49 protein-coding genes (2 of these 49 cut by a window edge) are annotated in these 57,671 nt (G+C 64.3%); 29 read left to right on the plus strand and 20 right to left on the minus strand.

Translation table 11 applies throughout. From position 1 onward, the window contains the following. The 14 genes from SR858_RS10400 to SR858_RS10465 form a co-directional block, all read left to right on the plus strand. Nucleotides 1–50 carry the final stretch of a prepilin-type N-terminal cleavage/methylation domain-containing protein gene (locus tag SR858_RS10400; RefSeq protein WP_084669833.1) on the plus strand. 472 nt of this gene lie to the left of the window's left edge, so only the last 50 of its 522 coding nucleotides appear in the window; its start codon lies beyond the left edge, outside the window; the stop codon is at nucleotides 48–50. 51 nt (nucleotides 51–101) lie between these two features. Next, nucleotides 102–632, plus strand: coding sequence for a type II secretion system protein (locus SR858_RS10405; RefSeq protein ID WP_019920716.1), 531 nt, complete (start codon nucleotides 102–104; stop codon nucleotides 630–632). A 27-nt stretch (nucleotides 633–659) separates the two neighbouring features. Next, nucleotides 660–1,280 carry a pilus assembly FimT family protein gene (locus tag SR858_RS10410; protein ID WP_019920717.1) on the plus strand — a complete coding sequence of 207 codons (621 nt, stop codon included), beginning with the start codon at nucleotides 660–662 and terminating at the stop codon, nucleotides 1,278–1,280. Further along, on the plus strand, nucleotides 1,270–1,914 hold the full coding sequence (locus SR858_RS10415) for a type IV pilus modification PilV family protein (RefSeq protein ID WP_019920718.1): 645 nt from the start codon (nucleotides 1,270–1,272) through the stop codon (nucleotides 1,912–1,914). Before SR858_RS10410 ends, SR858_RS10415 begins: the two co-directional genes overlap by 11 nt. An 11-nt stretch (nucleotides 1,915–1,925) precedes the next feature. Beyond that, complete coding sequence (locus SR858_RS10420) at nucleotides 1,926–2,891, plus strand: PulJ/GspJ family protein (protein WP_322534547.1); 966 nt, start codon at nucleotides 1,926–1,928, stop codon at nucleotides 2,889–2,891. Beyond that, nucleotides 2,888–3,370 (plus strand): hypothetical protein, encoded by a 483-nt coding sequence (locus SR858_RS10425; RefSeq protein ID WP_019920720.1) that lies wholly within the window; start codon nucleotides 2,888–2,890, stop codon nucleotides 3,368–3,370. Before SR858_RS10420 ends, SR858_RS10425 begins: the two co-directional genes overlap by 4 nt. Nucleotides 3,371–3,509: 139 nt before the next feature. Continuing rightward, nucleotides 3,510–4,454, plus strand: a complete 945-nt coding sequence (gene pilM, locus SR858_RS10430) for a type IV pilus biogenesis protein PilM (RefSeq protein WP_026637078.1) — start codon at nucleotides 3,510–3,512, stop codon at nucleotides 4,452–4,454. Continuing rightward, nucleotides 4,451–5,134 (plus strand): hypothetical protein, encoded by a 684-nt coding sequence (locus SR858_RS10435; protein WP_019920722.1) that lies wholly within the window; start codon nucleotides 4,451–4,453, stop codon nucleotides 5,132–5,134. The genes pilM and SR858_RS10435 overlap by 4 nt, the downstream gene beginning before the upstream one ends. Continuing rightward, nucleotides 5,131–6,003 carry a type II secretion system protein M gene (locus SR858_RS10440; RefSeq protein ID WP_019920723.1) on the plus strand — a complete coding sequence of 291 codons (873 nt, stop codon included), beginning with the start codon at nucleotides 5,131–5,133 and terminating at the stop codon, nucleotides 6,001–6,003. The genes SR858_RS10435 and SR858_RS10440 overlap by 4 nt, the downstream gene beginning before the upstream one ends. Then, entirely contained in the window at nucleotides 6,000–6,569 is a 570-nt protein-coding gene (locus SR858_RS10445; protein WP_019920724.1) for a hypothetical protein, read from the plus strand. The genes SR858_RS10440 and SR858_RS10445 overlap by 4 nt, the downstream gene beginning before the upstream one ends. 7 nt (nucleotides 6,570–6,576) lie before the next feature. Then, a complete protein-coding gene (mshL, locus tag SR858_RS10450) occupies nucleotides 6,577–8,367 on the plus strand; it encodes a pilus (MSHA type) biogenesis protein MshL (RefSeq protein ID WP_019920725.1) in 1,791 nt (596 codons plus the stop codon). A gap of 2 nt (nucleotides 8,368–8,369) precedes the next feature. Beyond that, nucleotides 8,370–9,263 (plus strand): ExeA family protein, encoded by an 894-nt coding sequence (locus tag SR858_RS10455; RefSeq protein ID WP_019920726.1) that lies wholly within the window; start codon nucleotides 8,370–8,372, stop codon nucleotides 9,261–9,263. Beyond that, a complete protein-coding gene (locus SR858_RS10460; RefSeq protein WP_040377534.1) occupies nucleotides 9,260–10,513 on the plus strand; it encodes a tetratricopeptide repeat protein in 1,254 nt (417 codons plus the stop codon). The genes SR858_RS10455 and SR858_RS10460 overlap by 4 nt, the downstream gene beginning before the upstream one ends. A 157-nt stretch (nucleotides 10,514–10,670) precedes the next feature. Next, entirely contained in the window at nucleotides 10,671–13,385 is a 2,715-nt protein-coding gene (locus SR858_RS10465) for a beta strand repeat-containing protein (protein ID WP_019920729.1), read from the plus strand. Between the two features lie 8 nt (nucleotides 13,386–13,393). On the opposite strand, the gene SR858_RS10470 is transcribed toward SR858_RS10465, so the two are convergent. Continuing rightward, a complete protein-coding gene (locus SR858_RS10470) occupies nucleotides 13,394–14,281 on the minus strand; it encodes a helix-turn-helix domain-containing protein (protein ID WP_019920730.1) in 888 nt (295 codons plus the stop codon). Nucleotides 14,282–14,470: 189 nt separating this feature from the next. On the opposite strand from SR858_RS10470, the gene SR858_RS10475 reads away from it, so the two are divergent. Further along, a complete protein-coding gene (locus tag SR858_RS10475) occupies nucleotides 14,471–16,768 on the plus strand; it encodes a PEP-CTERM sorting domain-containing protein (protein ID WP_154819789.1) in 2,298 nt (765 codons plus the stop codon). Between the two features lie 9 nt (nucleotides 16,769–16,777). Here SR858_RS10475 and SR858_RS10480 read toward each other — a convergent pair whose 3' ends face one another. The 3 genes from SR858_RS10480 to SR858_RS10490 are packed head-to-tail and all read right to left on the minus strand — an operon-like array spanning nucleotide 16,778 to nucleotide 19,399. Beyond that, on the minus strand, nucleotides 16,778–17,719 hold the full coding sequence (locus tag SR858_RS10480; protein WP_019920731.1) for an HD-GYP domain-containing protein: 942 nt from the start codon (nucleotides 17,717–17,719) through the stop codon (nucleotides 16,778–16,780). Between the two features lie 9 nt (nucleotides 17,720–17,728). Beyond that, entirely contained in the window at nucleotides 17,729–18,913 is a 1,185-nt protein-coding gene (locus tag SR858_RS10485) for a pyridoxal phosphate-dependent aminotransferase (RefSeq protein ID WP_019920732.1), read from the minus strand. A gap of 54 nt (nucleotides 18,914–18,967) precedes the next feature. Further along, nucleotides 18,968–19,399 (minus strand): putative toxin-antitoxin system toxin component, PIN family, encoded by a 432-nt coding sequence (locus SR858_RS10490; protein WP_019920733.1) that lies wholly within the window; start codon nucleotides 19,397–19,399, stop codon nucleotides 18,968–18,970. A 32-nt stretch (nucleotides 19,400–19,431) separates the two neighbouring features. Between SR858_RS10490 and yaaA the strand changes: the two genes are divergently transcribed. Then, nucleotides 19,432–20,202 (plus strand): peroxide stress protein YaaA, encoded by a 771-nt coding sequence (gene yaaA, locus SR858_RS10495; protein WP_019920734.1) that lies wholly within the window; start codon nucleotides 19,432–19,434, stop codon nucleotides 20,200–20,202. A gap of 150 nt (nucleotides 20,203–20,352) precedes the next feature. Here the strand turns inward: yaaA and SR858_RS10500 are convergent, their stop codons facing one another. After that, nucleotides 20,353–21,159 (minus strand): outer membrane protein assembly factor BamD, encoded by an 807-nt coding sequence (locus SR858_RS10500; protein ID WP_026637084.1) that lies wholly within the window; start codon nucleotides 21,157–21,159, stop codon nucleotides 20,353–20,355. 66 nt (nucleotides 21,160–21,225) lie between these two features. Here SR858_RS10500 and SR858_RS10505 point away from each other — a divergent pair, with 66 nt between their 5' ends. After that, entirely contained in the window at nucleotides 21,226–22,278 is a 1,053-nt protein-coding gene (locus SR858_RS10505; protein ID WP_019920736.1) for an RluA family pseudouridine synthase, read from the plus strand. Beyond that, a complete protein-coding gene (gene pgeF, locus SR858_RS10510; protein WP_019920737.1) occupies nucleotides 22,279–23,067 on the plus strand; it encodes a peptidoglycan editing factor PgeF in 789 nt (262 codons plus the stop codon). It abuts the gene before it with no gap. Nucleotides 23,068–23,070: 3 nt separating this feature from the next. Here pgeF and SR858_RS10515 read toward each other — a convergent pair whose 3' ends face one another. Then, a complete protein-coding gene (locus SR858_RS10515) occupies nucleotides 23,071–23,280 on the minus strand; it encodes a hypothetical protein (RefSeq protein ID WP_019920738.1) in 210 nt (69 codons plus the stop codon). A 49-nt stretch (nucleotides 23,281–23,329) separates the two neighbouring features. Between SR858_RS10515 and phaC the strand changes: the two genes are divergently transcribed. After that, entirely contained in the window at nucleotides 23,330–25,045 is a 1,716-nt protein-coding gene (gene phaC / locus SR858_RS10520; RefSeq protein ID WP_019920739.1) for a class I poly(R)-hydroxyalkanoic acid synthase, read from the plus strand. A gap of 197 nt (nucleotides 25,046–25,242) precedes the next feature. Continuing rightward, entirely contained in the window at nucleotides 25,243–25,806 is a 564-nt protein-coding gene (gene phaR / locus SR858_RS10525) for a polyhydroxyalkanoate synthesis repressor PhaR (protein WP_019920740.1), read from the plus strand. Nucleotides 25,807–25,905: 99 nt separating this feature from the next. Here the strand turns inward: phaR and motA are convergent, their stop codons facing one another. Further along, nucleotides 25,906–26,763 (minus strand): flagellar motor stator protein MotA, encoded by an 858-nt coding sequence (motA, locus tag SR858_RS10530; RefSeq protein ID WP_019920741.1) that lies wholly within the window; start codon nucleotides 26,761–26,763, stop codon nucleotides 25,906–25,908. 176 nt (nucleotides 26,764–26,939) lie between these two features. On the opposite strand from motA, the gene rimO reads away from it, so the two are divergent. The 5 genes from rimO to SR858_RS10555 all read left to right on the plus strand — a co-directional run bounded on the left by rimO (nucleotide 26,940) and on the right by SR858_RS10555 (nucleotide 33,361). Then, entirely contained in the window at nucleotides 26,940–28,343 is a 1,404-nt protein-coding gene (gene rimO / locus SR858_RS10535; RefSeq protein WP_322534548.1) for a 30S ribosomal protein S12 methylthiotransferase RimO, read from the plus strand. A gap of 80 nt (nucleotides 28,344–28,423) precedes the next feature. After that, a complete protein-coding gene (locus SR858_RS10540; protein WP_019920743.1) occupies nucleotides 28,424–29,593 on the plus strand; it encodes a cystathionine beta-lyase in 1,170 nt (389 codons plus the stop codon). After that, entirely contained in the window at nucleotides 29,590–30,648 is a 1,059-nt protein-coding gene (gene hisC / locus SR858_RS10545; RefSeq protein ID WP_019920744.1) for a histidinol-phosphate transaminase, read from the plus strand. The genes SR858_RS10540 and hisC overlap by 4 nt, the downstream gene beginning before the upstream one ends. 44 nt (nucleotides 30,649–30,692) lie before the next feature. Next, nucleotides 30,693–31,922 (plus strand): putative DNA modification/repair radical SAM protein, encoded by a 1,230-nt coding sequence (locus tag SR858_RS10550; RefSeq protein WP_019920745.1) that lies wholly within the window; start codon nucleotides 30,693–30,695, stop codon nucleotides 31,920–31,922. Then, nucleotides 31,919–33,361 (plus strand): UdgX family uracil-DNA binding protein, encoded by a 1,443-nt coding sequence (locus SR858_RS10555; protein WP_019920746.1) that lies wholly within the window; start codon nucleotides 31,919–31,921, stop codon nucleotides 33,359–33,361. The genes SR858_RS10550 and SR858_RS10555 overlap by 4 nt, the downstream gene beginning before the upstream one ends. Here SR858_RS10555 and SR858_RS10560 read toward each other — a convergent pair. The 6 genes from SR858_RS10560 to SR858_RS10585 form a co-directional block, all read right to left on the minus strand. Beyond that, nucleotides 33,358–33,720: a DUF4870 family protein gene (locus SR858_RS10560; RefSeq protein ID WP_019920747.1), complete on the minus strand. Its 363-nt coding sequence runs from the start codon at nucleotides 33,718–33,720 to the stop codon at nucleotides 33,358–33,360. The genes SR858_RS10555 and SR858_RS10560 overlap by 4 nt on opposite strands. 55 nt (nucleotides 33,721–33,775) lie before the next feature. Then, on the minus strand, nucleotides 33,776–34,666 hold the full coding sequence (locus tag SR858_RS10565) for an alpha/beta hydrolase family protein (RefSeq protein WP_019920748.1): 891 nt from the start codon (nucleotides 34,664–34,666) through the stop codon (nucleotides 33,776–33,778). Next, nucleotides 34,667–35,509: a phosphoserine phosphatase SerB gene (gene serB / locus SR858_RS10570; protein WP_019920749.1), complete on the minus strand. Its 843-nt coding sequence runs from the start codon at nucleotides 35,507–35,509 to the stop codon at nucleotides 34,667–34,669. Nucleotides 35,510–35,611: 102 nt separating this feature from the next. Further along, nucleotides 35,612–39,058 carry a transcription-repair coupling factor gene (mfd, locus tag SR858_RS10575; RefSeq protein ID WP_019920750.1) on the minus strand — a complete coding sequence of 1,149 codons (3,447 nt, stop codon included), beginning with the start codon at nucleotides 39,056–39,058 and terminating at the stop codon, nucleotides 35,612–35,614. 83 nt (nucleotides 39,059–39,141) lie between these two features. After that, nucleotides 39,142–40,095, minus strand: a complete 954-nt coding sequence (locus SR858_RS10580; protein WP_019920751.1) for a 5'-nucleotidase — start codon at nucleotides 40,093–40,095, stop codon at nucleotides 39,142–39,144. A 239-nt stretch (nucleotides 40,096–40,334) separates the two neighbouring features. Continuing rightward, a complete protein-coding gene (locus SR858_RS10585) occupies nucleotides 40,335–42,167 on the minus strand; it encodes a diguanylate cyclase (protein WP_322534549.1) in 1,833 nt (610 codons plus the stop codon). A 137-nt stretch (nucleotides 42,168–42,304) separates the two neighbouring features. On the opposite strand from SR858_RS10585, the gene SR858_RS10590 reads away from it, so the two are divergent. Together SR858_RS10590 and SR858_RS10595 are read left to right on the plus strand one after the other, a co-directional pair. Then, a complete protein-coding gene (locus tag SR858_RS10590; protein WP_019920753.1) occupies nucleotides 42,305–42,985 on the plus strand; it encodes a TetR/AcrR family transcriptional regulator in 681 nt (226 codons plus the stop codon). Nucleotides 42,986–43,163: 178 nt separating this feature from the next. Continuing rightward, nucleotides 43,164–44,780: a methyl-accepting chemotaxis protein gene (locus SR858_RS10595; RefSeq protein WP_019920754.1), complete on the plus strand. Its 1,617-nt coding sequence runs from the start codon at nucleotides 43,164–43,166 to the stop codon at nucleotides 44,778–44,780. On the opposite strand, the gene SR858_RS10600 is transcribed toward SR858_RS10595, so the two are convergent. Beyond that, nucleotides 44,774–47,137, minus strand: coding sequence for a penicillin-binding protein 1A (locus SR858_RS10600; RefSeq protein WP_019920755.1), 2,364 nt, complete (start codon nucleotides 47,135–47,137; stop codon nucleotides 44,774–44,776). The genes SR858_RS10595 and SR858_RS10600 overlap by 7 nt on opposite strands. A gap of 269 nt (nucleotides 47,138–47,406) precedes the next feature. Here SR858_RS10600 and glpD point away from each other — a divergent pair, with 269 nt between their 5' ends. Then, nucleotides 47,407–48,942, plus strand: coding sequence for a glycerol-3-phosphate dehydrogenase (glpD, locus tag SR858_RS10605; protein WP_019920756.1), 1,536 nt, complete (start codon nucleotides 47,407–47,409; stop codon nucleotides 48,940–48,942). 46 nt (nucleotides 48,943–48,988) lie between these two features. On the opposite strand, the gene SR858_RS10610 is transcribed toward glpD, so the two are convergent. Beyond that, on the minus strand, nucleotides 48,989–50,488 hold the full coding sequence (locus tag SR858_RS10610) for a peptide MFS transporter (protein WP_019920757.1): 1,500 nt from the start codon (nucleotides 50,486–50,488) through the stop codon (nucleotides 48,989–48,991). A gap of 222 nt (nucleotides 50,489–50,710) precedes the next feature. Between SR858_RS10610 and ppnN the strand changes: the two genes are divergently transcribed. Continuing rightward, complete coding sequence (gene ppnN, locus SR858_RS10615; RefSeq protein ID WP_019920759.1) at nucleotides 50,711–52,081, plus strand: nucleotide 5'-monophosphate nucleosidase PpnN; 1,371 nt, start codon at nucleotides 50,711–50,713, stop codon at nucleotides 52,079–52,081. Between the two features lie 103 nt (nucleotides 52,082–52,184). Here ppnN and SR858_RS10620 read toward each other — a convergent pair whose 3' ends face one another. The 5 genes from SR858_RS10620 to prfB form a co-directional block, all read right to left on the minus strand. Further along, the gene (locus SR858_RS10620) at nucleotides 52,185–54,008 is read right to left on the minus strand and encodes a glycoside hydrolase family 15 protein (protein WP_019920760.1); all 1,824 of its coding nucleotides are present in this window, start codon (nucleotides 54,006–54,008) and stop codon (nucleotides 52,185–52,187) included. After that, nucleotides 54,008–54,805: an SDR family oxidoreductase gene (locus tag SR858_RS10625; protein WP_026637086.1), complete on the minus strand. Its 798-nt coding sequence runs from the start codon at nucleotides 54,803–54,805 to the stop codon at nucleotides 54,008–54,010. The genes SR858_RS10620 and SR858_RS10625 overlap by 1 nt, the downstream gene beginning before the upstream one ends. 182 nt (nucleotides 54,806–54,987) lie before the next feature. Then, the gene (lysS, locus tag SR858_RS10630; protein ID WP_019920762.1) at nucleotides 54,988–56,517 is read right to left on the minus strand and encodes a lysine--tRNA ligase; all 1,530 of its coding nucleotides are present in this window, start codon (nucleotides 56,515–56,517) and stop codon (nucleotides 54,988–54,990) included. 29 nt (nucleotides 56,518–56,546) lie between these two features. Then, complete coding sequence (locus SR858_RS10635; RefSeq protein ID WP_019920763.1) at nucleotides 56,547–57,242, minus strand: HAD family hydrolase; 696 nt, start codon at nucleotides 57,240–57,242, stop codon at nucleotides 56,547–56,549. A 3-nt stretch (nucleotides 57,243–57,245) separates the two neighbouring features. Next, the gene (gene prfB, locus SR858_RS10640; protein WP_154819790.1) for a peptide chain release factor 2 occupies nucleotides 57,246–57,671 on the minus strand; it runs 679 nt beyond the window's last position. Within the gene, nucleotides 57,246–57,671 belong to an annotated coding region that runs on past the window's edge; the region does not span the whole gene.

Here is a 57,671-nt window from a genome sequence, read left to right on the forward strand (position 1 = left end):
CGGGCGCCGGCCCGGTGGTCGGTATCGACATCGAGCAAGTGAAAGCCTGACGCCAGCGCGCGTCGCCTTTCCTCATTCAATGTCCGATTTGGAGAAGTTTAATGAACAAGCAAGCGATGTCTGTCACCCGCGCCCGTGGCGCTCAATCGGGTTTTACCCTGATTGAACTGATCGTGGTGATCGTGATCCTCGGTATTCTGGCTGCGGTGGCGTTGCCACGGTTTACGAACCTGAGCGGTGATGCGCGCGTGGCGTCGCTCAACGCGGTACGTGGTGCGCTGGCTTCTACCGCTGCTACCGCGCATGGTGCGTGGCTGGTCAATCCTGTCAATCCCACGTTCGAGGGCACCGTGGTACAGATGGATGCCAATGGCTATGCTCTGGCCGGCCAGAGCCTGTTCGATGCCTCGGGTCTGGTTGCCGATGATTACACCCTCATCCCCGGGGCCGCTGCGGCCACCAATGCTACCGCGACCACCCCGGCGATTCCCGCCAACGGTTTCGCAATTGTTCCACGTGGCATCGCCGGTACAGCAACTGCGGTGAATTGCTTCGTGACTTACGCGCAATCTACCGGTGTCAACATCGCGCCAACGGTGTCGGGCGCTCCAACCGCCGCCAACTGCCGCTGATCGCAATCCGGCAGGCGAGGGCAGTCGATGTTCATGCCTCCGGCGGGCACGCGCCCTGACCGCGCCGGCTTCACCATGGTCGAACTGATCATGGTGATGGTCCTGATCGGCATCCTGGGCGCAGTGGCCGGCAGCCGGTTTTTCGACCGCGAGGTCTTCGAGGCCAGGGCGTATGCGGATCAGGCCAAGGCATTGATCCGCTACGCCCAGAAGCTCGCCATCGCGCAAAACCGCCCGGTGTTCGTGCGTTCCACGCCCGCCGGTTTCGCGGTCTGCTTCGATCTCGCTGTCAATGCGACTTCGGGTGCGCGCACGGTCTGCAATACGGCCGCCGACCTGGCCCAGGCGCCCGGTGGCGCCAATAATGGCACCACCGCCACGCGCGCTTTCTGCATCGCTCCCGACAATCTTTACATCGCCAACTGGGCCTGCCTCGGCCGTCCGCCATCGGTGGCCGTTGCCAGCACCGCTGCGCGCAATGAAATGGCTGACAGCGGATTTTTCTTTTTCGATTCGGCCGGACGGCCGTTCAACCGCAACGACACCGTCGGCGGCGCCTCCAGCTTTGCCCGGCTGACGCTCAACGTCGACAGCGGCAACCAGCGCGCCACGCTCAATATCGAGGCGGAAACCGGTTATGTTTTCTAGGCGGTTTTCCAGGCGTGCACGCGGCGTCACCATCATCGAACTGATCGTCTTCATGATGATCATGGGCGTGGCGGCGGCCGGCATCATCGGCGTGATCAACCTCAGCAATAGCCAGAGTGCCGAACCGTTGCGCCGCAAGCAGGCGCTGATGATCGCCGAAGCCTTGATGGAAGAAGTGCAACTGGCGGGCTTCAGCTTTTGCACCCGCGCCGATCCGAACGCCGACACCGTTGCCAACCAGGCTGCCTGCACCTTCCCGGTACAAATCGGTGCGCGCGCGGCCGGCGCCACGCGCCCGTATGGCAACGTCGCGGATTATGCCACGGTGGCCGGCACGCCGCAGGCCACCTTTGCCAACGCCGATGGTGTGGACGTCGATATCAGCGGCCGCCCGCTCGGGGTGGACAGCAGCGGCAACACCATGGGCAGGTCCTCGCTGGCGCCCATCCGCTCCACTGTCACGCTCAACTTTGTCGGTGCGCTGGGGCCTGCCGGTGCGACCATCGCGTCCAGCGCCGCCGCACTGAACGCGCTGCAGATCACCATCATCACCACCTACGGTACCGGCGCCAACGACTTCGTGCGCCTCGACGGCTACCGCACGCGCTACGCGCCGAACCTGGTGCCGCGATGACGCCGAACACCATGCCCCACCTGGTTTTCAGACACCCCCAGCGCGGTTTCACGCTGGTGGAAATGATCGTGGCGATCGTGCTCACCGCCATCATCGCCGGCACCCTGGTGCTGTTCATTCGACGGCCTGTCACCAGTTACCTCGACAGCGCCGGCCGCGCCGAGATGACCGACGTTGCCGACCTGGCCTTGCGCCGCATGGCGCGCGAGATCCGCGCATCCCTGCCCAACAGCGCCCGCCTGACGCCGGCCAGTGTGCAGAACGGCGGCGTGTTGACCCTGGAATTCATCCCCACCTTCGGCGGCGGCCGCTACCTGTCGGTGGAAGACAGCACGGTGAACGGCACGCCGCTCAGCTTTACCAGCCTCACCGCCAATACCTTCAGCGTGGTGGGCAGCGTGCCGCCGATCCAGTTGCCGCCGGCGCGCCAGGATTACCTGGCCATTTACAACCTGGGCGCGGGCTTCCAGGATGCCGATGCCTATGCCGGGACCAACCTGGCGCGCATCACCGGCCTGCCAACCGTGACGGCAGGCGCGCAGACCATCCTGAACATCAGCTTCAGCAGCCTGGCAGCGGCCGATCTGCCCGCCGGCAGCACGGTGTCCACAGTGGCCAATCCGTTTGCGGTGCCGGCCAACGCGGCCACGCCGCGCCCGGCCAATATGTCGCCGGACCAGCGGTTCCAGGTGGTGGGCAAGCCGGTGATTTTTCGCTGCGCCGGCAACGCCAGCGGCACCGGCACGCTGACGCGTTCGGTCGCGGCCACGTTCAGCACGACCCCATCGGCGCCGGACGCTGCTGCCGGCGTGCTGCTGGCCAACAATGTCGTGGCCTGCGATGTCACCATCGATAGCAACGCCCATCGGCAATCGGCGCTGGTGGGGCTGACACTTACGCTGGGCCGGATCAAGCCGGAAGGCGGCCTGGAAACGGTGACCTTGGTCCATCAAATCCACGTGGACAATACGCCATGACCCTGCACTCGATGCAACGACTGGCCCACCGGCCCATGCCGCGCAAGGCATCCGGCGTGGCAGTTGTGACCGCGATCTTCCTGCTGGTGGTGCTGGCCGGCCTGGCCGTGGCGGTGGTGTCGCTGACCGGCACGCAGCAAGTCACGCGCACCCAGGACGAGCTGGGGGCGCGCGCCTACCAGGCGGCGCGGGCAGGCATGGAGTGGGCGCTGTTCAGGCGGCTGCAAGACCGCAGCTTCAACTGCGCGCAAGTGAGCACCTTCGCGCTGCCTGCCAATACCACGCTCTCGGGCTTTACCGTCACCGTGCGCTGCGAAGGCCCTTCGGCCGGCTTTGGCGCGGCGGGCGGCGGCGCCGATCCGACTGCCGGCCGCATCACCATTACCTCGACCGCGTGCAACGCCGCGCCTGGCGCTGCCTGCCCCGCGCCGACGGCCAGCCCCGACTACATCCAGCGCGTGGTGAGGGCGCAACTGTAGGCCGGAGTGATCGCCGCGCAGCGTGAAAGAAACAAGCTGTACGGAAAAATGTGTATTTTTACGGCATGAATGTCAAATATTGTAAAAGTCTGCCGTAAGTTGAATATAATCAATGACATAACCACAGAGAAGCACGCGCATGGGATTTTTCACAAGAACTAAAAAGAAGGAAGGCTGGATTACCGTCTCCTTTTTGCGTGACGGCCTGTGCGCCGCCCGCGTCCAGCGCGTGCGCGACGGCAAGGCCGTGGTGGAACTGTCCGCTTTCCATGCTGCCGCCGACAGCCGTGCGCTGGCCGCGCTCGAACGCGCGGCGAAAGACCTCAAGCTGGCCAGCTACCAGCTCGGCACCATGCTCGGCGGCGGCGAATACCAGCTGCTGACGGTGGAAGCGCCCAACGTGCCGCAGGACGAACTGAAAACCGCCGTGCGCTGGCGCCTGAAGGACATGCTCGACTTTCACGTCGATGACGCCACCATCGACGTGCTCGACATCCCGGTCGATCCCAACGGCATGTCGCGCGGCCATTCGATGTTCGCGGTGGCCGCGCGCAACACGGTGATCCAGGCGCGCCAGGCGTTGTTTGCCGAAGCCCAGCTGGCGCTGACGGTGATCGATATTCCCGACCTGGCGCAGCGCAATATCTCGGCGCTGCTGGAAGTCGATGGCCGCGGCCTGGCCATGTTGTCTTTCGACGGTGACGGCGGCTTGCTGACCATTACCTTCAAGGGCGAGCTGTACCTGTCGCGCCGCATCGACGTCACCATCGCCCAGCTGCTGGAACCCGATACCGACAAGCAGCAAGTCTGCTTCGACAAGATCACCCTGGAACTGCAGCGCTCGCTCGACCACTTCGACCGCCAGTTCAATTATGTGAACGTCAAAAAGCTGCTGCTTGCGCCCACTGGCGCGCCCGGCCTGCACGAATACCTGGCCGCCAACCTGTACACGCCGGTCGAGGCCATGGGCCTGGAGGACGTGTTCGATCTGAGCCAGGTGCCAGCCTTGCGCGAGGTGGAACAACAGCAGCGCTTCTTCCTGACCCTGGGCGCGGCCTTGCGGCACGAGGAGGTGGTGCTGTGAGCCAGCAGATTAACCTGTTCAACCCGATCTTCCTCAAGCAGAAGAAGATTTTTACGGCAGTGCCGATGGCCGAGGCGCTGGGCGCCATCGTGCTCGGCACGCTGCTGATGACCTGGTACGCCAGCCACAATGTCGCGCAACTGGAGCAGCGCGCCGCCAGCGGCAAGACCTTGCTGGCCGAGCGCGAGCGGCGCTTGCAGGATGCCAACCGGCAGTTCGCGCCGCGCCAGAAAAGCGCTGCGCTGGCCACCGGCCTCGCCCAGGCCCAGGCCGAACTGGCGGCGCTGCGCCGGGTGGAAGAGTTCATCAAGCAGGGCACGCTGGGCAACAGCGCCGGCTACGCCGCTTACTTCCGTGCCTTCGCGCGCCAGAACGTCACCGGCTTGTGGCTGACCGGCGTTACCATCACCGGCGCCGGCACCGGGATCGGTTTGCAGGGCCGCGCCCTGCAACCGACGCTGATCCCGCAATATATCGGCCGCCTGAAAACCGAGCCGGTGATGCAGGGTAAAACCTTTGCCAGCCTCGACATCGGCCGGCCCGACGTGGCAGCCGCGCCTGTGATATCGCCAACTTCCAGCACGGCAGGGCAACCGGTGAGTGCGCAACCGGCAACCAGCATCACGGCGGCGCCGTACGTTCAGTTCAGCCTGCAATCGACGGGAGTGCAGGCCAAATGAAACAATTGAAAAACACCTGGAACAAGCTCAGTGCCAAGCTTGACGCGATGACCTTGCGCGAGCGGGCGCTGGTGTTCGTTGCCGCGACCGGCCTGATCCTGTTTCTGCTTTACACCCTGGCGGTCGAACCGCTGCTGGCCAGGCAGGCCGCGCTGCTGGCGCAAATCCAGCAGCAGCAAAACCAGGTGAGCGGCATCGACACGGAAATCGCCGCCCGCGCCCAGGGCTTCGTGCTCGATCCCGATGCCGAGGCGCGCGCGCAGTTACAGCAGGCCCGCGCCGAAATCGACAGCATCGGCGCCAGGCTCGTGGCCGTGCAAAAAGGCCTGGTGGCGCCGGAGAAAATCGCGCCGCTGCTCGAACACCTGCTGCAAGGCGGCAAGTTGAAACTGTTGGCGCTGCGGACCTTGCCGGTCACCGGCATGAACGAAGCAGCCGGATCGGCCGCGCCTGCCGCGCCTGCCGAATTCCAGGCGCCGGACCCGGCGGCAGCGCTGGAACCGGCCCTGCAACAGTCGGCCTTGCAAAAGACGCCGCCTCCTGCCACGCCAGCAGGTGCGTTGACTGCTGCGCCAACAACTGCGCCGACCAGCGCACCGGCAGCCGCGCCGCCGCCAGTAGCGCAACCGGGCCACGGCAGTGTCGCCGGCGCCGAGGTCAAGGCGCCCGAGCTGCTGTACCGGCACGGCGTGGAAATCGTGGTGCAGGGCAGTTACCTGGAGATGATCAACTACATGCAGGCGCTGGAAGCGTTGCCCGTGCAACTGTTCTGGGGCGGCGCGCGGCTCGACGCCCAGCAGTATCCCGAGGCGCGCCTGACCCTCACGCTCTACACCTTGAGCCTGGATGAAAAATGGATGAAACTATGAGCGGGGCCGCCGTCCCCGGCGCAACTGGCGCGTGGCTGGCGCGGGCAGCGGCGCAGATGCCGACGTGGGAGCGCACTCGCGCAACGGCAACGGCCCATGCATCGGCGCAGGCAACGACACCGGCGCTGGCACCCGCATCGGCACTGGCGCTGGCGCAGGCACCGACACTGGCGTCGGCACCCGCATCGGCACTGGCTCGTGCACTGCCACTTGCCCTGGCCCTGGCCCTGGCGCCGGGCCTGGCTCGGGCGCAACTGGCCGACCCCACCCGGCCACCGCCCGAGGCGCAACTGGCCGCTGGCGCGCAGGCCGCGCCAGTGCACAGCGGCCCGCAACTGCAGTCTGTGCTGAATGGCAACCATGGCCGCCAGGTGGCCGTGATCGACGGCCAGGCGCTGCGCGTGGGCGACAAGATCAACGGCGCAACCCTGGTCCAGGTTGGCAAGGACCAGGTCGTGCTGCAACGCGGACGCGTACGCCAGGTCCTGAAACTGTATCCCGATGCCAGCGCCGCCAGCGGCACGGTCCGGCGTCAACGCGCCTCCAATACCGCACCAGAGAATTGAACCGATTATGCAAAAGCACCTGTCCATCGCCGTCCTGACTACGCTGATCTTGAGCGGCTGCCAAACGGCGCCCAAGCGCGACACCTACAACCAGATCGGCGCCGAGGTCGATACCGCGCTCAACGCCAAGCCGCCGGCCGCCAGCCAGGCCGAGGCCGTGGCCAGCGCCTTGCTGCCGCCGGTGGCGCAATTGACCGAGCAGTTGCCCAAAGCGCGTGCGGTGCTGGAAGAGCGCTTCAATGTGTCGTTCAACAATGTGCCGGTCCAGCAGTTCTACAATTCCATCGTGGCCGGCACCCGCTACAACATGCTGATCAACCCCGAGGTGACCGGCAATATCACGGCCAATCTCAAGGACGTGACCCTGTTCGAAGCGCTGGAGGCGATCCGCGAACTGTACGGCTACGATTACAAGATCGACGGCACCCGCATCTACATCCGTCCGCTCACCATGCAGACCAAGATGTTCAAGGTGAACTACCTGACCGCTACCCGCAAGGGCGTGTCGAGCTTGCGCGTGTCGTCGACGTCGGTGGCCAATGCCGGCACCAGCAGCAGTGGCAGCAACAACAATGGCAACGGCAACGGCAACAACGACAATTCCGGCAATAACGGTAACAACAACGGCAATAACGGTGACAACAGCGGCGGCGGCCGATCGCAATCGCAGCGCGACGCTGCCAGCGTGCAGACCACGTCGGCCAGCGACTTCTGGGTGGAACTGAAAACCGCGCTCGACGCCATCGTCGACAGCGGCACCGACGGCCGCAGCGTGACGATCAGCCCGCAATCGGGCGTGATCGTGATCCGCGCCATGCCGGACGCGTTGCGCAACGTCGATGAATACCTGCGCGCCACCCAGATATCGGTGGACCGCCAGGTGATCCTGGAAGCGAAGATCCTCGAAGTGGAATTGAACAGCAATTTCCAGAGCGGCATCAACTGGTCGGCGTTCGGCAAGCTCAGCTCCAACAGCCGCATTTCCGCCGGCCTGGTGCAGCCGGGCACCGCGTTGGCACCGCTGGGCGCCAACAATGCGGGAGTGACGGTCAATAACGGCAGTATTATCGCCAACCCCGGTGCGGCGATCGGTGCCGCCGGCGACGCCATGGGTTCGCTGTTCGGCCTGGCCTTCCAGACCAGCAATTTTGCCGCGCTGATTTCCTTCCTCGAAGGGCAGGGCACCGTGCACGTGTTGTCGAGCCCGCGCATCGCCACCCTCAACAATCAGAAAGCGCTGCTCAAGATCGGTACCGACGAATTCTTCGTTACCGGCGTCAGCACCACCACCAACAACAATGCCAACGGCACCGGCGTGACCACGCCGAGCGTCACGCTGCAACCGTTCTTCTCCGGCGTGGTGCTGGACGTGACGCCGCAGATCGACGACCAGGGCAACATCATCCTGCACGTGCACCCGTCGGTGAGCCAGGTATCCACTGTCAACAAGGCGGTCAACCTCGGCGTGGCGCTGGGCAGCCTGTCGCTGCCGCTGGCGTCGTCTTCCACGTCCGAGATGGACAGCATCGTGCGCGGCCAGAATGGCCAGGTGGTGGCGATTGGCGGCTTGATGCGCCAGGCCACGACTTCGGACCGCTCCGGCGTGCCGGGCATCGGCGGCTTGCCGGTGGTGGGTGCGCTGTTCCGTTCGACCGGCGAAGTGGTGCAGAAGCGCGAGCTGGTGGTGCTGATCAAGCCGACTGTGATCGAATCGATCTCGGACTGGAACCAGGATCTGCTCGACAGCAGCCGCCGCATCAAGGATCTCGATCCGCACCGTCGCGGGGGACGTCCGTAACCATGTACGCCAAACACTTCGGTTTGCGCGAAGCGCCGTTCAACATCACGCCGGACACCAGCTATTTCTTCACCTGCCCGCATGCGCAGGAGGCGTTGAATACCTTGCTGGTGGCGGCCAGGAGCGGCGAAGGCTTCATCAAGATCACCGGCGAAGTGGGCACCGGCAAGACCCTGCTGTGCCGCAAATTCATTGCCACCATCGGCCCCGGCTTTGTCACGGCGTACATTCCCAACCCCTTGCTGGAGCCGCGCACGCTGATGCTGGCGCTGGCCGACGAGCTGGAAATCGCGCTCGAGCGCGACGTCGATCAGCACCAGCTATTAAAATCGATCACGGTGCGCCTGATCGAGCTGGCCCAGCAGGACCAGCAAGTGCTGCTGCTGCTCGACGAAGCGCAGGCGATTCCGGTCGAAAGCCTGGAGGCGCTGCGCCTGCTGTCGAACCTGGAAACGGAAAAGCGCAAGCTGCTGCAAATCATCCTGTTCGGCCAGCCCGAACTCAATGTGCGCTTGCAGGACAATGCGATCCGCCAGCTGGCCCAGCGCATCACCTTTCACTACCACCTGGGGCCGCTCAAGCGCGACGATATCGAATATTATCTGGCGCACCGCCTGCGGGTGGCCGGCTACGACGGCAGCCGCCTGTTTACGCGCGGTGCGGTGGCGCGGCTGTACGGCGCCAGCGGCGGCATTCCACGGCTGGTGAACATCATTGCCAACAAGGCGCTGATGGCGTGTTTTGGCGAGGGACGGCAACAAGTGACGCGGCGCCATGTCAGCCTGGCGGCGCGTGACACGGTGCAACCGCGCTCGAACTCCCGGTTGGCGTGGATTGCGGCAGGCACGGCAATTCTGGTGGCCGCTTGCGGCCTCACTTGGACACTGAGCAAATGAGTCTGATCAATAAAATGTTGCAGGACCTCGATGCACGCGGTGGCGCGCGCGAGGAAGATATGCAGCAGCGCGAACTGAAAGCGGTACCGCTGCCCGAGCGCGAGCGCCGGCCGCTGGTCTACGCCGGCGCCGGTGTGGCGGTCGTGGTGGCGGCAATCGCCGGCTGGTATGGCTGGAAATTCGCCCACCGGCCCGCGCCGGGACCGGTGCCGGTGATGGCAGCGCCGCCAACTGCGTCGCCAGCGCTGGCGTCAACGCCAACGCCAACGCAGGCTGCAGGGCCTGCCGCAGTGCCGGTCGGGACATCGCCTGATGGATCGGTTGTGACGCCGGCCGCGACATCGCCCGCAACGGCGGCTGTCAACTCGACTGCTACGCCGGCGGCAACGTCAACTGGCACAGCCGCTGCAGCCTCGACTGGTACAGCGGCTGGCACGTCGAATCCTGTGACGGCTGGCGCGCCGTCAACGGCAGCGCCGGCGATACCGGCCAGTGCGGCCGCAACCGCAGCGCCGCCTTCCGCGCAGGCGGGCAGCGCCGCACCCGCACGTGCCGCCGCGACGCCTTCCGCCACCGCTGCGGCCACCCGGCGGGCAGCGGCAGCCGATGCCGGCACGCCACGCCAGCCGCGCCAGGGTGTCGCCCATGCCGACGGATCGGCCACCACCAAGCCGGAACTCACGCCCAAGCAATTGTCGGAAAACACTTATCGCCGTGGGCTGGCATCGTTGCAGGACGGCCGCCTGAACGCTGCCATGGCCGACCTGGACCGCGCGCTGGAGATCGATCCGCGCAACGATGCGGCGCGCCAGACCTATGTTTCGCTGCTGCTGGAAAACCGCCGGCCCGACGACGCCATCCGCCAGTTGCGGCTGGCGCTGGGCATCGATCCGCGCCAGCCCGGCCTGGCCATGGTGCTGGCACGGCTGCAACTCGAACGCGGCGGCCCGGCGCTGGAAACCCTGATGACCACCTTGCCGTACGCCGCCGCCAATGCCGACTACCAGGGCTTCCTGGCCGGCGTGCTGCAACGCGCACAGCGCCACGCAGAAGCGGCCCAGTACTACCAGGCGGCGCTGAAGCTGGCGCCGCTCAACGGCGTTTGGTGGATGGGCCTGGGCATCTCGCTGCAGGCCGACCAGCACAAGGCCGAAGCGCGCGAAGCATTTACCCGCGCGCGCACCGGCAACGGCATCACACCGGAGCTGCTGGCCTTTATCGACCGCCGCCTCGACCAATTGTCGCGCTAAGGCGGGAGTGCCGGTGGTGGTGTAGTGTTTTTTGCAACGATGAGAGTGCCAGTCAACTAATATGAGAGTTCAGTAATAGCCGGAGTCGTGTCTTAATATTAAGATCGTGATGTTTATTTTAAGACAAATATCACCCAACATCTGATTGAGGCTCGGCATGAAACAATTCTCTTCAAAGCAGGCTCTGGCCGTCGGACTGACGCCGTTGTTGCTGTCGCTGGCAGTCGCCAATGCTTACGCGGCCGACGCGGTACGCACCGGTAATGCCGGCCAGCATGGCGCCGACGCGACCGCGCCACTCGCCGCTGGCGCCGCCGGCACGGCCGGCCAGTCGCTGACCATCAACCCCGGCAATGCCGGCACCCTGTATAACCGTCTGACCGTCATTGGCGGCCGCGGTGGCAATGGCGGCGCGGGCGGCCCGCCGCTGCAGGAAGGCGACGCCGACGCCGGCACCGGCGGCAGCGGCGGTCACGGCGGCGCGGCCAGCGCCACCACGCTCGACCTGACCGGTTACGCCGGCGCCAGCGCGCTCGGCGGCGACGGCGGCCATGCCGGCGCCACGCCCGGCTTTTTCAACTTCACGCCTGCCGATCCCGCTTACGGTAACGGCGGCGATGGCGGTGCGGCCAGCAGCAAGGCCACCACGACCGCCGTCGGCAATGCCACCGCGCTGGCGGTGGCCGTGGGCGGCATCGGCGGCGACGCCAACGGCGGCGCGGTCGGTATTGCCGGTGTCGGCGGCGCAGCTACTGCTGCCGCCCGCGCCACTTCGCTCACCGGCAACGTTTCGGCGACGGCCGAAGCCACCGGCGGCGCGGGCGGCAACGGCGCCGCCATCGCCTGGCGCGGCGCACGCGGCGGCAACGCCACGTTGACCAATGCCGCGCGCGGCACCACCACTGGCGGCACTGTCACATTGACCCAGCGCGCCACGGGCGGCAAGGGCGGCAATAATTCGGAAATCACGATTCCGCCGTTCCAGGACTTGGCGGCCGATGTCCGTGGCGGTAAAGCGGTCTCCACGCTGGTGTTGGAGGACCACGCGGCAAGCGCGCTGACGCTCGATATCTCAAGCCTCGGCGGTGACGGTGGCAACCCGGCTTTTGGAACAGCGTACGACGGCGGGGCCGCGGCCAGCGCCCTGACGCTTACCGCTGGCCGCAGCGGCGCCGGCATCGACGCGCTGGTGACCGCCGCTGGCGGCGCGAGCGGGTTCCAGTATAACAACGGCGGCATGGGTGGTGCCGCTACCGCCAGCGCCGACTTGCGCGGCAAGGGCGCGGTCAATGGCCGCGTGCTGGCCACTGGCGGCAATGGCGGCTACGGCGGCAATGCCACCGCCTCGCTGCGCGCCAGCGGCGCCGGTACCGTGCGCGGCACGGTCGAGGCCAACGGTGGCGCGGGCCAGGATAACCGGTCCGTGCTTGACAAAAACAACTACGGCGCGGCGACGGCCAACCTGGCACTGTCGGGCGACGGCGCCCAGGGCGGCAGCTTCAGCAACGGCAGCTACGCCACCAGCAATACCACGGTGTCGGGCACCGGCATGCAGGCGGTCGATGTGCAGTCGCAGGCGGTGTCCAACGGCGCCAGCCCCCTCAATCTCGGCGCGGCAATCGCCAATACGGTTGTCAACACGGTGCGCGCCGGCGTCGCTGCCGGCACTGCCGCCGTGCGCGCCGTCTCGGTCGCCCTGGGAGGCGAACGGATCGAAACCGCCACGGCGACCACCGACGTACGCGCTGCGGGCGACATCGTCGCCAGCAGCAGGGCAGTGGGCGGTTACACCAGCAACGGCGCCATCGACTCGCTGGCCGGCACATCCTTGAGCAAGGCGAGAGCGGTGACCAGCGGCGCGCACAACGTCAGCGTCACGTCCACCGCGCTCAGCAACATCGGCGACGCCAGTGGCGCGCGGGCGTTCCGGGGCGACGCCACTGCCAATGCCTACGGCCGTTCCGGCAGCGGCATTGTCGAGAGCGTCGCGGTGGCGCGCGGTGGCATTTCCAGCTACACCGTTGCCGAAAGCAGCAGCCATGCCAATGCTGCCGCCACAGCGGTCACCACCCGCGCCGGCGGTGTCAGCCTGGCGCGTGCCGAAGGCGAGGCGTTGACCCTGAACGTCAAGGCCACCGCGCAAGGCATCGCGGCAAGCGGCGGCGCAGTCACCTATGCGGCCGGCGCCAGCAGCGCGCGCGGCAACCTGGCGCAGACTTCGGCCTCGAGCCAGTTCCGCGCCAGCGCTTTCGCGTTGCCGCAACTGGCAGCCGTTTCCACCATGTCGGCGCATGTTGGCGCCGGTCCGGTCGATGCTGCCGCGCTGGGCCTGGGCGTCAATGTCGCCGCGGCGATTCCGACCGTGCTGGGCACGGGCGTGCACGCGGCCGGTATCGAAGCGCTCATCGACGACAACCCGACCGTGCTGACCACGTCGGGCGAATTCAGCTTTGCCACCGACAGCGCGCAGCGCCTGCTGCTGGGCTTTGTATCGTCCACCTTCGCTGGCGCCGGTTTCGATGCGCTCGATCTCACCATCAGCAACAATGGCGTGACCCTGCTGTCGCAAAGCTTCACCACGCTCGCTGCCGCCAACCTGTTCTTCAACGACCACGTGCTGGACCTGGGCCTGTTTGGCGCCGGCAACCAGCACCTGGTGATCAACTCGTCGATGACGTATGCCCAGCAAGGTGCGTACGCGTTCAACTATGTGCTCGGCGGCGGATCGTCGTTCAACACCTCGGCGCTCGGTGTGGCGATGCTCGACAATGTGTCGGCAGTGCCGGAACCATCGGCCTGGCTGATGATGAGCCTGGGCATGGGCGGCATGTTGCTGGTGGCGCGCCGCCGCCGTAAGGCATCGGCTGCCTGAGCCTGAAACTAGCGGCGCCGGGTGGCTGCGTGGTCGGCGGCCGCCGGCGCGCCGGCGCGCCAGGCGCTCGGCGTCATGCCGAAGTGATTGCGGTAGGCGCGTGAAAAATGCGCGGGATGGCTGAAGCCGAACTGGTAGGCGATCTGGCTGATCGGCTGGCCGCTGCATTCAGGCGCGCGCAAGGCCAGGTGGCACAATTTCAACCGCGTGTCCCACAGCCAGGTGCTGAAGCTTTGCGCCTCGCCCGCGAACAGGCGGTGGATGTGCGCGGCTGAAATGCCGAGCGCTTCCACCAGCTCGTTGATCGACAAGCTGCTGTCGCCGATCCGCTTGAGCGCGTACTGGCGGATGCGGCCCAGGTGGTACTGGCTCATGCTGGGCCGGCGCTGCTGCTCGGCCACCACCGCGCCCAGCGCGCAGGCGGCCAGGGTTTGCCGCAACGCCTCCGCCGCGTGCAATGCCGCCGCCCGGGGCAGGGCGGCGTAGTCGGTGGCGACGTGACAATCGGCCATCGCCGTCAACAGCGCCACCTGCGGCTGGCGGCAATTTTGCACCACGCCCAGCAGGGTATCGACTAGCGGGCACAGGCTGCGCATCGGCGCTGCCGGTATTCGCGCTACTGTTACCTCGAACGGCCCCTCGAAATCCAGCCGGTACGGTTGTCCCGCTTCGTGCACCAGCATGTCGCCGGGGACCAGCCGCAATGCGCTGCCGTGCTGCACCAGCGTGGCGGTGCCGCGCCGCTGCCAGATCACCAATAAATACGGTTCATTGCTACCAGTGCGCAAGGGGCTGTCGCGCTGCACGCTGTGGCGCGCGCCCGCCGCTTGCGTCACCGTCAGCGCGCCAAGCGTCTGGCTGCGGTACGTGCCGGGAAAATCTTCGACAGTATCCATATCGAACCAGGGGGCGGGGCGGGAGCGTGTCACAGGTGTGGGCGGCATGGTGGTTCGGTTGTTGAGAGTTGGAATCAAGCAATGCGAGAGTCAAGGGAAATTATAACTTTTCTAATTGAATTACCATATTCGTAATAATAAAAATACATCCTGCCGTTGTTCCATCCTACTAAAAGGCAAGCCATGCAAATGTTCCGCCCCCTCCCCGCGGTAAGCTATCGCGCCCTGTCTCCCTTGCTGGTGTCGCTGCTGATGGCCGTTGCCGCCGATTCTGCCCAGGCCGGCCAGACCGTGCGCGTGGGCGCCGCTGGTGCTGCCGGTGCGCCGGCGCAGCCACCGGCCACCGGTCACGGTGGCGATGGCGTGGCAGGCGAAAGCGTCCAGTTCGCCGTCGTCAGCAGCGATGCATACAACGTACTCACGCTCACTGGCGGCCATGGCGGCGCCGGTGGCGACGGCTACACGCAGATGCCCTGGCCTGCGGACGACTGGCCGCCGCCACAAGGCCTGGGTGGCGCCGGCGGCGCCGGCGGTGCTGCCAATGGCGCACTGGCAGCGCAGCGCGCGCGAGGCGCCGTCAGCGCCGCCACGGTCACGCTTGGCGGCAATGGCGCCCAGGGCGGCGCCGACGGTTGCTGCATGCTCGGGGTGGGCGAGGGCGGCACCGGTGGCGCCGCGACCAGCGCTGCTCGGGCCGCCACCGGCGCAGGCGTCGCCCGCGTCCTGGCGCAAGCGACCGGCGGCAGCGGAGGCGTCAGTCGCGAAGGCGGTGCCGCCCATGCCACGGCGAGCGCGGTGTCTGCAGCCGGCGCCGCCAGCGGCCAGGTCATTGCCCAGGGCGGAAGCGGCGGTAGCGGCCGGCCCACGGCATATGGGCTCACTTTCAATCCCGGCGCTGGCGGCAATGCCAGCGCCATCCTGGCGCTGGCTGGCACCGGCACTGTCAATGGCGCAGTGCTGGCCACCGGCGGCGACGCTGGCAGCGCCTATACCGGCTGGGGGCAGGTGGGTGCGGCCGACGCCACACTCGAACTGCGCGGCGCGGGTGCAACCGGCAGCGCCACTGCCATCAACGGCCACGGCGCTGGCAGCGCGGTGGCCACCAGCGTGGCGCGGGCAGTGACGACGGGAGCGGTGGTGGTGGATATCACCTCGACCGCGCGGGGCAGCCTTAATTCTGCCGGCGCTGCCAGCGTTGACGTCGATGCCGGTTACAGCGGCGCTGCCGCGGGCAACGCCGCGGTCACGGGGCGGGCGCTGGCGACCGGCGGCGCGGACTACCAGGCCAACAACAGCGCTACCCTGATCCTGCGCGGAAACGGCGCCATCATCGGTGTCAGCGAAGCGCGTGGCGCCGACGGCTGGGACAGCGGCAGCTGCTACAACGGTTGTGCAGGGGGCGCCAGCGCCTCCAGCGTTGCCACCGGTGCCACGCGCGGCAGCGGCAATGTCGCCATCACGGCGCTGGCAGTAGGCGGCGCGCCGAACCTGGACGGCGTGATACCGACCGGCGGCGGCGCCACGGCGGCGGCCAGCGGCCAGTCCGGCAGCGGCGTGGTCACCGTGACGGCCCGCGCCCGCTCCTACTCGTCGTATTCATCCGACGAACCGTTTGTCAATCCGGAGGTAAGGGCCAGCGCCATCACTACAGCCGCAGGCGGTTCCAGCTACGCCCAGGCCATCCAGGAAAGCCTGGTCCCGTACGGCGAATACAGGGTCCTGGCCGAGGCATCCAGTGTGGGCAAGGGCGGCGCCCGGGCGGTGGCGACCGGCATCAGCAGCCCGGGCGGTTACGGCGGCATGCTGGAGAGCCGCGCCAGCGCCAGCGGCGCCGGCTTGAGGGTGTCCACCTATAACCAGCTGTGGGCGCTGTCGCGCGACGCCAGCGTGGTCAGCGACGTCAGCGTTGGCGGCGTGCTGCAGGGCTTGCCGGCCAGCGATGGCAGTACCGCGCTGGTGTCGTCTGCGACCGGCTTGCCGGCCCAGGCAGACGTCGCCGGCTTGCTCGGTGCCAGCCCGACCCTGGCCGCCACCGATGCCAGCTGGCTGGGCGCCGGAGCGTTTGCCTATTCCTCGAACACTATGGCGCTGGTATCGACCAGCGAGACGCAATATACGTTCGCGACCGCAGACGGCCAGCGTTTGCTCGTGGGTTTGTTCGGTGGGCCAAGCCAGTCAGGCGGTGACCTTGGACTCAATTTTTCTGTCAGTAATAACGGCACGCTGTTGTTCACGCGCTCCCTGCTCGTTGACGAGCTCACGCCGTTCTTCACCGACCGCCTGCTTGACCTCGGGCTGCTGGGCAGCGGGCTGCAAAACCTGACCATCGCCACCCAGTGGTACGGCAGCGCCTTCGGTGGCGATGCTGCCGGCTATGGCTTCCGTTACGTGATGGGCGTATCGCCGGTGCCGGAACCGTCCACCTGGCTGGCGATGCTGCTGGGCCTGGGTACGCTGGCGATGGTGGCGCGCCGGCGCAAGGGGTGACGGCAGTGGCTACAGGCTGGCTTGCGCGCCCCATACCTGCTTCATGCTGAAGCGGGTGTCGGCATCGTCTTCGGTGATCGCTGCGGCGATGGCCGTGGCCGGCAGCGGTCTGGCTTCGGCGGCAACTGCCACGCCGGCCGCATCGCGCAGGCAGATCACCTGTGCCGCACCGTTGCTGCCTCGGCGGGTGACCACGCCGATTTCGCCGCCATGCAAGCGCACCAGGCAGCCGGGCGGATAGTCGCCCAGTTCGTCATGGAAGAGTGCCAGCAGTTCCGGATCGACCGGGCTGGCGCGGTCTTCGCGCAGGTTGCGGATGGCGGCGTCGGGCAGGATCGAGCGCCGGTAGTTTCGGGCCGACACTTGCGCGCAATACCGGTCGGCCAGGCTCAGCAGCTTGGCGTTGAGCGTCACTTCCGGGCTGGCGATACCGGCCGGATAGCCGCTGCCGTCGTCGTTTTCGTGGTGCAGTAGCACGCATGAAATCCAATCGTCGTCCTGCACGCCCGCGCATTGCAGCAGGTTGGCCGAATCTTCGGGGTGGCGCCGTACGACGGCCAGCTCTTCGCTCGATAGCGGCGTGTGCTTGTCCTGGAACGTGTCCTGATGGCGCAGCATGCCCACGTTCATGGTCAGCGCGGCAGCCGTGAGGGTCAGCGTGTCGGCGCCGGTTTTACCGAGCCGGCGCGCCATGACCACGACGACCACGGCCGTTTCGATACAGTGGCGCACGGCGTAGCTGCCGGCGATCTGGTTGAGCAGGATGGCGGCCAGAGCAATGTCCGCGTGTTGCTCGACGGCGTGGACCACGTCGGCGGCAATCTGCCGCAACGCGCCCTCGGCATCGGGTTCGTTGCGCAGGTTTTCCAGCAGGTGTTCGAGCCGGCGGTTGCAGACATTGAGCAGGTGCAGCACCGAGGCCGATGGCGTACCAGGATCGAGGTCGGCCATGGCGGGCTCCTAGATGGCGGCCAGGCGCGCCAGGGCCAGCGCCAGCGTGGCGTCCTGCTTGGCAAAGCAGAAGCGGACGATGCCCGACTCGATGCCGTGCTGGTAGAACGCCGAAACGGGAATTGCCGCCACCTTGATTTCGGTGGTGAGCCACTCGGCAAATTCGGCCTCGGTCTGCGACGAAATTTTATCGTAGCGCACGCACTGGAAATACGTGCCGTCGGCCGGCAGCAATTCGAAGCGGGTGCCGGCCAGGCCATCGCGGAACAAATCGCGCTTGCGCTGGTAAAACGCCGGCAGCTGCAAGTACGGCTGCGGATCGGCCATGTAGCTGGCGATGCCATGTTGCATCGGCGTATTCACGCTGAACACATTGTATTGGTGCACCTTGCGGAACTCGGCCGTGAGCGCGGGCGGCGCGGCCACGTAGCCGATCTTCCAGCCGGTGACATGGTACGTTTTGCCGAACGACGACACCACGAACGCGCGCGCTGCCAGTTCCGGGTGGCGGCACACGGACTCGTGGCGCTGGCCGTCGAATACCATGTGTTCGTACACCTCGTCGGACAGGATCAATATATTGGTGCCGCGCACGATGTCGGCCAGCGCATGCATGTCCGAGCCGCGCAAGATGCTGCCGGTGGGATTGTGCGGGGTGTTGATGACGATCAGCCGGGTGCGGCTGCTGACGGCGGCTGCCACCTTGGCCCACGGCACCGTGTAGCCGCTGGCGCGCATGTCCATCTGCACGCATACGGCGGTGCCGCCCGCCAGGGTAATCGCCGGCACATAGCTGTCGTACACGGGTTCGATCACGATTACTTCGTCGCCCGGGTGCACGCAGCACAGGATGGCGGTGGTCAGCCCCTGGGTGGCGCCGGCGGTAATCGTGATGTCGTTGGCGTCGTACTGCTGGCCGTACAAATGGGCGATCTTGGCGGCAATCGCCGCGCGCAAAGCCGGCACGCCGCTCATGGGCGGATACTGGTTGAAGTCGGCCTGCATCGCGTCCGTGACGGCATCGAGCAGGCTGCGTTCGCATGGAAAATCGGGGAAGCCCTGGCCCAGGTTGACGGCGTCCACTTGCGCGGCCAGCATCGACATGCGGGTAAACACGGTGGTGCCGACGGCCGGCAGGCGGCTGGCAAGGACGGGGGAGTCTATGGTGCTGCTGCTGGGTTGGCTGCTAGTCATGTCGGCGATGTGGTGGGCAGATCGCCTATTCTAGCGCAGGTCAGCGCGTGTGCGTCACCCTTCGAGCGACCACTTCTCGGGCACCACCACCTTGAACATGCCGGCCTTGACCAGGCGCTTGCCCAGCTTGAGCAGCGCCTTGTCCTTGGTGATCAAGACGCTGGCCTGGGCGTCGCGCGCCACTTCGAGGAATTTCTGGTCGTCGCGGTCGGTGCACACGGGCAGGCGCACGCCCGATTCGGCCGGCGCCACCACGCGGATCAACTGGTCGAAGCGGGCGGCGGCCAGCGGCCGGCTGTCGTCGTCGAGCGGCAGATGCTTGTAGTGCAGCACGATATTGTATTCGTCGCGGCAGTCGGCGCGGGTGACGGCTTCGACCTTGCCGGTCTCGAGCGCATCGAGCAGCGCGGCCCAGCGCGGGTCCCTGAAGACGAACAGGTCGAGGCAGACGTTGGTGTCGATGATGATGCGGGGAACGGGTATCATGTCGGAAGTTCAGTAAATAGGTTAATCAGAATATGTTGATAGTGCTGTCGCCCGCCAAAAGTCTCGACCTCGAAACCCCTCCCACGACCAAGTTAGTTTCCCAACCTGCGTTTCTCGACCAGTCGGCCCTGCTGATCGAGCGCCTGCGCGAATTTTCGCCTGACCAGATCGGCGAGCTGATGGACCTGTCCGACAAGCTGTCGTCGCTCAACGTGGGCCGTTACGCCTCGTGGACCAAGGACACGGCCGAAGGCCGCCAGGCCATCATGGCCTTCAACGGCGACGTCTATGCCGGCTTCGACGCCTACAGCTTGAGCGCCAAACAGATCGATTACGCCCAGGCCCACGTGCGCATCCTGTCCGGGCTGTACGGCATGCTGCGTCCGCTCGACCTGATCCACCCGCACCGGCTGGAAATGGGCACGCGCCTGGTTACGTCACGCGGCAAGAACCTGTACGACTTCTGGGGCGAGACCCAGACCCGCGCGCTCAATGCGCTGGCGGCCGAGCAGGGCGCGAAAGCGCTGGTCAACCTGGCATCCGAAGAATATTTCAAGTCGGTCAAACCGAAGCAGCTCGATATCCCGGTGATCACGCCGCAGTTCGAGGACTATAAAGGCGGCAAGTACAAGATCATCTCGTTCTACGCCAAGCGCGCGCGCGGTTTGATGGCGCGTTACGCCACCGTCAAGGGACTGAGCGACCCGCAAAAACTGAAAAAATTCGACGTGGACGGGTACGCGTTCGATGCGCAGGATTCAAGCGAGACGACGTGGATTTTCCGGCGGAAGGTGGCGGAGTAAATCGGTGTAAAGGCGGCAGATCCGTCATCCTCGCGTACGCGGGGATCCATAGAACCTGTGAATATCGCCATAGTGACCAGCAGCCAGGCTGCGCATGCGCTCCATGGATCCCCGCTTTCGCGGGGATGACGGCTCAACCGCGATCGGTATTTATTTGCTGCTCCAGAACTTCCACCAGTGACGCTCGGCCTTCTTGCCTTCGTCGAGGAACTTGCTGTTCGGGTAGTTCAGGCGGAAGACGCGTTCGGTGTCGTTGCGCAGTTCGGTCATGCCCAGCTTGTCGTAGCTGCGGATCATGATGAACAGCGCTTCCTCGATCGATGGCGAATCGCGGTAGTCGTCCATGATGCCCATGGCGCGGTTGGCCGCTGCCAGGTAGGCGCCGCGACGGTAGTAGTAGCGCGCCACGTGCACTTCGTACGACGCCATGGCGTTGACCAGGTAGCGCATGCGCTGGCGGGCGTCCGGCGTGTACTTGCTGTTAGGGAACTTGTCCACCAGCTGCTTGAACGCCGCGTACGCCTCGCGCGTGGCCTTCGGGTCGCGCTCGGTGACGTCCTGCTCGTAGACAAAGTTCAACAAGCCAACCTGGTCGTTGAAGTTGACCAAGCCGCGCAGATAGTACATATAATCGACGTTGTTGTGATTGGGATGCAGCTTGATGAAGCGCTCGACCGCTGCCAGCGCTTGCGCCTGGTCCTGCGACTTGTAGTAGGCATAGGCGATCTGCATCTGCGCCTGCTGGGCGTAGGTACCGAACGGATAGCTCGATTCGAGGCGCTCGTACAGCTGAATTGCGCGCTCGTAGTGCGCTCCTTCGAGTTCTTCGGTCGCCTCCGAGTATAATTTCGAAGCGGTCCAGCCCTTTGTTTCGTCCGTCTTGTCCGAGAACACTCCGCACGCCGACAAACTAAGCATCACTAACGTTGCTGCGACTACCGATAATTTTTTTTGCATGTTGTTTTGCAAGAAGCTGTTTAACCAAAGTTTTACAATAGGCTGATTATAGCCGATGGGAATGCTGTGATATTAACTCCAAAGCCGAATTCGACCGAATCCTCCACCGAACTCGCCCTCGATCCCTCCGACCTCGACACCGCCATTGTCCTCGACGCCGATGGCGACGAGGATGACAGCCTGGCGCCGATCGAACTGGAACTCACGCCTGACGCGTGCGGCCAGCGCCTCGACAAGGTCATCTCGGGCCTGGTGCCGCAATTTTCGCGCGGCCGCCTGCAGATGTGGATTACCGACGGCTTCGTCAGCGTTGATGGCAAACCGGCAAAAAGCACCAAGGATACGGTCTACGGCGACGAGAAGATCGTCATTCTGCCCCAACCAGCGCCGGAAGACGAGGCTTTTAAACCGGAACAGGTAGAACTTAACATCGTTTTTGAAGACGACCACCTGATCGTCATTAACAAGCCGGCCGGCCTGGTGGTCCACCCGGGCGCCGGCAACTGGAGCGGCACGCTGCTCAACGGCTTGCTGTTCCACTGCCCGCAACTGGCCGGCGTACCGCGCGCCGGCATCGTCCACCGCCTCGACAAGGACACCAGCGGTCTGATGGTCGTCGGCAAAACCCTGGCCTCGCAGACCGACCTGGTGCGCCAGCTGGCCGCGCGCACCGTCAAGCGCGAATATTTCGCGCTGGTGTGGGGTACGCCGCGCATCAGCGGCACCATCGACGCGTCGATGGGCCGCCATCCGAAAGACCGCATCAAGATGGCGGTCTCGACCAGCATGGGCGCCAAGCCGGCCATTACCCACTACGAACTGCTGGCCAGCGGCGACCTCGATCGTCGTCCGGTCAGCCTGATGCAGTGCCGCCTGGAAACTGGTCGCACCCACCAGATTCGCGTGCACATGATGTCGATCGGTTTCCCGCTGGTGGGCGACACCACCTACGGCAAGCAGCACCTGTCCAACGTCTTCCCGCGCCAGGCGCTGCAAGCGCGCCGCCTGGGCCTGGTCCATCCGGCCACCGGCGAGCCGTGCGAGTGGGTCGTGCCGCTGGCTGAAGATTTCGCCGGCCTGATCGCCCAGGCCGGTATTGCCGAACCGGACCAGCACTAAATGAACAGCAATCCACAATGGCTGGTGCCGCATTGGCCGGGCCTGCCCGCCAACGTGGGCATGTTGTCCACCACGCGGCGCGGCGGCGTGAGCCCTGCGCCGTATGACGACGGCATGGGGCAGGGCGGCCTCAACCTGGGCACCCACGTGGGCGACCAGCCGCACAATGTCGCCCGCAACCGCCAGATTCTGCGCGAGATGCTGCCCGACGCCCCGGCGTGGCTGGCGCAAGTGCACGGCACGGCCGTGGTCGACCTGGGCAAGGTCGGGCCGCAGCAAGTGCCCGAGGCGGACGCCAGCATGACCACCATCGCCGGCAAGGTGTGCGTGGTGATGACGGCCGACTGCCTGCCGGTGCTGTTTTGCGACACGCGCGGCACCGTCGTGGCTGCCGCCCACGCCGGCTGGCGCGGCCTGGCCGCTGGCGTGCTGGAAAACACCATCGCAGCGATGCGCGCAGCGGGCGCCGGCGACTTGATGGCCTGGATGGGGCCGGCCATCGGCGCCTACCAGTTCGAGGTGGGCGGCGATGTGCGCCAGGCCTTTCTGCAAACCGCACCTGACGATTCAAGCGTGCGGCACGTGACGGCAGCGTTTACGCCACTCGAACACCGGCCGGGCAAGTTCCTGGCCGACATCTACGCGCTGGCCCGGCATCGCATGCTGCGCGCCGGCGTGGCGCAAGTGCATGGCGGCGAATACTGCACGGTGGCCAATTCCGGGCGCTTCTATTCGTTCCGTCGCGACGGCGTCACCGGACGCCAGGCAAGTTTGATCTGGCTCAAATAAGTATCAGGTAGCGCTGGACTTTTTAGCGTCTCGCGCCGCCTGTTCCGCCGCTTTGCGGCGTGCTTTTCTCTTGCCCGTTCCCGCGATGTAAATCAAGGTCCCCAGCGGCAGCACGCAATAGAACAAAAACGTTACAATTCCCGCGACGATGGTCGGCTCGGTGAGCGCCATCAGTCCCACGACGTAAATCCACGCAATAGCAACAATCAGCATGTAGCAACCCAGGTTAAGAGATATTCAATATTTTTTTAGGGAATCACACATGAATTTGCCCGATCCGCAAGCCATTGCCAACGCCTGGATGTCCCAGGTGGGCGACCCCAGCCAATGGCAATCCTGGTTCAGCAAGGCGCCCACCACCGAGGCGAACCCGATGGCCACCATGTTGCAGGATATCGGCGTTGCGCTCAAACCGGAAGCGATGGAGCAGCTGAAAAACGATTATCTGCGTGACTTCACCGCGTTGTGGCAGGATTTTTTGGCTGGCAAGGCGCCAGCCGTCAGCGACCGCCGCTTCAGCTCGGCAGCCTGGCAGGGCAATCCGATGTCGGCCTTCAATGCCGCATCTTACCTGCTCAACGCCAAATTCCTCAGTGCCATGGTGGAGGCGGTGGACACCGCACCCCAGCAAAAGCAGAAAATACGCTTTGCCGTGCAGCAGGTGATTGATGCCATGTCGCCCGCGAACTTCCTCGCCACCAACCCGGAAGCGCAGCAAAAACTGATTGAAACCAAGGGCGAGAGCCTGACGCGTGGCCTGGTCAATATGCTGGGCGATATCAACAAGGGCCATATCTCGCTGTCGGACGAATCGGCCTTTGAAGTGGGCCGCAACCTGGCCATTACCCCGGGCACCGTGATTTACGAAAATCCGCTGTTCCAGCTGATCCAGTACACGCCGACCACGCCGACGGTCAGCCAGCGCCCGCTGTTGATGGTGCCGCCGTGCATCAACAAGTTCTACATCCTCGACCTGCAACCGGAAAATTCGCTGGTGCGCTACGCGGTGGAGCAGGGCAACACCGTGTTCCTGATCTCGTGGAGCAATCCGGACAAGTCGCTGGCCGGCACCACCTGGGACGACTACGTGGAGCAGGGCGTGATCGAAGCGATCCGCATCGTCCAGGACGTCAGCGGCCAGGACAAGCTGAACATGTTCGGCTTCTGCGTGGGCGGCACCATCGTTGCCACCGCACTGGCGGTACTGGCGGCGCGTGGCCAGCACCCGGCGGCCAGCCTGACCCTGCTGACCACCTTCCTCGACTTCAGCGACACCGGCGTGCTCGACGTCTTCGTCGATGAAACCCAGGTCGCGCTGCGTGAACAGCAATTGCGCGATGGCGGCCTGATGCCGGGCCGTGACCTGGCCTCGACCTTCTCGAGCCTGCGTCCGAACGACCTGGTATGGAACTATGTGCAGTCGAACTACCTCAAAGGCAATGAGCCGGCGGCGTTTGACCTGCTGTTCTGGAATTCGGACAGCACCAATTTGCCGGGCCCGATGTTCTGCTGGTACCTGCGCAACACCTACCTGGAAAACAGCCTGAAAGTGCCGGGCAAGCTGACGGTGGCCGGCGAAAAGATCGACCTCGGCCTGATCGACGCCCCGGCCTTCATCTACGGTTCGCGCGAAGACCACATCGTGCCGTGGATGTCGGCGTACGGTTCGCTCGACATCCTCAACCAGGGCAAGCCGGGCGCCAACCGCTTCGTGCTGGGCGCGTCCGGCCATATCGCCGGCGTGATCAACTCGGTGGCCAAGAACAAGCGCAGCTACTGGATCAACGACGGTGGCGCCGCCGATGCCCAGGCCTGGTTCGATGGCGCGCAGGAAGTGCCGGGCAGCTGGTGGCCGCAATGGGCCGGGTTCCTGACCCAGCATGGCGGCAAGAAGGTCAAGCCCAAGGCCAAGCCCGGCAACGCCCGCTACACCGCGATCGAGGCGGCGCCCGGCCGTTACGTCAAAGCCAAGGGCTGACCACGGGGAACTGCCAGACTACCGGACTCGGCTATTGGTTGCGTTGCAATAAATGCCAGCACTATTGCGAGTTTCTGCAATCTTTCTACTTTCCCCTCTATAATAGGATCAAGTAGGCACGTGAAAAGCGGACCGAAGTTCGCTTTTTGTTTCGAATTGTTGGAGACGCGCTGCGGCGCAATAAAAACGGACTTGTGATGAGTAGTGCGAAAAAAAATGCTGACCGCCTGATCAAAAAATACCCGAATCGTCGTCTGTACGATACCCAGACCAGTTCCTACATCACGCTGTCGGACGTCAAGCAGCTGGTGCTCGATAACGAAGTATTCACCGTGGTCGATGCCAAGACCAACGAAGATCTGAGCCGCAGCATTCTCCTGCAAATCATTCTGGAAGAAGAGGCCAGCGGCGCGCCGATGTTCTCGAGCGACGTGCTGTCACAGATCATCCGCTTCTACGGCCACGCCATGCAGGGCATGATGGGGTCGTACCTGGAAAAGAATGTCCAGGCCTTCACCGATATCCAGCGCAAATTCACCGGCACCACCCCCGGCGCAATTGACGGTAAAGCGTTTAGCCCGGAAATGTGGACCCAGTTCATGAACGTCCAGGGCCCGATGATGCAAGGCATGATGAACAACTACATCGACCAGAGCAAAAGCCTGTTCGTGCAGATGCAGGAGCAGATGCAGAACCAGAGCAAGACCCTGTTCGGCACCTTCCCGTTCGGCCCGGTGGTACCGCCCACCGACAAGAAGTAATCTTTCCGCGTTAGTGGAATTTGAACGGCACAGTGGCGTTGGCTACTGTGCCGTTTTTGCTTGAGCGTTTTGTCTGAGGTTAAATCGGTAATTCCCGACTCAGCGTTTCCCCGGCCGCAAAATCGACTCCAGTTCCGCAAACGACGGCCGTTGCTTCGCTGAAATCACCTTGCGGCCGAACTCCACCGCCAGCGACGGCGCATAGCCGTTCAGGCTGGCGATGATGGTGACTTTTACGCACTGGAGCACGCCGGTCGATTCTTGCAGCTTGCGTTCGAGCAGGCTGGCGATCGGGCCGAACACGCCGTAGGCCAGCAAGATGCCGAGGAAAGTGCCCACGAGCGCGGCGGCAATCAGGTTGCCCAGTTCCGCCGGGGGCAGGCCGACCGAGGCCATGGTGTGGACCACGCCCATCACGGCAGCCACGATGCCGAAAGCGGGCAGCGCTTCTGCCACCTTGTGGATGGCGTTGATCGCCAGTTCGCCGTCCTGGTGATGGACGTCGATTTCGTTGTCCATCAGGTTTTCGATCTGATAAATGTCGATATTGCCGTTGATGATCAGGCGCAGGTAGTCGGTGATGAATTCTACCAGGTGGGGATCGGCCATCACCAGCGGAAACTTGAGGAAGATCGGGCTGCTCTGCGGGTTGTCGATTTCGTTCTCGATTGCCATCAGGCCTTCGCGGCGGGCCTTGGTCAGCAGCTCGAACATCAGGCTCATCAGGTCCACGTACAGGGCGCGGGTCTGGCGCGCGGTCTGGAACAGCGAGGGCAAAGCGTCGTACACGGCCTGGCGCGACTTGCCATCGTTGGCGATCACGAAGGCGCCCAGTGCGCCGCCGGCAATCATCATGAATTCGTAGGGCTGGAACAAGGGCGCCAGGTGGCCGCCCTCGAGCGCAAAGCCGCCAAATATCGCGCCCAGGGCGATAACGATGCCAACAATAACTGCCATGGAAGGTCCAATCGTGAATTCCGACAAGGCATCACGATACCATCTTGCAGTATGGAAAGATATACAGATGAGCATGGATCCAACATCGATTCGGCGTGCGCGGTGGTGAGGGCTTCTCTGCAGCAAGTGCGATCGGGTATAATGCCCGATTGCCCGGCATCTTCATGACACCCAACATGCAATCGCAACCACTTTCCCGTATCACCAAGCCTGCAGCAGCCACCACCATCAGCGGTGCGGCGCCCAAAGTCGGCTTTGTCTCGCTCGGCTGCCCCAAGGCGCTGGTCGATTCCGAACAAATCCTGACCCAGCTGCGCGCCGAGGGCTACGAGACTGCCAAGTCCTATGACGGCGCCGACCTGGTGATCGTCAACACCTGCGGCTTCATCGACGCGGCCGTGCAGGAGTCGCTCGACGCCATCGGCGAAGCGCTGGCCGAAAACGGTAAAGTCATCGTGACCGGTTGCCTCGGTGCGAAAAAAGACGCCGCCGGCGACGACATCATCATGAAGGTGCACCCGAAGGTGCTGGCCGTGACCGGCCCGCACGCGCTGGCCGAAGTAATGGACTCGGTCCACTTCCACCTGCCCAAGCCGCACGAGCCGTTCATCGACCTGCTGCCGCCGCAAGGCATCAAGCTCACGCCGAAGCACTACGCGTACCTGAAAATCTCCGAGGGCTGCAACCACCGCTGCTCGTTCTGCATCATCCCGTCGATGCGCGGCGACCTGGTGTCGCGCCCGATCGGCGAGCTGCTGCTGGAAGCGGAAAACCTGTTCAAGTCCGGCGTCAAGGAACTGCTGGTGATTTCGCAGGATACCTCGGCCTACGGCGTTGACGTCAAATTCCGCACCGGCTTCTGGAACGGCCGCCCGATCAAGACCCACATGACGCAGCTGATGGAAGCGCTGGGCGAGCTGGCCAAGTCGCACGGCGCCTGGGTGCGCATGCACTACGTGTACCCGTACCCGCACGTGGACCAGGTGATCCCGATGATGGGCGAGCACGTGCTGCCCTACCTCGACATCCCGATGCAGCACGCGCATCCCGACGTGTTGAAGCGCATGAAGCGTCCGGCCAGCGGCGAGAAAAACCTCGACCGCATCCTGGCCTGGCGCAAGATGAACCCGGACCTGACCATCCGCTCGACCTTTATCGCCGGTTTCCCGGGCGAGACCGAAGAAGAGTTCCAGTACCTGCTGGACTTCCTCAAGGAAGCGCAGATCGACCGCCTTGGCTGCTTCGCCTATTCGCCGGTGGAAGGCGCCACCGCCAACGAACTGGCCAACCCGGTACCGGAGGAAGTGCGCGAAGAACGCCGTGGCCGCGTGATGCTGCTGCAGGAAGAAATCTCGAAGAACCGCCTGAAGGCCAAGGTCGGCAAGACCGTGCGCGTGCTGATTGATGAGGTCAACCGCACTGGCGGCGTCGGTCGCTCGGCAGCCGATGCGCCCGAAATCGACGGCGTGGTGTACGTGAAGCCACCGTACGAGCCGCACAAGAAGCTGGTCGTCGGCCAGTTCGTCGATGTGCGCATCACGACTTCCGACGCGCATGACCTGTGGGGCGAGGCGCAATAAGCTGCTGCGGGGCGGCTATAATACGGGCGGAGCATCGATCATCTCGATGCTCCGCCTTTTTTTATTCGCTTGCTCCTTTGATGACCACCAAAAAATCCCCGCAGACCGCCCTGATCCACTCCGACTACCGTCCTCCAGCAGGTTTCAGTGCATTCCCCACCGCGATCCACCATGCTTCCACGGTGCTGTTCGGAAACGTGGCTGCGCTGCGCTCGGGCGAGTGGAAGGACAAGAACGCCTATACCTACGGCCTGCACGGCACGCCCACCACCTTTACGCTGGAAGCCCGGCTGGCCGACATCGAGGGCGGCACCCAGTGCCTGCTGGCGCCCAGCGGCCTGGCGGCGATCGCCATGGTGGACTTTGCGCTGCTCAAGACCGGTGACGACGTGCTGTTGCCCGATAACGTCTATAACCCCAACCGCGAACTGGGGCGCTGGCTGGAAGCCGACTTCGGCATCACCGCGCGCTATTACGACCCGCTGGTCGGCGCCGGCATCGCCGAACTGATACTGCCGAACACAAAACTGATCTGGACCGAGGCTCCCGGTTCGGTATCGATGGAAGTGCCCGACCTGCCGGCCATCTGCACTGCCGCCCATGCGCGCGGCGTGCTGGTCGCACTCGATAACACCTGGGCGGCCGGCCTGGCCTTCAACGGTTTCGAGCACGGCGCCGACATCGTCATGCAGGCGCTGACCAAGTACCAGTCGGGCGGCTCGGACGTATTGATGGGCGCCGTCATCACGCGCGACCGCGCCATCCACGACCGTCTGAGCCTGGCCCACATGCGCCTGGGCCTCGGTGTGGGTGCGGACGACGCCTACCTGGTGCTGCGCGGCCTGCCCACCATGCGCCTGCGTTTCGACGCCCACGACAAGTCCGCGCGCAAGGTGGCGGCGTGGCTCAAAACCCGTCCCGAGATCACCCGCGTGCTGCATCCCGCGCTGGCCGACTGCCCGGGCCACGATACCTGGCAGCGCGACTTTACCGGCGCCGGCGGCCTGTTCTCGGTGCTGTTCGACGCGCGCTACACGGAAGAACAGACCGACCGCTTCATCGATGCCTTGCAGCTGTTCGGCATCGGCTACAGCTGGGGCGGCGCCAACAGCCTGGCGGTCCCGTACCGCATCGCGCACATGCGCAAGAACTGGAGCGACCAGGGCATCCTGGTGCGCTTTAACATCGGCCTGGAAAGCGCCGATGACCTGATCGCCGATATTGAACAAGCATTGGAGTTGATGAAATGAGTCGTTTCTGGAGCAAAGTAGTCCATGGCCTGACGCCGTACACGCCGGGCGAGCAGGTACGCATGCCCGGCCTGATCAAGCTGAACACCAACGAGAACCCGTATGGCCCGTCGCCGAAAGCAGTCGCCGCCATGCAGGCCGCCGTGGACGACGACCTGCGCCGCTATCCCGATCCGGCCAACCTGGCGGTCAAGGATGCGGTGGCGCGGCGCCTGGGCGTGCGGCGCGAGCAGGTTTTTGTCGGTAACAGTTCCGATGAAGTGCTGGCCCACACCTTCCACGCGCTGCTCAAGCACGAACTGCCGCTGCTGTGCCCCGACATCAGCTACAGTTTTTACGCCACGTATTGCAGCCTGTATGGCATCACTGCCGTGCAGGTGCCATTGAATGACCGCTTCGAGATCGACGTCGAAGATTACAACGCACCGTGCGGCGCCATCATCGTCGCCAACCCCAATGCGCCGACCGGCATTGCCCTGTCGCTGGCGCAGATCGAAGCGCTGCTGCTGGCGCACGCGGACCAGGTGGTGGTGGTCGATGAAGCCTACGTGGACTTCGGCGGCGAAAGCGCCAGCGCGCTGGTGGACCGCTACGACAACCTGCTGGTGATCCAGACCCTGTCGAAATCGCATTCGCTGGCCGGCCTGCGGGTGGGCTTTGCGGTCGGTCACCCGGATTTGATCGCGGGCCTCGAGCGCGTAAAAAACAGTTTTAACTGCTACCCGCTGGGGCAGGTGGCGCAGGCCGGCGCGGTTGCCTCGCTGGACGACGTCGACTACGCGCAGCAGACGGCGCGCGCGGTCATCGCCACGCGTGCGTGGCTCACCGCCGAGATGCTGGCGCTGGGCTTCGAGGTGCTGCCGTCGCGCGCCAATTTCATCTTCGTGCGCCATCCGCAGCATGACGCGGTGACGATTGCCGCCGGCCTGCGCGAGCGGGCGATCCTGGTGCGCCACTTCAAGCAGGCGCGCATCGACCAGTTCCTGCGTATCTCGATCGGTACGGATGCCGAATGCGCGGCACTGGTCGATGCACTGAAGACGCTGCTAGCCTGATCCATTCTGATATACTGTATGAATATACAGTTGCGGAGTGGATCATGGAACTGACGGACAAACTGGAAATCCTGGCCGATGCGGCCAAGTACGACGCCTCGTGCGCCAGCAGCGGGGCGCCCAAGCGCCATTCGGTGGGCAAAGACGGCTTTGGCGCCACCACCGGTATGGGCATCTGCCACAGCTATACGCCGGACGGGCGCTGCGTCTCGCTGCTCAAGATCCTGCTGACCAATTACTGCCTGTACGATTGCCAGTACTGCGTCAACCGCCGCACGTCCAACGTGCCGCGTGCGCGCTTCACGGTGGCCGAGGTGGTCAAGCTCACCAAGGATTTCTACCTGCGTAACTACATCGACGGCCTGTTCCTCAGTTCCGGCATCATCCAGTCGGCCGACTACACGATGGAACAGCTGGTGCAGATCGCCCGCGAGCTGCGCGAGGTGCACCAGTTCCGTGGCTACATCCATTTGAAAACCATTCCGGACGCCGACCCGGCGCTGATCGCCGCCGCCGGCCGCTACGCGGATCGCCTCAGCGTCAATATCGAGCTGCCGACGCAGGACAGCGTGCAAAAGCTCGCGCCGGAAAAGAGCGTCCACACCATCAAGCTGGCCATGGGCTCGATCCGCCGCAAGCTTGACGAAAAAGCGGAAGAGCCGAAGTCGCCGCGTTTCGCGCCGGCCGGCCAGAGCACGCAAATGATCGTAGGGGCCGACGCCAGCGACGACCAGCAAATCCTGAAAACCGCCGAAACCCTGTACGGCAGCTACAAGCTCAAACGCGTGTACTACTCGGCTTTCAGCCCCATTCCGCAAAGCCCGAAAAGCGTGCCGCTGGCGCCCCCGCCCATGATGCGCGAGCACCGCCTGTACCAGGCCGACTTTTTATTGCGCAGCTACGGCTTCCAGGTCGATGAGCTGCTGCCCAAGACCGGCAACCTGGCGCTCGACATCGACCCCAAGCTGGCCTGGGCTTTGGCCAACCGCGAACACTTTCCGATGGACCTGAATCGCGCCGAGCCGCACATGATCGCCCGCATCCCCGGCATCGGCCTGCGCAACGCCCAGCGCATCGTCGATCTGCGCCGGTTGCGCCAGGTGCGCTACGCGGACCTTACGCGCTTGAAGTGCAGCATGAAGAAGATCTCGCCGTTCATCATCACGGCCGATTACATCCCGGTCAACGACGCAGGGCCGTCCGAGCACCTGCGCCGGGCGATGGCCGTGCCGGCCCAGCAAATGAACCTGTGGCCGGAGCTGCAAGCGGCATGACGCGCAGGGTGGTCCAGACGTTTGCCGAATGGCGCACGGCCGCACGCGACCTGGTGGCGCGCAGCATCGCGCCCGAGTACGTGGAGTGGGCCAGCGAGCCGGAAGACGGCGACCTGTTCTCCGGCTTCGGCTCCCAGGCCGGCGCGGCGGCGCTCAAGGCTGCGCCGCCGCCGGGCACCGAGTTGCGCCTGCCGCGCCAGCTGATGGACATGATCGAGGACGCCGCCTGTTTCAATGCGCTCGACCGCTGGTCGTTTTTATACAAGGTGATCTGGCGCTGGCATTTGGGCGAGCGCGACGTGGTGTCGCCGGCCGATGCCGACGGCGCCCGCCTGTACGCGATGGCCAAAGCCGTGCACCGCGAGCAGCACGACATGCATGCCTACGTGCGCTTCCGCGAGCGCAAGGAGCAGGACGGCGCCCCGCGCTTCGTGGCCTGGTTCGAACCCACCCACGACGTACTGCCGCAGGTGGCGCGCCATTTCGCCCGCCGCATGGGGCCCATCACCTGGATGATCGCCACGCCGAACCAGGCCATCCTGTGGGACGGCGAAAAATTGATCGAAGCGCCGTCGCTGCTGCGCACCGCAGCCGATATCGAGGACGCCGGCGAGGCGCTGTGGCTCACCTATTACCGCAGCATCTTCAACCCGGCGCGCGTCAATGCCGACCTGCTGCGCAGCCATATCCCGTCGCGGTTCTGGAAGAATTTACCGGAAGGCGCGATCGTGCCGGCCATGGTCACCGCCGCCAACAACGGCGAGCGCCGCACCGGCCAGACCGGCACCGTGGGCCAGCGCGGCGGCGCCACCAGCATCCCGATCGCACCGGAACGCGCGCAGCCGCAGCGCGAGGTACCCACGTCGCTCGATCAGTGCCGCCGCTGCACGCTATGGGAAAATGCCACCCAGGTCGTGGCTGGCGTAGGACCGGCGCAGGCGCGCATCATGCTCGTCGGCGAGCAGCCGGGCGACCAGGAGGATTTGCAGGGTTTGCCGTTCGTGGGGCCGGCCGGCGCGGTGCTGCAACAGGCGATGCAGGAGGCCGGGGTGGACCGCGACAGCATTTATCTGACCAACGCCGTCAAGCATTTCAAGTGGGAGCCGCGCGGCAAGCGGCGCCTGCACAAGACGCCGGCGCAGCGCGAGGTGGCCGCGTGCCACCTGTGGCTGGAAGAGGAGCTGAAACGGGTACAACCGCAAGTGGTGGTGGCGCTGGGCAGCACCGCGCTGAAATCGCTGCTGCAGGACGGCTCGGCCACCATGACGTCGATGATGAACGATGGCCACCCGGCGCCGGTGCAGCACGACGGGCGCTGGGTGGTCACCGTCTATCACCCGTCATACGTACTGCGCGCGCCCGATGAAGCGGCGCGGCGCCAGGCCTACGGCGTGATCGTCGAAGGCCTGCGCCAGGCGCTGCAACTGGTCGGGCGTTAGACGGCGGCCGCTTCGTTGTTACTGAGGCGCATGAAGCCGGCGATCAGGCGGTAGGCTTTCCACAGCCAGGCGCCGAGCCAGACCAGGTACGCCAGCGGAATGCCGATGATGGTGATGAATGCCAGCGCACCGACGGCCACCCATACCACGTACCACCAGAACGAACGGATCATCCACGTGTGATGGCTGTGCACGAAGGTGCCGGTGGTGCCGGGGCGCTGCGCATAGTTGATCACCAGCGGAATCACCGAGAACAGGCCCAGCGAAAAGATGAAGCTCACGGCATGCACGATGTACAGCCACCAGGCGGTGGTCTTGGCCGAGCTGTCACGACCATCGAGTATCAATTCCTGCGACATGGCGATTCCTTTAAAGTGACAATGGTGTCAAAAGTATAGCGGAATCGCCCGGTGTTCACCGAGTTTCATTGTGCGGTGGCGTACCAACCGCACGTTGCAAGAACATGTCTATATCGGCGAACAACTCGGCCTGGATGGCGCCGCGGTCGAAGCCGGGCGGATCCTGCGACGGATGGAACTCCGGCTTGGTCATCTCGGGCGGGAATTTGCTCATGAACGAGAAGTGGGCCGCACCATCAAATACCTTGTGGACCACCTGGGCACGGTCGGCCACGCCATCGAGTACGTTGAACGCGTGTTCGACCGGCGTGTTGACGTCCCGGTCGCCGGTGATCATCAGGATCGGCAGCCGCACGGTGCGCAGTGCTTCGGGACGGAACCAGGCGGTGGCTGGCGCCAGCAGCACCAGTGCGCGCACCCGGTCGTCGGGCGTTACCGGCACCGGCTGCGGCGGATTGGTCTTGCGCTCGTATGGCCCGGTCCACGGCTTGCCGCCGGCTACCGCCAGCGCCGTGTAGCCGCCGATCGAGTGGCCGATGACGGCGACGCGGTCCGCGATCAAATGGTCTTTCAGCTGGTCGTAGGCGGCGTCGATGACCAGCGTGATGTGGCGCGGCCGGTTGGCCAGGTTGGCGGCGGTGTTGGCGCGGTTGTTGTTATGGCGCGTGTTGCCGGTATGGGCGGGCAGGGCGACGATGTAACCCGATTGCACCAGGTGTTTCGCCAGCTCGCGGTACGCCCACGGCGTGCCGGCATTGCCGTGCGAGACCACCACCAGCGGATGCGGCCCACCCACCGGCGCAGCATTGAGCGCCACCTCGAGCGAATACGGACCGAATTGTTCGGTCGCTTCCACGCCCCCGGCCGGATACAGCAAGGCGAGGGGGATCATCGCCTGCTGCACGGTATCTGCCACCTCGAGCAGGCGGCAGCCGCAAACCGCCATTTATGCCAGCAGCGGCAGGATGCCGTCGAGCCCCACGAAGTTGAGCGCCACGCTGGCCTGCTCGCGCACCACCGGCTTGGCGCGGAACGCCACCGACATGCCGGCAATGCTCATCATTTTCAGGTCGTTGGCGCCGTCGCCCATGACGATCGCGTCCGATGGTGAAATGCCCAGCTCCGCGCATACGCGTTCCACGGTTTGCTGCTTGGCTTCGGCATCGACGATGGCGCCCACCACCTTGCCGGTCAGTTTGCCGTCGACGATTTCAAGCTCGTTGGCGTGGGTGTAGTCAAGATTGAGACGCTGTTTCAGGCGGTTGGTGAAATAGGTGAATCCACCGGAAACCAGCAGGGTTTTCAGGCCGGCTTGTTGCACCGCTTGCAGCATGGCTTCCGCGCCGGGCGAGAGCTTCAGACGCTCGTCGTACACGCGGTCGAGTGCGGAAGCGTCGAGGCCTTCGAGCAGCGCCACGCGGCGCGTGAGGCTGGCGGCGAAATCGAGTTCGCCGCGCATGGCGGCCTCGGTAATCTCCGAGACTTGCGCCTTCAACCCCTGCATGTCGGCGATTTCGTCGATGCACTCGATGGTGATCAGGGTGGAATCCATGTCCATCGCCACCAGTTTGAAATCGGTCATTTTCTGCACGCCGATGGTATAGGTGGCGTCGAGCTGGGCGGCGTTGGCGGCCACTTCGATGGTCTGGCGCAGCGCCGGCGAGAACGCAATGCCTTCGCAGCGCACGGCGCGGTCGCTCAGCCACGTGAGCGCCTGCGGCGCCGTCAGTGCGGCAATGCGTTCGAGTCGTGCGCGGCAGTCGTCGCGCCCTTGTAATACCAGGTTCATGGATTTTGTGGCTATTGTCATTGTTCGTACGGGTTGTAGGCTTCGGTGTTCGGGTAATGCGTGTTTAAGGTACGACCTTAGGCGCGTGCGGTCAACCCTTGATTAGTTGCCAGTGAGTTGTTTAATTGCACCTTTGATCTGGGCGACCCGCGCAGCCAGGTCCGGCATGGCGGCCGTAATCTTCAGTTTGTCCTGGCCGGCGAGCTTGATCTGGCGATTTTTCTGTATCAGTTCGATGATGCGCATCGGGTCGATCGGCGGCTTGGCCATGAACTGCAGGCTGGCCGCTTCGCCGTGGGCGTCGATCTTGATGATGCCCACGGTCTTGGCGGCGATGCGCAGGCGGTGGGTTTCGATCAGCGCCTTGACCGGGTCGGGCAGCTTGCCGAAACGGTCGATCAGCTCTTCCTGCAAATCGTCGATCTTGTCCTGGACCGTGCAGTTGGCCATGCGCTTGTAGATCGACAGCCGTTCGTGCACGTCGCCGCAGAAGTCGGACGGCAGCAGTGCCGGCGTGTGCAGGTTGATTTCGGTGGTCGTGGACAGCGGGGCAGCCAGATCCGGTTCCTTGCCGGCCTTGAGCGAACGTACCGCTTCGTTCAGCATGTCGGTGTACAGCTGGAAGCCGATTTCGGTCATCTCGCCGGACTGGTTGTCGCCGAGGACTTCGCCGGCGCCGCGAATTTCGAGATCGTGCATGGCCAGGTAGAAGCCGCTGCCCAGTTCTTCCATCTGCTGGATGGCATCGAGCCTGCGCTGCGCCTGCTTGGAAAGGCCCTGCACGTCGGTGACCAGCAAATAGGCATACGCCTGGTGGTGCGAGCGGCCCACGCGGCCGCGCAGCTGGTGCAGCTGCGCCAGGCCGAACTTGTCGGCGCGGTGCATGATGATGGTGTTCGCGGTGGGCACATCGATACCGGTTTCGATAATCGTGGTGCACAGCAGGATGTTGTAGCGCTGCGCCACGAAGTCGCGCATCACTTTTTCAAGGTCGCGCTCGTGCATCTGGCCATGGGCCACCGCGATGCGCGCCTCGGGCAGCAATTCGGTGAGCATCGCCAGGCGGTTCTGGATGGTTTCCACCTCGTTGTGCAGGAAGTACACCTGGCCGCCGCGTTTGAGCTCGCGCAGGCAGGCCTCGCGGATGATCGACTCGCCCTCGCTGCGCACGAACGTCTTGATGGCCAGCCGCTTTTGCGGCGCGGTGGCGATGATGGAAAACTCGCGCAGGCCTTCGAGCGCCATGCCCAGCGTGCGCGGGATCGGCGTGGCGGTGAGCGTGAGCACATCGACTTCGGCCCGCAGCGACTTGAGCGCCTCCTTCTGGCGCACGCCGAAGCGGTGTTCCTCGTCGATGATGACCAGGCCCAGGCGCGTGAACTTCACATCGTCCGACAGCAGTTTATGGGTGCCGATCACGATATCGAGCGTGCCGTCGGCCATGCCCTTGATGGCCTGGTTGATTTCCTTGCCGGTGCGGAAGCGCGACATCTCGGCGATGCGCACCGGCCAGTCGGCAAAGCGGTCGGCAAAGGTTTGCGCATGCTGTTCGGCCAGCAGCGTGGTCGGGGCGAGAATCGCCACCTGCTTGCCGCCCATGACCGCGATGAACGCGGCGCGCAGCGCGACTTCGGTCTTGCCGAAGCCGACGTCGCCGCACACCAGGCGGTCCATCGGTTTACCGGACGTCATGTCGCGGATGACGTTATTGATCGCCTCCTGCTGGTCGGGCGTTTCGTCGAAGCCGAAGCTCTCGGCGAAGCGCTCGTAGTCGTGCGCCGAGTATTCGAACGCGTGGCCCTGGCGCAGCGCGCGGCGGGCGTACAGGTTGAGCAGCTCGGCAGCGGTGTCGCGGATCTGTTCGGCCGCGCGGCGCTTGGCCTTTTCCCACTGGCCGGAACCGAGCGTGTGCAGCGGTGCGTCTTCGGGCGCGGCGCCCGAGTAGCGCGAGATTACGTGCAGCTGCGAGACCGGCACATACAGCTTGGTGTCCTTGGCGTATTCCAGGTGCAGGAATTCGGTCTCTCCTTCGCCCAGGTCCATGCTGGTGAGGCCCATGTAGCGGCCGATGCCGTGATTGACGTGCACCACGGGGTCACCGATCTTCAGCTCGGACAGGTCGCGCACCATCGATTCGACCTGCGTGACCGCTTCCTGCTTCTTCTTGCCCACCCGGCGGCCGGAACCCGCATACAGCTCGGTCTCGGTAATGAACACCAGCCGTTCGGCCGGCGTGGCCAGTTCGAAGCCTGCGTGCAGCGGCGCCACGCCCAGCGCCAGTTTGGCGTCGGACGTGGCAAAGCCTTCGAAACCTTCGACCGGCGTGAGGGCCAGGTCGTACTCGCTGAAGTACTGCTGCAGCGTTTCGCGGCGGCCGTTGGTCTCCGCGCAGATCATCACCCGCGTGCCCGCCTGCAGCAGATAGCTGCGCAGGTTGGTGAGCGGGTCTTCCAGGTGGCGGTTGACGGCGATGTTCGGGATGGGCGCCGACAGCTCCGATGCACCCTGGTCCGGGTCTTTCGAGATCACCATGCGGCCATACGGCTTGGCCAGGGTGAAGAACTGCTCGTCCGACAGGAACAGCATGTCGGGCGGCAGGATCGGGCGTTCGCGATCGGCTTTCAGGAAGCGGTGGCGCGAGGTGGTATCGGCCCAGAAGCGCTTGATGGCGGCGTCGATGTCGCCGACCAGGGCCAGCGCGGCGCCGTCGGGCAGGTAGTCGAACAGCGTGGCGGTCTCTTCGAAGAACAGCGGCAGGTAGTACTCGATACCGGCCGAGGCGATGCCGCTGCTGATGTCTTTATAAACGACCGAGCGCGAAGGATCGCCTTCGAAATATTCGCGCCAGCGGCTGCGGAACGTGGTGCGCGCCGCTTCGTCCATCGGGAATTCGCGGCCCGGCAGCAGGCGCACTTCACCGACCGGGTACAGCGAGCGCTGGGTGTCGGCGTCAAAAGTGCGGATGGTTTCCACCGTGTCGCCGAACAGGTCGAGCCGGTAGGGCAGGGCGGAGCCCATCGGGAACAGGTCGATCAGACCGCCGCGCACCGAGTATTCGCCGGGCGACATCACCTGCGTGACGTGGGTATAGCCAGCCAGCGTCAGTTGCGACTTCAAACGCGCTTCGTCGAGCGACTCGCCCTTCTTGAAGAAGAACGTGTACGCCGCCAGGAACGACGGCGGCGCCATGCGCACCAGCGCGGTGGTGGCCGGCACCAGCATCACATCGCACTGGCCGCTGGAGATTTCGTGCAGCGTGGCCAGGCGCTCGGACACCAGGTCCTGGTGCGGCGAGAAGGCGTCGTAGGGCAGCGTTTCCCAGTCCGGCAGCAGGTGGCAGCGCACTTCGTCGCCCGCGAACCATGGAATTTCGTCGCGCAGGCGCTGGGCGTCCGCCGCGCTGGACGTGATCACGGCCAGCATGCGGCCTTGCGCCTTGAGGGCGAGCGCCGCTTGCGCGAGCGCGTACGCATCCGAGGAGCCGTGCAGGGTGGGCAGGGCAAAGCGGTTGCCCGGTTTTGGAATGGAGTTGGCGAGGACTAGGGACACAATGAGGTGGACGCTGGTGAGCTGTGGAGCATGGTCAAAAGGTGAACAACATTATAGACGATGCACCGCAGCCCGGCAGGCGCCTACCCCGGCTTGGGTGCGGACCCGGCCGCCAGGTTGGCGATGCCGAACGGGATATGCACCATCGGTATATTGCCGGCCGGCGATTTCAGGTGGCTCAACTGGTCGTCGAAGAACAGGTGGGGCTTGAAGATGGACAGGATGCGCGCTTTTTCCATTCCGCCCAGGAAGAATGTTTCGTCGGCCGACACGCCCCAGCTCTTGAGCGTGGTGACCACGCGCTCGTGCGCCGGCGCGCTGCGGGCGGTGACGATGGCGATGCGCAGGATGCGCTGGTAGCCGGGATCGTTTGCCAACGCCTGGTCTTCGAGCCGCTGCATGGCGGAGAGCTTCTGGAACAGGTCCGCCAGCGGGCCCGGCTGGTGCGGCACCGCCACCCGTTCGCGCTCGTGGGCGTGGAATTCGGCCACGTCGTTGTTGCGCTTGAAGACAGTTTCCGATTCGTCGTCGGCGATCACGCCGTCGAAGTCGAAGGCCACCCGCAACTCGCCGTCGGCGTCGTCGTCCTCGGTCAGGCCCGGCAGCACCAGGCCGGCCGGGTAGTGCGCGTCGAGCGCCATGCGCACGTCCTGCTCGTTGGCAGTGAGGAATAGCGAGGTATTGAAGGCGGGCAGGTAGGTGTACGGCGACTTGCCGGTGACAAAGCAGGCGCGTGAAATGTCGAGCCCGTAGTGGGCGATCGAATTCATCACCCGCAAGCCGGTCTCCGGCGAATTGCGCGACAGTAGCACCACCTCGACCGGCGCGGCTTGCGGGTGGTGCGCGTTGATCGACAGGAAGCGGCGGATGAACGGAAACGCCACGCCTTTGCCGAGCACGACGTCGAGATGGCGTTCCTGGTACTGGCGATACGCTTCGGCGCCGCCTTCCAGATACACCTGGTGCGATTCGGTCAGGTCGAACAGCGCGCTCGACGCGATGCCGACCACCAGCTTGTGTTCTATCGGATAGGCCATGGAGGGGTGTATGGGTTGTCAATCACGCCACTTTAACCGATTTTCGTGCCTGCCGCGCCACACCTGCGCGTCTCGATGCACATTTTAATTGACGTAGCCTGCGTGACAACGGATATTGGCTGGGCAGAACAAAAAGGTAAGCCACTTCTGGTACCGCAGTAACATCGAGCAGCCCGCGTGGCTGCTTTTTTTTGCCTGCCGGCGCGCCTGTCTCCAAGCGGCTGGGCGGGATATCACCCTCATGCGTCCTCGCTCCTGCGCGCATAGCCGAGCGCCAGCTCCACCCGATTGCGACCGAGTTCCTTGGCCTGGTACAGCGCCATATCCGCCGCATGCACCAGTTGTGCGGGCGCCGCGCCGCCGACCGGGTGGCCGCACGCCACGCCCACGCTCACGGTCACAATGCCGCCAGGCGCTGCAGCATGCACAATGCCCAACGCAGCCACCGCATCGCAGACTGCCTGCGCCACCGCCAGTGCGTTGTCGGGATGGGCATCGGGCACGACGAAGATGAATTCCTCGCCGCCATAGCGCGCCATCTGGTCGCCGCCGCGCCGGAACTGGTCGGCGATCACCGCTGCTATTCGGCGCAGGCAGTCGTCGCCTTGCTGGTGGCCGTAGTGGTCGTTGTACTGCTTGAAGTGGTCGATATCGAGCATGCCGATTGCCAGCATGCTGCGCTGGCGTGCCGCACGCGTCCATTCGGCGGCCAGGATCTGGTCGAAGCGGCGGCGGTTGGGGATGCCGGTGAGGACGTCGGTCATCGACATCAAGGCCAGGCGGTCGTTGGCTTGCTGCAGTTCGGCCGTGCGCTGGGTCACGCGTGCTTCCAGGCGTTGCTCCGATACTTTCAGGCCGGCGATCAGGTCATTCTGGGCGGTCAGCGCTGCCGCCTGTGCCTGTTCCTTTTCGCGCCGCATGATGTGCATGCGGTCGGCCAGTGCGAACGCCAGCAGCAGCATCTCGCAGGCGGAACCGATCTGGGCGCCGAAGTTGGTGATCAGGTTGTGCGGCAAGAACGCCAGCGCTGCCAACGCGCTTCCCATGTTGGCGACGAAGAAGACGCAAAACGCGGCGCAAAAATAATAGGCGCTGCGTTGACGGCGCCCCACGCACACCAGCGCGATCAGCAGCGTGAGGGGCGAGGTGATGCTCCAGATCGCGGTCATGGCGCCAGCCACCTGCTGGTAGAAGAACACCAGCAGCACCGGTGACACCACGAACCATGCCAGCATCGCCAGCAGCAGTTTGTCGAGCCAGGGTACCAGCGTGCGCGTGCCGATCATCTCGCGCATGAAGATGGTGAGGGTGGCGTGCGACAGCGAGAACAGGATCGCGGTCGACAGGTTGGGCCAGCGCCCTCCGATCCCTGGCCACAGCCATTCGTGGGCCAGGCCGTTCTGGCTGGCGAGCGACATGGCGGTGATGGCGACGAAGGCGATATACATCAGGTAGAGCCGGTCGCGCAGCATGGCGAACAGCACCAGGTTGAACAGGAACATGGCGACAACCGTGCCAAAGAACAGGCCCTGCGCCAGGTAATCGCGCTGTTGATGGGCGGCGAATGCCACCGGGTCCCACAGGCGCACTGGTATCAGCTTGGCGCCCTCGGAGGCCACGCGCAGGTAGTAGGTCTGCTGCGATGCGGGCGGCAGGTCCAGCTGGTAGATGTAGTAGCGGTTGGGGTAGTCGCGCGAAGCATGTGGCAACGCGCTGCCGGTGCGGTGCGCGCGGTAGTCGCCGTTGTCGCCGGGCGCGTAAAACCGGATATCGCTCAGGCGCGCATTGCTGATCTCGAGCAGCCGGCGCACCGGCGTGGCGCCGGGGTTGCGCAGCTCCACCTTGAGCCAGTAGGCCGAGCGCGTATAGCCAAAGCTGATCGCCTGATCGGCCTGGCCCGTGTGACGGTACGTTTGCGCGCGCGCCTGCGCAAAGTCGAGTGCGTGCCCAGGGTCTTCAAGCACGGTAATATATTCGACCAGCGACAGTGAGCCCCGGTCCAGTTCAAGCACATCGACCGGCTTGCCGGCGGCATGGGCGGGTGCCGGCAGTCCCGCCAAGGCCAGCAACATCGAAAGCGCGGCTAGCAGCGGCAAGAGCAAATGGTACGGGAGGCGGCGCATATACAAGGCAGGCATTCCTGGTCGACGATCTTCATGTTACCGCATACGCTATAATATTTTCCATAAAATCAACTATAGAGACCACTGTGCAGCCAGACTTCACCTTCGCCCAGTTCAAGACCATGACGCCGCTCGACGCCGGCAATATCTGGGCCTACCTGCTGGACCACTACGCCGACCGCATCACCGTCAAGCGCCGCAAGCCGGCATTGGAAAACCTCGAGCGCATCTTCAATGCCACTTTCAAGCTGGCCAACGACGTCGGCTTTCGCGCCATGAACTTGCGCGACCTGTGCCAGGAAACCGGGTTGTCGATGGGGGGCTTGTACGGCTACATCAGCACCAAGGACCAACTGGCGGAAATGATCGGCGACGTGGTGCGCCACGCCACCCGCGAGGTACCGCTGCTGTTTGACTCCATTATCGATCCGCTCGACCGACTGGAGGCGCTGATACGCTCGTCGATCTACATTTCCGAGATTTTGCAGCCGTGGTTTTATTTCGTGTACATGGATTCGCGCGTGCTGGCCCCGGAGCTGCGCCACGCGGCCAAGAATTCGGAACTATATGTGCAGTCGCTGTTCGCCGACGTCATCGTGCGCCTGCCGTCACGCCCGCCGGGCAGCGCCGATTTGCTGGCGTCGCACCTGATGGCGACGTTCCAGGACTGGTACGTGAAACGCTGGAAGTACCGGGCAGCCGACGTGACGCCCGACCAGTTTGCCGGCAGCGCGGTACGGATGATGCGGGGCTACCTGGCGGCATGAAACGCTGTCATCGAGACATGATTGGCGTCCGAACAAGCTGTGCATGGCGCGCCACACTGACTGCGAAAGCCATTGACGGCACTAGTTGGCCCGATGGATATTGCGATAGGGAATTTCTCTCCAATAGTCACTCACATGGTTGAGCTGACTATCACTATTCGCATAATCGGGAAGTACGATGTTCAGGAATTTACGCATTAAATGGAAGCTGGCCGCGCTGGTCGCGATCATGCTGGTCGCTTTATTGGTGGTGGGTGCTGCCGGCTACCGGGGCATTGCCACGGTGGGTGATTCGGTCGATGAAATCGGCGTGGTGCGCCTGCCGTCGATCCAGGGACTGCTCGGCATCAGCGAAGGCCAGACCGCCGTGGCGGCCGCCACCCTGTACGCCGCCATCTACGAGAACAACTACCAGGCCCACGACAAGTTCGCCGAAGTGCAGGCGTTGCGCCAGCGCGCGTGGGCCAATATCGACCGTGGCTGGAAGCTGTACGAACCGCTGCCGCAAACGCCGGAAGAAACCGTGCTGTGGAAGCAGTTCAGCGCCGAATGGACCGCCTGGAAAGCTGCCGACGACCGGATCGGCACCGTGGTCGGCAGCCTGGCCGCCAATCGCGACGAGGCCGCACAGAAAGAGCTGTTCGCCAGCTTCTACCAGCAATACAACGCCTCGCGTCCGCTGTTTCAAAAAGCGGAAGCAACGCTGCTCAAGATCGTGCACCTCAATGAGGGCATTGCAGGCGCCAGTGTGGAACAGGGACGGGCGGCGGTGGTCAAGGCCGAATGGGTGATGGTGATTGCCGCCCTGGTGGCGTCGCTGGTCGCGATCGGCTGCGCGGCCTATATCACGCAGACCATCACGCGGCCGATCGACGAGGCGGTGCGCGTTGCGCAAACCGTGGCCTCTGGCGATCTGACCAGCCGCATCGACGTTGCCACCACCGAGGAAACCGGCCAGCTGCTGCAGGCCTTGAAGGACATGAACGCGAGCCTGATCCAGATCGTCGGTCAGGTGCGCAGCGGCACAGACACCATTGCCACGGCCTCGGCGCAAATTGCCAGCGGCAACCTGGACCTGTCCTCGCGCACCGAGGAACAAGCCAGCTCGCTGGAGGAAACCGCATCGTCGATGGAAGAACTGACCTCCACCGTCCGCCAGAATGCCGACAACGCGCGCCAGGCCAATGTGCTGGCGGCATCGGCGTCCAGCGTGGCCGTGCGCGGCGGCGGCGTCGTGGCGCGCGTGGTTGAAACGATGGAGGCGATCAATGCGTCGTCGGCGCGGGTGGTGGACATCATTTCAGTTATCGACGGCATCGCGTTCCAGACCAATATCCTGGCGCTGAACGCGGCAGTGGAAGCGGCGCGCGCCGGTGAACAGGGGCGCGGCTTTGCGGTGGTCGCGGGCGAAGTGCGCACGCTGGCGCATCGCTCGGCCGCGGCCGCCAAGGAAATCAAGACCCTGATCGGCGATTCGGTGGAGAAAGTGGGCGAGGGCGGCAAGCTGGTGGCCGAAGCGGGACAGACCATGAGCGACATCGTGGAGAGCGTGCAGCGCGTGACCGACATCATGGGCGAAATCACCATGGCCACCCAGGAGCAAAGCACCGGCATCGACCAGATCAACATGGCGGTGAGCCAGATGGATACCGTCACCCAGCAAAACGCGGCGCTGGTGGAAGAGGCGGCGGCGGCCGCCGCCTCGCTGGAAAACCAGGCTGCGCGCCTGGCCCAGGTGGTGAGCGTGTTCCGGCTCGATGCGGCAGCACCGGCGCGGGCCAGGCTCGCTTACTGATTGATCGGTGGTGGTGGCGGTGGTGGCGGTGGCACCGCGCCAGCGCCGGTAGGCACCGGCACGATATTTTCAGCGCCCGGCGGCTGGCTGTCGAGGTCCAGTGAACTACGCGCCGCGTCGCCGGTGAACTCGTCGTACAGCCACTCGCTGCCCACCTGTGTCAGGCCCACCGGCACCTGCCGGTCGCGGGCCGGGCGGTCTTTCATTGCTACCTTCATGTAGTCGAGCCAGATCGGCAGCGCCACGGTGGCGCCGAATTCCTTGTTGCCCAGCGACTTCGAGTCGTCGTAACCCATCCACGACACAGCCACGATGCCGCCGCCGTAGCCGGCAAACCAGCCATCGACCGCGTCGGACGACGTGCCGGTCTTGCCGGCCATGTCGTGGCGGCCCAGGCGCGCCACGGCGCCGCCGGTGCCGGTGCGGGTGACTTCGCGCAGCATGCTGTCGGTAACGTAGGCGTTGCGCGGATCGAGCACGCGTGCTTCGTCGGGCAGGGTGGTGCGCGGCTTGGTTTCAGAGATGATCTTGCCGTCGCCATCGACGATTTTCGCGATCAGGTACGGCTCCACCGAGTAGCCGCCGTTGGCAAACACCGAGTAGGCGCCGGCCAGCTGCGCCGGCGTGACCGCACCGGTACCGAGCGCCATGGTCAGGTTTTTCGGATGCTTGGCCAGGTCGAAGCCGAACTTGCCCAGGTAATCATGCGCGTACGGTACCGTGAGCGCGCGCAGGATGCGTACCGTCACCACGTTCTTCGATTCGGCCAGCGCGTAGCGCATGGTGATCGGACCTTCGTACTTGTTGTCGTCGTTGCGCGGGCTCCAGGGCTGGTTGCCGGTTTCGGCTGCCGTCAGCTCAAGCGGCTCGTCGTTGAGCAGCGTGGCCGGAGAAAAGCCTTTTTCCAGCGCTGCCGAATACACGAACGGCTTGATCGAGGAGCCGGGCTGGCGCCACGCCTGGGTGACGTGGTTGAATTTTTGCAGGTTGTAGTCGAAGCCGCCCACCATGGCGTGGTAGCCGCCATTGACCGCGTCCATCGACACGAACGCTGCCGCCACCTGCGGCACTTGGGCAATCGCCCAGCCCTTTTTGCCGTTGTCCATGATGCGGATGACGGCGCCGGGACGCACCCGCAGCGACTCTTTTGCCTTGTCGGTCAGCGCATTGGCGGCCAGGCGCAGGCCATCGCCGGTGATGGTGATCTCGTCGCCGGCTTCGTTCTGCACCGTGACCGACTTGCTGCTGGCGGCCAGCACCACTGCCGCAATCAGCCGGTCGCTGTTTGGACGGCGTTGCAGCGCTTCCTCGATGGCGTCGTCGCGTTCCTCGGCGTCGGCGGGCAGAGTGATAAACGCCTCCGGGCCGCGGTAGCCGTGGCGCTGGTCATAGTTGATGACGTTGCGCCGCATCGACTCGTAGGCGGCGTTCTGGTCGTCCTTGAGGATGGTCGTATATACACTGATGCCGCGCGTATAAGACTCTTCCTTGAACTGCGCATACACGGCCTGGCGCGCCAGTTCGGCCACGTATTCGGCATGGACGTCGAACTGCTGGCCCTTGGCGCTGATGTGGATCGGCTGCTTCAGCGCCGCGTCGTACTGCTCGGCGGTGATGTAGTCGAGGTCGCGCATCGACTTGAGCACCAGGTGCTGGCGCTGCTTGGCGCGCTTGAGATTGGTGATCGGGTTGTGGCGCGCCGGGTTTTGCGGCAGGCCGGCCAGCATGGCCATTTCGGCGATGTTCAATTCCTTGAGCGACTTGCCGAAATAGGTTTGCGCCGCGCTGCCGAAACCGAACGAGCGCTGGCCCAGGTAGATCTGGTTCATGTACAGCTCGAGAATTTCGTCCTTGGACAGGGCGTTCTCGATTTTCAGCGACAGCATCACTTCATTGAGCTTGCGGCCGATGACCTTTTCGCGCGTGAGGAAGAAATTGCGCGCCACCTGCATGGTGATGGTGGAACCGCCCTGCCGGAACGAGCCGCCCAGGTTGGCCTTGACGGCCCCCAGCGCGCGCAGCCAGTCGATGCCGTTGTGCTCATAGAAGCGCTTGTCCTCGATCGACAGCACCGCTTTTTTCATCATGTCCGGAATATCCTTGATGGCGATGAAGTCGCGGTGTTCCTCGCCGAATTCGCCGATCAGGGCGTTGTCGGCGGTGTACACGCGCAGCGGAATCTTGGGCTTGTAGTCGGAGATTTTTTCCAGCGTGGGCAAATTGGGGGCGATGGCCAGGAACATATAGGCCGCCAGCCCGGCAGCGCCGACCACGCCGGTCACGCCGGCCACAATGGCGGCGCGGATGGCGTTGCGGCGATTGAGCCACCGGGGCAGTTTGTTGGTTGTAGCAGTCAAAGCGTGGTTCTCGCTATCAATACGGTGCGCAGATTATAGACCAACGATATTTGCGCCAGCTTAAAGCGCCTATCGAAACGTCGCTGGCTGCGTGGCGGTACCAAAGGTCTCGCCGCAAGCCCTGCTTGCCTTAGTGGCAATGAACGTGGCTTTCATGGCGAATTTTAGGCGAGCGATACGGTTGCCCTCTATCATCAAAGTGAAATTTGTCGTACCGTAGGGGATGTGGCAAATCTTGCTATATTACAAGTGACAATTTCGGGGAACTCATGGCGGAACCGCAGCACACGCTCGATTGCGATGTCCTGATCGTGGGAGGCGGCATCAATGGCGCGGGGATCGCGCGCGATGCGGCCGGACGCGGGCTGTCGGTCGTCCTGTGCGAAAAGGACGACCTGGCGGCGCACACGTCTTCGGCCTCGACCAAGCTGATCCACGGCGGCCTGCGCTATCTCGAGTACTACGAATTCAACCTGGTGCGCAAGGCGCTGATCGAGCGCGAAGTGCTGCTGCGCGCGGCGCCGCACATCATGTGGCCGCTGCGCTTCGTCATGCCGCACTCGAAAGGCCAGCGCCCGGCACTGCTGATCCGCGCCGGCCTGTGGCTGTACGACACCCTGGCCCGGCGCGAGCTGCTGCCGCGTTCCGCCGCCATCAACCTGCGCTGCCACTCGGCCGGCAAGCCGCTCAAGCCCGAGTTCCGCTGCGGCTTTGCGTACTCCGACGGCTGGGTGGACGACGCCCGCCTGGTGGTGCTCAACGCCATGGACGCCTGCGAGAAGGGCGCCACCATCCTCACCCAGGCGCGCGTGGACACGCTCACCCGCAAGGGCGCCGGCTGGGAAGCGATCATCGACAAGCCCACCTGCGGCGGCATCCGCGTCAACGCCCGTTACGTGGTCAACGCCGCCGGGCCGTGGACGGCGCAGATGCTGCACGTGGCCACGCCGAAGGAAGGCGCCGGCCACCTGCGCCTGGTCAAGGGCAGCCATATCGTGGTCAGGCGCATGTTCGATCACGACAACGCCTACATCTTCCAGAACCGCGACGGCCGCATCGTGTTCGCGATTCCTTATGAGCGCGACTTCACCCTGATCGGCACCACCGACATCGACTACCAGGGCAACGCCGACAACGTCGCCATCGACGCCAACGAAATCGCCTATTTGTGCCAACTGGCCAGCGAATACTTCGTCAACCCGGTCACGCCAGCCGACGTGGTCTGGACCTATTCCGGCGTGCGCCCGCTGCTCGACGACGGCGCCGACGCCAAGGCCGTCACCCGCGACTACTGGCTCGAAGTCGATAGCGACGGGCCGCCGATCCTGAGCATTTTCGGCGGCAAGATCACCACCTACCGCAAGCTGGCGGAAGACGCGGTGGAGCTGATTGCCAAGGCGCTCGGCAACCGCCACGGCAACTGGACCGCCAACGCCTGCCTGCCTGGCGGCGATTTGTTCGGCGCCGAGCCGCAGAACAAATCGGTGCTCGGCTTCGACGAGTGGGTGCGCAAGGTGCAGAACCATTACGCCTGGCTGCCGCCGCTGCTGGTGGTGCGGTTCGCGCGCGCCTACGGCACCCGCATCCACACGCTGCTGCGCGAACGCGCGACCATCGCCGACATGGGCGAGGAAATCGCCCCGGGCCTGTACCAGGTGGAAGTGGAGTACCTGCGCAAGTACGAATGGGCGCGCACCGCGCACGACATCCTGTGGCGCCGCTCCAAGCTGGGATTGCACCTGCCGCCCGAGGCGGCAGCCACCTTGCAGGACTGGCTCACCGCCCATCCGATGCAGTTCAGATAAAAAAACGGCGCCACCAGGGCGCCGTTTTCGTCAGAGCGTGCAGAGCTTACTTCACGCCGTGCATCAGCTTCTGGATCAGCGGAGCAACCAGGAACAGCACCACGCCGCCCGCCATCAGCGAGTAGAAGCCGAAGGTGTAGCCCGACAGCGCCGACGTGATCGACATGCCTTCAGTGCCGCTGACGTGCGAGGCGAAGATGCCCGACAGGTTGTTGCCGATACCGGTCGACAGGAACCAGCCGCCCATGCCCAGGCCCACCAGGCGGGTCGGGGCCAGCTTGGTCACCATCGACAGGCCGATCGGCGACAGGCACAGCTCACCGATCGATTGCAGCACGTAGACCATGAACAGGGTCCAGAACGGGATCTTGTTGTCGATATTGACCAGCATCGACAGCGAATACATCAGCAGGCCGAAGGCAAGGCCGTTGAACAACAGGCCCAGGCCGAACTTGCGCGGGATCGACGGGTTGGCGCTGCGCAGCTTGACCCAGATGAGCGCGATCAGCGGAGCGAAGGTGATGATGGCCAGCGAGTTCACGGTCTGGAACCACGCAACCGGGAAGGTCCAGTTAAACATCTCGCGGTCGACGATCTTATCGGCCAGGAAGGTGAACGAGCTGCCGGCCTGTTCGAAGAACATCCAGAACATGATATTGAAGAAGAAGATCACCAGCATGGCGATGGCCTTGTCGCGGGCGACCTTGCCGTTCTTGATGCCTTCGACGATCAGCATAACCGACAGCAGGATGAACAGGATGGTCAGCACGACTTGCAGCTTCTCGGCGCCGGCGGCCAGCAGGAAGTACACGACCGGGATCACGCACAGCGAGCCGACGATCACGTACAGCAGACGCTTGGGGTCGGCGTGCTGCGCGTCCGGTGCGCCGATGCCCAGCAGGCGCGCGCGGCCGATGAAGAACCACACCAGCGAGATCAGCATGCCCACGCCGGCCGACATGAACACCACTTTATAGGCTGGCATGCCATCGGTGCCGAACACCTTGGCGGCGAGCCACTCGGTGAGCACTGGCGCTACCATGGCGCCGGCATTGATGCCCATGTAGAAAATGGTGAAGCCCGAATCGCGGCGCGGGTCGCCGGTGGTATAGAGCTTGCCGACCATGGTCGAGATGTTCGGCTTGAACATGCCGTTACCGACGATGATGGTGGCCAGGCCGAACTTGAAGACTTCTTCGTTCGGTACGGCGATCATGAACAGGCCTGCCGCCATGAAGGCGGCGCCGACGAGGATCGAGCGCTGGTAGCCGAGCACGCGGTCGGCCACGTAGCCGCCGAACAGCGCGGCGGCATAAACCAGCGCGAGATACGAACCATAGACCAGGTTGGCGGCGGATTCACCGGAAGGGTCGCCGTTGTAGAACTGGGCGACGACATACAGCACCAGGGCCCAGCGAATGCCGTAGAACGCGAAGCGTTCCCAGAATTCGGTCATGAACAACATCCACAGGGGTGCGGGATGGCCCATGATCTGCTTGAACTCGGGGATGGCTGCTTCCGATTTATTGATGGTGGCACCGCTCATGCGGGGTCTCCTCTTCGATGATCTGTTTAAAAAGGTCTCGGACTCCCTCGTGAGGAGCCAAATCGGGCGCCATTTTAATCTACAAATGGTTTAGAAAGTACTTTTTGCGCGCTGCGCCGCACCAAACTCCGCACGCATCGCGCCGACTTGTCGTATATTGGCAGGGCAGGCAACCCTGCGAGACACCGAATCTGCGCACCTGAATATAAGGATTTACGCAACATGGAACATGACGTTATCGATACCCTGATTTCGCCGGAAGGCCAGCTCGAAGTGCTGTCCAAGGCCGAAGTAAACAAACTGCTCGATACCAGCCAGGGCGGCCTGTATAACGTATTTCGCAATTGCGCGCTGGCCGTGCTCAATTGTGGCAGCACCATCGACGACGGCAAGGAACTGCTCGAACGCTTCGAGTCGTTCTCGATCAGCATCGTGCAGCGCGAGCGCGGCATCAAGCTCGATATCAAGGGCGCGCCGGCTTCCGCTTTCGTGGACGGCAAAATGATCAAGGGTATCCACGAGCAGCTGTTCGCGGTGCTGCGCGATATTGTCTTCGTCAGCAACGAGGTGACCAATTCCGACAAGTTCGACATGGCCCGCACCGAGGATGTCACGGACGCCGTGTTCCACATCCTGCGCAATGCCGGCGTGCTCAAACCCATGCTCAATCCGAACCTGGTGGTGTGCTGGGGCGGCCACTCGATCAACCGCGCCGAGTACAACTACTCGAAGGAAGTCGGTTATCAGATGGGCCTGCGCGAACTCGATATCTGCACCGGCTGCGGCCCGGGCGCCATGAAGGGCCCGATGAAGGGCGCCACCATCGGCCACGCCAAGCAGCGCCTGACCAACGGCCGCTACCTGGGCATCACCGAACCGGGCATCATCGCCGCCGAATCGCCGAACCCGATCGTCAACCAGCTGGTGATCATGCCCGATATCGAAAAGCGCCTCGAAGCGTTTGTGCGCGCCGGCCACGGCATCGTGGTGTTCCCGGGCGGCGCCGGCACGGCCGAAGAGATCCTGTACATCCTCGGCATTTTGCTGCATCCGGACAACGCCGAGCTGCCATTCCCCTTGATTTTCACCGGCCCGGAAACCTCGCGCGAGTATTTTGTGCAGATCAATAACTTCATCCACGCCACGCTGGGACCGGAGGCGCAGGAGCGCTACAAGATCATCATCGACGACCCGGAAGCCGTGGCGCGCGAGATGCAGGCCGGGATCAAGGCAGTGCGCGAGTACCGCAAAACCCGCAGCGACGCCTATTACTTCAACTGGGGCCTGAAGATCGACCGCGAATTCCAGAAGCCGTTCGCACCGACGCATGAAAACATGCGCAACCTCAGCCTGCACAAGGACCAGGAAGTGCACTTGCTGGCAGCGAATTTGCGCCGGGCGTTTTCGGGCGTGGTGGCCGGTAACGTCAAGAACGAAGGCATCCGCGCCATCGAGCAGCACGGCCACTTCGAAATCCACGGCGACAAGGCGATCATGGGACCGATGGACGCGCTGCTCACGTCGTTCGTGGAGCAGAGCCGCATGAAGCTCCCCGGCAAGGCCTACGAGCCCTGCTACCGCGTTATTCAGTAGGGCGCCTGAAAAACCTCCATGGCGGCGTTGCAGCTCCTCGCCGTACTGGCGTACTGTCTTCGTCGCTGCGCCTTGCCATGGAGATTTTGTCAGGCACCCTCTATTATGCGGGCCAGTCGCGTGGTCCGCGTCCTTCCATCTCGCGGTCGATGTAGAAGGCGGCGCTGACCAGCGCCAGGTGGGTGAACCCCTGCGGGAAGTTCCCCACCAGGTGCGCGCGTTCGTCGAACTCCTCGGCGTACAGCTGCACGTGGTTGGCGTAGCGCAGCAGCTTTTCGAAGATGTGCCGCGCCTCGTCCATGCGGCCGGCGCGCGCCAGGCATTCCACGTACCAGAACGAACAGGCCGAGAAAGCGCCTTCCTGCCCCGGCAGGCCATCGTCGCGCTTGTATCGATAGACCATGCCGTCGTCGGTGAGGTGCTTGCCGATGGCGTCGAGCGTGGCCAGCCAGCGCGGGTCGGTGGCGCCGACGAAGCGCACCAGCGGCATCAACAGCATCGACGCATCGAGGTCCTTGCGGCCGCGCTCCTCCACGAAGTGCCCCAGTTCTTCATCCCAGAAATTCTTCCAGATGTCGTCGTGGATGGCGTTGCGCACCTTGATCCAGCGGGTGAAAGGCGCCGCCAGCGAGCGCTTGCTGGCCAGCCGGATCGCGCGGTCCATCGCCACCCAGCACATCAGGCGCGAATGCAGGTGATGGCGCGCCGGGCCACGGATTTCCCAGATGCCGGCGTCCGGTTCTTTCCAGTGGCGCGCCACGTAGTCGATCACGCGGCATACGCCGAGCCAGCGGTCGTGCGAGATCGCCTCGCCGTACTTGTTACTGAGGTAAATCGAGTCCATCAACTCGCCGTAGATGTCGAGCTGCAGCTGGCCAACGGCGTCGTTGCCAATGCGCACCGGCGCAGCGCCACCGTAGCCGGCCAGGTGGTCGAGCGACGTCTCGGCCGGCACCTTGCCGCCATCGAGCGCATACATCACTTTCAGTTCGCCGCCCTTGGACGAGTGCATGGCGCGGTCGCCGAGCCAGCGGTAGAAATCCTTGGCTTCCGTGTGGTAGCCGAGGCGCATCAGCGCATAGATCGAGAACGACGAATCGCGGATCCACGCGGCGCGGTAGTCCCAGTTGCGCACGCCGCCGGCCGCTTCCGGCAGCGAAAACGTGCCGGCCGCCGCGATCGATCCGTGCCGGCGTGACGTCAGCAGTTTCAGTACCAGCGCCGAGCGTCCAACGGCATCGCGCCAGCGGCCCTTGTAAGTCGAGCGTGCTGACCAGGCGCGCCAGCGGTTGATGGTCGCCTCGATCAGCTGGCCGATCTCGTCAGCGTCGATTAGCGGCTTGCCCGGTTCATCGAGCATCAGGGTCAGGCACTGGCCCGCCTTAAGCTTGATGCTGGCGTGGACTTCGCCGTCGTCTTTCGTAAAATTGGCGCCGGACAGGCGCAGTGGCGGGCAGTCCTTGGCCGTGAACAGGGCTGCGCCACCCTTGATTTTCACGGATGGCACAGCCCGCGCATAATCGTGGCGCGGCGCGCAGCGCACGTGGATGGTTACCGTGCCGCGTGTGACGACCATGCGGCGCACCAGCCGGGTAGGCGCTTCGTCCGTTTCCGACGTGTCGATCATCAGGTCGGTCAGTTCGGCGGAAGCGTCGCTGCCCATCCAGCGCGTGAGCAGCACATTGGTGTCGGGAATGTACATCTGCACCACGCGGGGCGCGTCGATATCGGGCGCCAGTTCGAATACGCCGCCGTTGTCGGCGTCGAGAATGCCGGCAAAGATGCTGGGGCTGTCCAGGTTAGGCCAGCACAGGTAGTCGATGGCGCCGTCGCAAGCTACCAGGGCGATGGTCGCCAGGTTGCCGATCACGCCGTGATCGGCGATATCGCGTTCCTTGCGTTTCTTGTGCGGTCTGCCGGCAGCCATTAGCCGTTGTCCTCGAAGCCCGGGTACAGCGCCATGCCGCCGTCAACGAACAGCGTGCTGCCCACCACGTAGTCGGCCAGGTCGGAAGCTAAAAACAGTGCGGCGTTGGCGACGTCGTCGGGCTGGCCCACGCGGCCGTACGGGATCAGCTTGAGCAGGTCGTCGGTGCCGCCGTCGGCGGTCACTTCGGCGTTGATCGGGGTCTTGATGGCGCCGGGGGCAATGGCGTTGATGCGGATGCGTTCGGGCGCCATTTCCTGCGCCATGGTTTCCATCAACAGGTGGACGCCGCCCTTGGATGCGGCGTAGTTGACATGGCCGGCCCACGGTATGCGCTGGTGGACGGAACTCATACAGATGATCTTGCCCAATGCGCGCGAGGCCTTGCGCTGGCCCTGCCGGCGGAACGTGCGCACCGCTTCGCGCATGCACAGGAACTGGCCGGTCAGGTTGGTTTTCAATACGCCTTCCCATTGCTTGAGCGTCATGTCGGCGCTCGGTGCGTCGTCCTGGCGGCCCGAGTTGGCCACCACGATGTCGATCGCGCCGAAGTGTTCGATGGCGGCGGCAAACAGCGCCTGCACATCGTCTTCTTCACCGACGTCGGCCTGAAAGGCGAACGCCTTGCCGCCTTCGGCGGTAATCGCTGCCACCACCTCGTCGGCCTGGTCCTGGTGCGAGTGGAAGTTGACGACCACGTTGGCGCCTGCCCTGGCAAAGGCGAGCGCGATGCCGCGCCCCAGGCCGGAGTTGGCGCCGGTGACGATGGCGGTTTGATCGTGTAGCGTAATGTGCATGTGCATGCTCCTGGGTCAATGAACGGTGACCGTTTCATTGTAGACAGTGCGCTGTTGGCGGGTAGGGCGCTTGCAGGGGCGAAGCAGCTCCAGCGCACACAAAGCGGCAAAAATGCAGGCGTAAAAAAACCGCTCCGGGGAGCGGTTTCGAGCAAAGTGCTACCGACGGTTACTCTTTGCGCTTACTCTTCGCGGCGCAGGTGCGGGAACAGCAGCACGTCGCGGATGTTCGGCGAGTCGGTAATGATCATCATCAGGCGGTCGATACCGATGCCGCAACCGCCGGCTGGCGGCATGCCGTATTCCAATGCGCGGATGTAGTCGGCGTCGTAGTACATCGCCTCTTCATCGCCGGCATCCTTGGCGGCTACCTGCGCCAGGAAGCGCGCCGACTGGTCTTCGGCGTCATTGAGCTCCGAGAAGCCGTTGGCGATTTCGCGGCCGACCATGAACAGCTCGAAGCGTTCGGTAATGCCTTCGCGGGTGTCCGACGCGCGGGCCAGCGGCGACACTTCGACCGGGTAATCGATGATGTACGTCGGTTCCCACAGCTGCGCTTCGGCGGTTTCTTCGAACAGCGCCAGTTGCAGCGCGCCCAGGCCGGCGGTGGCGAACGGCTTCACGCCGAACTTCAGCAGCTCGGTCTTGATGAATTGCGCGTCGTTCAACTGCTCGGCGGTGTAGCCCGGTGCGTACTTGTTGATCGCTTCGACGATGGTCAGGCGGTGGAACGGCTTGGCCAGGTCGAGTTCGCGGCCGCCGTAGGTGAGCGTGGCGGTGCCGTGGGCGTCGATGGCGGCCTGGCGGATGATCGCTTCGGTGAAGTCCATCAGCCACTGGTAGTCGGTGTAGGCCGCGTAGAATTCCATCATGGTGAATTCAGGATTGTGACGGATCGACACGCCTTCATTGCGGAAGTTGCGGTTGATCTCGAACACGCGGTCGAAGCCGCCCACCACCAGGCGTTTCAGGTACAGCTCGGGCGCGATACGCAGAAACATCTGCATGTCGAGCGCGTTGTGGTGGGTGGTGAATGGTTTTGCGGACGCGCCACCTGGAATGGTGTGCAGCATCGGCGTTTCCACTTCCATGAATTCGTTCTTTTCCATGAAGCGGCGCATCGACGAGATGGCGGCGGTACGCGCCTTGAAGGTGCGGCGCGTCTCTTCGTTCATGATCAGGTCCACGTAGCGCTGGCGATACTTGGTTTCCTGGTCGGCCAGGCCGTGGAATTTGTCAGGCAGCGGACGCAGCGACTTGGTGATCAGGCGCAGTTCGCTGACCTTGATGGTCAGCTCGTCGGTCTTGGTCTTGAACAGGGTGCCGGTCACCCCCAGGATGTCGCCCAGGTCGTAGTGGTGCAGCGCGGCCATGGCGGCTTCGCCGGTCAGGTCGAGCGTGGCGTAGATCTGGATGCGGCCGTCGGCGTTTTTACCTGACGAGTCCTGCAGGGTGGCGAAAGCGGCCTTCTTGCCGGCTTCGCGCTTGAGCATCATGCGGCCGGCCAGCACCACGGTGACGGGATTGGCTTCGAGTTCCTCGCGGGTCTTCGCACCGAATTCGGCGTGCAGGTCGGCAGCCTTGTGTTGCGGTTTGAAGTCGTTGGGAAAGGCGACGCCTTGCTGGCGCAGGGCGGCCAGCTTGGCGCGGCGCTCGGCGATGATCTTGTTTTCGTCGGGCGCTGCTGCTTGGTCTTGAAGATCCGTAGTCATGGTCTGTTTCTTTGGTGGGGTGAAGATTATTAATTGGTGGCGTCGGCCAGCGTATAGGGCTCGGTCGCAAACAGCGCGTCCACATCGAGCTCGCTGAAGTCGCGGGCAATCGCGATCACGTTGTCGAACTGGGCGAACGCTGCGGCCGGCAGGGTGGTGGTGAGCACCACCGCGCGCATGCCGGCGCGGCGCGCCGCTTCCACGCCCAGCGGCGCGTCCTCGAACACGATGCTGTCGGCGGGCAGGCTGCCGGCACGTTCGGCGGCCAGCAGGAACACGTCCGGGTTCGGTTTGCCGCGCGCCACATCGGCGGCGCCGGCGATGGCGTCGAACTGCTTGCGCAGATCCAGGCCGTCGAGCGTGAAGTCGATATTGGCCGGCGGCGCGGCCGTGGCCACGGCCAGCTTCACGCCAGCGGCCTTGGCGCGGGCGATGAACTGCTCGAAGCCGCCGGTGACGGCCAGGTGCGGCGCATACAGTTCGCGGTACAGCGACTCTTTTTCCACGTCGAGCGCAGCGGTTTCTTCGTTGGTGAGATGGCTGCCCAGGTAGGTGCGCATGATTTCATGGCCCTGGCGACCGGCTGTGTCGCGGAAAAACGCGTCCGGGTCGAGCGTGTGGCCACGCTTGCCGAAGAACGCCAGCCACGATTCGGTGTGGTAGGCCATGTTGTCCACGATGGTGCCGTCCATGTCGAAGATGAAGGCGCGCTGTGATGTCGTCATTGTTTACACGCCTTGTTTGAGCGAAGCCGAGATGAAGTCGTCGATTTCACCGTCCAGCACTGCCTTAGTGTTACCGGTTTCGAAGTTGGTGCGCAAATCCTTGATGCGCGACTGGTCGAGCACATACGAACGGATTTGATGGCCCCAGCCCACGTCGGTCTTGGAGTCTTCCAGTTTCTGCTGCTCGCTCATGCGCTTGCGCAGTTCCATTTCGTACAGCTTGGCCTTGAGCATTTCCATCGCTTCGGCCTTGTTGCGGTGCTGCGAACGGTCGTTCTGGCACTGCACCACGATGCCCGATGGCGCGTGGGTAAGACGAACCGCCGAATCGGTTTTATTGATGTGCTGACCACCGGCGCCGGACGCACGATAGGTATCGATGCGCAGGTCGGCCGGGTTGATCTCGATATCGATCGAGTCATCGACTTC

It is taken from the genome of Duganella zoogloeoides (assembly GCF_034479515.1).
In the GTDB taxonomy this organism is placed as follows: domain Bacteria; phylum Pseudomonadota; class Gammaproteobacteria; order Burkholderiales; family Burkholderiaceae_D; genus Rugamonas; species Rugamonas zoogloeoides.

Bases quoted from the DNA above. Each gene is read 5' to 3' on its own strand.
- SR858_RS10405 (WP_019920716.1), top strand. From the start codon at position 102: ATGAACAAGCAAGCGATGTCTGTCACCCGCGCCCGTGGCGCTCAATCG.
- SR858_RS10410 (WP_019920717.1), top strand. From the start codon at position 660: ATGTTCATGCCTCCGGCGGGCACGCGCCCTGACCGCGCCGGCTTCACC.
- SR858_RS10415 (WP_019920718.1), top strand. From the start codon at position 1,270: ATGTTTTCTAGGCGGTTTTCCAGGCGTGCACGCGGCGTCACCATCATC.
- SR858_RS10420 (WP_322534547.1), top strand. From the start codon at position 1,926: ATGCCCCACCTGGTTTTCAGACACCCCCAGCGCGGTTTCACGCTGGTG.
- SR858_RS10425 (WP_019920720.1), top strand. From the start codon at position 2,888: ATGACCCTGCACTCGATGCAACGACTGGCCCACCGGCCCATGCCGCGC.
- pilM (WP_026637078.1), top strand. From the start codon at position 3,510: ATGGGATTTTTCACAAGAACTAAAAAGAAGGAAGGCTGGATTACCGTC.
- SR858_RS10440 (WP_019920723.1), top strand. From the start codon at position 5,131: ATGAAACAATTGAAAAACACCTGGAACAAGCTCAGTGCCAAGCTTGAC.
- SR858_RS10445 (WP_019920724.1), top strand. From the start codon at position 6,000: ATGAGCGGGGCCGCCGTCCCCGGCGCAACTGGCGCGTGGCTGGCGCGG.
- mshL (WP_019920725.1), top strand. From the start codon at position 6,577: ATGCAAAAGCACCTGTCCATCGCCGTCCTGACTACGCTGATCTTGAGC.
- SR858_RS10455 (WP_019920726.1), top strand. From the start codon at position 8,370: ATGTACGCCAAACACTTCGGTTTGCGCGAAGCGCCGTTCAACATCACG.
- SR858_RS10460 (WP_040377534.1), top strand. From the start codon at position 9,260: ATGAGTCTGATCAATAAAATGTTGCAGGACCTCGATGCACGCGGTGGC.
- SR858_RS10465 (WP_019920729.1), top strand. From the start codon at position 10,671: ATGAAACAATTCTCTTCAAAGCAGGCTCTGGCCGTCGGACTGACGCCG.
- SR858_RS10470 (WP_019920730.1), bottom strand. From the start codon at position 14,281: ATGGATACTGTCGAAGATTTTCCCGGCACGTACCGCAGCCAGACGCTT.
- SR858_RS10475 (WP_154819789.1), top strand. From the start codon at position 14,471: ATGTTCCGCCCCCTCCCCGCGGTAAGCTATCGCGCCCTGTCTCCCTTG.
- SR858_RS10480 (WP_019920731.1), bottom strand. From the start codon at position 17,719: ATGGCCGACCTCGATCCTGGTACGCCATCGGCCTCGGTGCTGCACCTG.
- SR858_RS10485 (WP_019920732.1), bottom strand. From the start codon at position 18,913: ATGACTAGCAGCCAACCCAGCAGCAGCACCATAGACTCCCCCGTCCTT.
- SR858_RS10490 (WP_019920733.1), bottom strand. From the start codon at position 19,399: ATGATACCCGTTCCCCGCATCATCATCGACACCAACGTCTGCCTCGAC.
- yaaA (WP_019920734.1), top strand. From the start codon at position 19,432: ATGTTGATAGTGCTGTCGCCCGCCAAAAGTCTCGACCTCGAAACCCCT.
- SR858_RS10500 (WP_026637084.1), bottom strand. From the start codon at position 21,159: ATGCAAAAAAAATTATCGGTAGTCGCAGCAACGTTAGTGATGCTTAGT.
- pgeF (WP_019920737.1), top strand. From the start codon at position 22,279: ATGAACAGCAATCCACAATGGCTGGTGCCGCATTGGCCGGGCCTGCCC.
- SR858_RS10515 (WP_019920738.1), bottom strand. From the start codon at position 23,280: ATGCTGATTGTTGCTATTGCGTGGATTTACGTCGTGGGACTGATGGCG.
- phaC (WP_019920739.1), top strand. From the start codon at position 23,330: ATGAATTTGCCCGATCCGCAAGCCATTGCCAACGCCTGGATGTCCCAG.
- phaR (WP_019920740.1), top strand. From the start codon at position 25,243: ATGAGTAGTGCGAAAAAAAATGCTGACCGCCTGATCAAAAAATACCCG.
- motA (WP_019920741.1), bottom strand. From the start codon at position 26,763: ATGGCAGTTATTGTTGGCATCGTTATCGCCCTGGGCGCGATATTTGGC.
- rimO (WP_322534548.1), top strand. From the start codon at position 26,940: ATGCAATCGCAACCACTTTCCCGTATCACCAAGCCTGCAGCAGCCACC.
- SR858_RS10540 (WP_019920743.1), top strand. From the start codon at position 28,424: ATGACCACCAAAAAATCCCCGCAGACCGCCCTGATCCACTCCGACTAC.
- hisC (WP_019920744.1), top strand. From the start codon at position 29,590: ATGAGTCGTTTCTGGAGCAAAGTAGTCCATGGCCTGACGCCGTACACG.
- SR858_RS10550 (WP_019920745.1), top strand. From the start codon at position 30,693: ATGGAACTGACGGACAAACTGGAAATCCTGGCCGATGCGGCCAAGTAC.
- SR858_RS10555 (WP_019920746.1), top strand. From the start codon at position 31,919: ATGACGCGCAGGGTGGTCCAGACGTTTGCCGAATGGCGCACGGCCGCA.
- SR858_RS10560 (WP_019920747.1), bottom strand. From the start codon at position 33,720: ATGTCGCAGGAATTGATACTCGATGGTCGTGACAGCTCGGCCAAGACC.
- SR858_RS10565 (WP_019920748.1), bottom strand. From the start codon at position 34,666: ATGGCGGTTTGCGGCTGCCGCCTGCTCGAGGTGGCAGATACCGTGCAG.
- serB (WP_019920749.1), bottom strand. From the start codon at position 35,509: ATGAACCTGGTATTACAAGGGCGCGACGACTGCCGCGCACGACTCGAA.
- SR858_RS10580 (WP_019920751.1), bottom strand. From the start codon at position 40,095: ATGGCCTATCCGATAGAACACAAGCTGGTGGTCGGCATCGCGTCGAGC.
- SR858_RS10585 (WP_322534549.1), bottom strand. From the start codon at position 42,167: ATGTTGCTGGCCTTGGCGGGACTGCCGGCACCCGCCCATGCCGCCGGC.
- SR858_RS10595 (WP_019920754.1), top strand. From the start codon at position 43,164: ATGTTCAGGAATTTACGCATTAAATGGAAGCTGGCCGCGCTGGTCGCG.
- glpD (WP_019920756.1), top strand. From the start codon at position 47,407: ATGGCGGAACCGCAGCACACGCTCGATTGCGATGTCCTGATCGTGGGA.
- SR858_RS10610 (WP_019920757.1), bottom strand. From the start codon at position 50,488: ATGAGCGGTGCCACCATCAATAAATCGGAAGCAGCCATCCCCGAGTTC.
- ppnN (WP_019920759.1), top strand. From the start codon at position 50,711: ATGGAACATGACGTTATCGATACCCTGATTTCGCCGGAAGGCCAGCTC.
- SR858_RS10620 (WP_019920760.1), bottom strand. From the start codon at position 54,008: ATGGCTGCCGGCAGACCGCACAAGAAACGCAAGGAACGCGATATCGCC.
- SR858_RS10625 (WP_026637086.1), bottom strand. From the start codon at position 54,805: ATGCACATTACGCTACACGATCAAACCGCCATCGTCACCGGCGCCAAC.
- lysS (WP_019920762.1), bottom strand. From the start codon at position 56,517: ATGACTACGGATCTTCAAGACCAAGCAGCAGCGCCCGACGAAAACAAG.
- SR858_RS10635 (WP_019920763.1), bottom strand. From the start codon at position 57,242: ATGACGACATCACAGCGCGCCTTCATCTTCGACATGGACGGCACCATC.